Annotated in this window: 50 protein-coding genes (1 of these 50 running past the window's edge); 19 read left to right on the forward strand and 31 right to left on the reverse strand. The window is 66.9% G+C overall.

The features are described from left to right. Nucleotides 1-77 precede the first annotated feature (77 nt). The 9 genes from AWC31_RS19925 to AWC31_RS19965 all read right to left on the reverse strand — a co-directional run bounded on the left by AWC31_RS19925 (nt 78) and on the right by AWC31_RS19965 (nt 9273). Nucleotides 78-1391, reverse strand: a complete 1314-nt coding sequence (locus AWC31_RS19925) for an acyltransferase family protein (RefSeq protein WP_085145781.1) — start codon at nt 1389-1391, stop codon at nt 78-80. Nucleotides 1392-1426: 35 nt separating this feature from the next. Then, on the reverse strand, nt 1427-2632 hold the full coding sequence (locus AWC31_RS19930) for an MFS transporter (RefSeq protein WP_085145782.1): 1206 nt from the start codon (nt 2630-2632) through the stop codon (nt 1427-1429). A 57-nt stretch (nt 2633-2689) separates the two neighbouring features. Continuing rightward, on the reverse strand, nt 2690-4321 hold the full coding sequence (locus AWC31_RS19935; RefSeq protein WP_067851004.1) for a monocarboxylic acid transporter: 1632 nt from the start codon (nt 4319-4321) through the stop codon (nt 2690-2692). Nucleotides 4322-4329: 8 nt separating this feature from the next. Continuing rightward, nucleotides 4330-4683 carry a DUF485 domain-containing protein gene (locus AWC31_RS19940; protein WP_374214019.1) on the reverse strand — a complete coding sequence of 118 codons (354 nt, stop codon included), beginning with the start codon at nt 4681-4683 and terminating at the stop codon, nt 4330-4332. A 172-nt stretch (nt 4684-4855) separates the two neighbouring features. After that, nucleotides 4856-6586: a sodium/solute symporter gene (locus tag AWC31_RS19945; protein ID WP_085145783.1), complete on the reverse strand. Its 1731-nt coding sequence runs from the start codon at nt 6584-6586 to the stop codon at nt 4856-4858. After that, on the reverse strand, nt 6583-6984 hold the full coding sequence (locus AWC31_RS19950) for a hypothetical protein (protein WP_067850685.1): 402 nt from the start codon (nt 6982-6984) through the stop codon (nt 6583-6585). The genes AWC31_RS19945 and AWC31_RS19950 overlap by 4 nt, the downstream gene beginning before the upstream one ends. Continuing rightward, a complete protein-coding gene (locus AWC31_RS19955; RefSeq protein WP_085145784.1) occupies nt 6974-7768 on the reverse strand; it encodes a LytR/AlgR family response regulator transcription factor in 795 nt (264 codons plus the stop codon). Before AWC31_RS19955 ends, AWC31_RS19950 begins: the two co-directional genes overlap by 11 nt. Beyond that, the gene (locus AWC31_RS19960; protein ID WP_085145785.1) at nt 7765-8961 is read right to left on the reverse strand and encodes a sensor histidine kinase; all 1197 of its coding nucleotides are present in this window, start codon (nt 8959-8961) and stop codon (nt 7765-7767) included. Before AWC31_RS19960 ends, AWC31_RS19955 begins: the two co-directional genes overlap by 4 nt. 15 nt (nt 8962-8976) lie before the next feature. Further along, complete coding sequence (locus AWC31_RS19965; RefSeq protein ID WP_085145786.1) at nt 8977-9273, reverse strand: DUF732 domain-containing protein; 297 nt, start codon at nt 9271-9273, stop codon at nt 8977-8979. Between the two features lie 95 nt (nt 9274-9368). Between AWC31_RS19965 and AWC31_RS19970 the strand changes: the two genes are divergently transcribed. Beyond that, entirely contained in the window at nt 9369-9947 is a 579-nt protein-coding gene (locus tag AWC31_RS19970; protein WP_085145787.1) for an HhH-GPD-type base excision DNA repair protein, read from the forward strand. A 70-nt stretch (nt 9948-10017) separates the two neighbouring features. Here AWC31_RS19970 and AWC31_RS19975 read toward each other — a convergent pair whose 3' ends face one another. Then, nucleotides 10018-10671, reverse strand: a complete 654-nt coding sequence (locus AWC31_RS19975) for a nitroreductase family protein (protein WP_085145788.1) — start codon at nt 10669-10671, stop codon at nt 10018-10020. 45 nt (nt 10672-10716) lie between these two features. Between AWC31_RS19975 and AWC31_RS19980 the strand changes: the two genes are divergently transcribed. Beyond that, complete coding sequence (locus tag AWC31_RS19980; protein WP_067850697.1) at nt 10717-10866, forward strand: DUF1059 domain-containing protein; 150 nt, start codon at nt 10717-10719, stop codon at nt 10864-10866. A 91-nt stretch (nt 10867-10957) separates the two neighbouring features. On the opposite strand, the gene AWC31_RS19985 is transcribed toward AWC31_RS19980, so the two are convergent. Continuing rightward, nucleotides 10958-11965: an Rv1157c family protein gene (locus tag AWC31_RS19985; RefSeq protein ID WP_085145789.1), complete on the reverse strand. Its 1008-nt coding sequence runs from the start codon at nt 11963-11965 to the stop codon at nt 10958-10960. Between the two features lie 42 nt (nt 11966-12007). Next, complete coding sequence (locus tag AWC31_RS19990; RefSeq protein ID WP_067850702.1) at nt 12008-12628, reverse strand: hypothetical protein; 621 nt, start codon at nt 12626-12628, stop codon at nt 12008-12010. 284 nt (nt 12629-12912) lie between these two features. Here AWC31_RS19990 and AWC31_RS19995 point away from each other — a divergent pair, with 284 nt between their 5' ends. Beyond that, nucleotides 12913-14082 carry a mannosyltransferase gene (locus tag AWC31_RS19995; protein WP_234816925.1) on the forward strand — a complete coding sequence of 390 codons (1170 nt, stop codon included), beginning with the start codon at nt 12913-12915 and terminating at the stop codon, nt 14080-14082. Here AWC31_RS19995 and AWC31_RS20000 read toward each other — a convergent pair. Then, nucleotides 14051-14344 (reverse strand): 4a-hydroxytetrahydrobiopterin dehydratase, encoded by a 294-nt coding sequence (locus AWC31_RS20000; protein ID WP_085145790.1) that lies wholly within the window; start codon nt 14342-14344, stop codon nt 14051-14053. The genes AWC31_RS19995 and AWC31_RS20000 overlap by 32 nt on opposite strands. A 27-nt stretch (nt 14345-14371) precedes the next feature. On the opposite strand from AWC31_RS20000, the gene AWC31_RS20005 reads away from it, so the two are divergent. From AWC31_RS20005 to AWC31_RS20035, 7 genes are all read left to right on the forward strand, one after another. Beyond that, nucleotides 14372-14770, forward strand: a complete 399-nt coding sequence (locus AWC31_RS20005) for a (deoxy)nucleoside triphosphate pyrophosphohydrolase (protein WP_085145791.1) — start codon at nt 14372-14374, stop codon at nt 14768-14770. Nucleotides 14771-14919: 149 nt separating this feature from the next. Then, the gene (locus AWC31_RS20010; protein WP_085145792.1) at nt 14920-16137 is read left to right on the forward strand and encodes a nitrate/nitrite transporter; all 1218 of its coding nucleotides are present in this window, start codon (nt 14920-14922) and stop codon (nt 16135-16137) included. Continuing rightward, complete coding sequence (locus tag AWC31_RS20015; protein ID WP_085145793.1) at nt 16134-19808, forward strand: nitrate reductase subunit alpha; 3675 nt, start codon at nt 16134-16136, stop codon at nt 19806-19808. Before AWC31_RS20010 ends, AWC31_RS20015 begins: the two co-directional genes overlap by 4 nt. Nucleotide 19809: 1 nt before the next feature. Then, nucleotides 19810-21450, forward strand: coding sequence for a nitrate reductase subunit beta (narH, locus tag AWC31_RS20020; RefSeq protein WP_085145794.1), 1641 nt, complete (start codon nt 19810-19812; stop codon nt 21448-21450). A gap of 2 nt (nt 21451-21452) precedes the next feature. Continuing rightward, nucleotides 21453-22097: a nitrate reductase molybdenum cofactor assembly chaperone gene (gene narJ / locus AWC31_RS20025; protein WP_085145795.1), complete on the forward strand. Its 645-nt coding sequence runs from the start codon at nt 21453-21455 to the stop codon at nt 22095-22097. Beyond that, nucleotides 22097-22825 (forward strand): respiratory nitrate reductase subunit gamma, encoded by a 729-nt coding sequence (gene narI / locus AWC31_RS20030; RefSeq protein ID WP_067850718.1) that lies wholly within the window; start codon nt 22097-22099, stop codon nt 22823-22825. Before narJ ends, narI begins: the two co-directional genes overlap by 1 nt. Nucleotides 22826-22895: 70 nt before the next feature. Beyond that, entirely contained in the window at nt 22896-23333 is a 438-nt protein-coding gene (locus AWC31_RS20035) for a pyridoxamine 5'-phosphate oxidase family protein (RefSeq protein ID WP_067851007.1), read from the forward strand. Here the strand turns inward: AWC31_RS20035 and AWC31_RS20040 are convergent. Continuing rightward, complete coding sequence (locus AWC31_RS20040) at nt 23327-23593, reverse strand: hypothetical protein (protein WP_067850720.1); 267 nt, start codon at nt 23591-23593, stop codon at nt 23327-23329. The genes AWC31_RS20035 and AWC31_RS20040 overlap by 7 nt on opposite strands. Nucleotides 23594-23879: 286 nt before the next feature. Between AWC31_RS20040 and typA the strand changes: the two genes are divergently transcribed. Then, the gene (gene typA / locus AWC31_RS20045; protein WP_067850723.1) at nt 23880-25781 is read left to right on the forward strand and encodes a translational GTPase TypA; all 1902 of its coding nucleotides are present in this window, start codon (nt 23880-23882) and stop codon (nt 25779-25781) included. Between the two features lie 124 nt (nt 25782-25905). On the opposite strand, the gene AWC31_RS20050 is transcribed toward typA, so the two are convergent. Next, the gene (locus AWC31_RS20050) at nt 25906-27873 is read right to left on the reverse strand and encodes a hypothetical protein (protein WP_133060192.1); all 1968 of its coding nucleotides are present in this window, start codon (nt 27871-27873) and stop codon (nt 25906-25908) included. 440 nt (nt 27874-28313) lie between these two features. On the opposite strand from AWC31_RS20050, the gene AWC31_RS20055 reads away from it, so the two are divergent. Next, nucleotides 28314-30152 carry an ABC transporter family substrate-binding protein gene (locus AWC31_RS20055; RefSeq protein WP_085145797.1) on the forward strand — a complete coding sequence of 613 codons (1839 nt, stop codon included), beginning with the start codon at nt 28314-28316 and terminating at the stop codon, nt 30150-30152. A gap of 50 nt (nt 30153-30202) precedes the next feature. On the opposite strand, the gene AWC31_RS20060 is transcribed toward AWC31_RS20055, so the two are convergent. Beyond that, nucleotides 30203-31474 (reverse strand): hypothetical protein, encoded by a 1272-nt coding sequence (locus tag AWC31_RS20060; RefSeq protein WP_085145798.1) that lies wholly within the window; start codon nt 31472-31474, stop codon nt 30203-30205. 602 nt (nt 31475-32076) lie between these two features. Then, nucleotides 32077-33312 (reverse strand): chloride channel protein, encoded by a 1236-nt coding sequence (locus tag AWC31_RS20065; protein ID WP_085145799.1) that lies wholly within the window; start codon nt 33310-33312, stop codon nt 32077-32079. 75 nt (nt 33313-33387) lie between these two features. Between AWC31_RS20065 and mshB the strand changes: the two genes are divergently transcribed. Further along, nucleotides 33388-34263 carry an N-acetyl-1-D-myo-inositol-2-amino-2-deoxy-alpha-D-glucopyranoside deacetylase gene (gene mshB, locus AWC31_RS20070; protein WP_085145951.1) on the forward strand — a complete coding sequence of 292 codons (876 nt, stop codon included), beginning with the start codon at nt 33388-33390 and terminating at the stop codon, nt 34261-34263. 106 nt (nt 34264-34369) lie between these two features. Next, a complete protein-coding gene (locus AWC31_RS20075) occupies nt 34370-34828 on the forward strand; it encodes a hypothetical protein (RefSeq protein WP_085145800.1) in 459 nt (152 codons plus the stop codon). Here the strand turns inward: AWC31_RS20075 and AWC31_RS20080 are convergent. Further along, nucleotides 34825-36372, reverse strand: coding sequence for a hypothetical protein (locus AWC31_RS20080; RefSeq protein ID WP_085145801.1), 1548 nt, complete (start codon nt 36370-36372; stop codon nt 34825-34827). The genes AWC31_RS20075 and AWC31_RS20080 overlap by 4 nt on opposite strands. Before the next feature lie 267 nt (nt 36373-36639). On the opposite strand from AWC31_RS20080, the gene AWC31_RS20085 reads away from it, so the two are divergent. Continuing rightward, nucleotides 36640-39219: a bifunctional FO biosynthesis protein CofGH gene (locus tag AWC31_RS20085; RefSeq protein ID WP_085145802.1), complete on the forward strand. Its 2580-nt coding sequence runs from the start codon at nt 36640-36642 to the stop codon at nt 39217-39219. A gap of 115 nt (nt 39220-39334) precedes the next feature. On the opposite strand, the gene AWC31_RS37900 is transcribed toward AWC31_RS20085, so the two are convergent. The 7 genes from AWC31_RS37900 to AWC31_RS20120 all read right to left on the reverse strand — a co-directional run bounded on the left by AWC31_RS37900 (nt 39335) and on the right by AWC31_RS20120 (nt 46755). Beyond that, nucleotides 39335-39979 carry an excalibur calcium-binding domain-containing protein gene (locus AWC31_RS37900; RefSeq protein WP_234816926.1) on the reverse strand — a complete coding sequence of 215 codons (645 nt, stop codon included), beginning with the start codon at nt 39977-39979 and terminating at the stop codon, nt 39335-39337. Nucleotides 39980-40089: 110 nt separating this feature from the next. Next, nucleotides 40090-41379 (reverse strand): LLM class flavin-dependent oxidoreductase, encoded by a 1290-nt coding sequence (locus AWC31_RS20095; protein WP_085145803.1) that lies wholly within the window; start codon nt 41377-41379, stop codon nt 40090-40092. A 14-nt stretch (nt 41380-41393) separates the two neighbouring features. Then, on the reverse strand, nt 41394-42617 hold the full coding sequence (locus tag AWC31_RS20100; RefSeq protein ID WP_085145804.1) for an acyl-CoA dehydrogenase family protein: 1224 nt from the start codon (nt 42615-42617) through the stop codon (nt 41394-41396). Between the two features lie 2 nt (nt 42618-42619). After that, nucleotides 42620-43651 carry an ABC transporter substrate-binding protein gene (locus AWC31_RS20105; protein ID WP_085145805.1) on the reverse strand — a complete coding sequence of 344 codons (1032 nt, stop codon included), beginning with the start codon at nt 43649-43651 and terminating at the stop codon, nt 42620-42622. Further along, entirely contained in the window at nt 43648-44364 is a 717-nt protein-coding gene (locus AWC31_RS20110; protein WP_085145806.1) for an ABC transporter ATP-binding protein, read from the reverse strand. Before AWC31_RS20110 ends, AWC31_RS20105 begins: the two co-directional genes overlap by 4 nt. Further along, nucleotides 44351-45220 (reverse strand): ABC transporter permease, encoded by an 870-nt coding sequence (locus AWC31_RS20115; protein WP_085145807.1) that lies wholly within the window; start codon nt 45218-45220, stop codon nt 44351-44353. Before AWC31_RS20115 ends, AWC31_RS20110 begins: the two co-directional genes overlap by 14 nt. Then, a complete protein-coding gene (locus AWC31_RS20120; RefSeq protein WP_234816927.1) occupies nt 45217-46755 on the reverse strand; it encodes a rhodanese-like domain-containing protein in 1539 nt (512 codons plus the stop codon). Before AWC31_RS20120 ends, AWC31_RS20115 begins: the two co-directional genes overlap by 4 nt. 151 nt (nt 46756-46906) lie before the next feature. Here AWC31_RS20120 and AWC31_RS20125 point away from each other — a divergent pair, with 151 nt between their 5' ends. Further along, a complete protein-coding gene (locus AWC31_RS20125) occupies nt 46907-47455 on the forward strand; it encodes a YceI family protein (protein ID WP_067850752.1) in 549 nt (182 codons plus the stop codon). A gap of 102 nt (nt 47456-47557) precedes the next feature. Here AWC31_RS20125 and AWC31_RS20130 read toward each other — a convergent pair whose 3' ends face one another. Continuing rightward, a complete protein-coding gene (locus AWC31_RS20130) occupies nt 47558-49567 on the reverse strand; it encodes an NADPH-dependent 2,4-dienoyl-CoA reductase (RefSeq protein WP_085145809.1) in 2010 nt (669 codons plus the stop codon). Next, nucleotides 49564-50121 carry a PadR family transcriptional regulator gene (locus AWC31_RS20135; protein ID WP_067850756.1) on the reverse strand — a complete coding sequence of 186 codons (558 nt, stop codon included), beginning with the start codon at nt 50119-50121 and terminating at the stop codon, nt 49564-49566. The genes AWC31_RS20130 and AWC31_RS20135 overlap by 4 nt, the downstream gene beginning before the upstream one ends. A gap of 259 nt (nt 50122-50380) precedes the next feature. Between AWC31_RS20135 and fdxA the strand changes: the two genes are divergently transcribed. Beyond that, nucleotides 50381-50704 carry a ferredoxin gene (gene fdxA / locus AWC31_RS20140; RefSeq protein ID WP_067850758.1) on the forward strand — a complete coding sequence of 108 codons (324 nt, stop codon included), beginning with the start codon at nt 50381-50383 and terminating at the stop codon, nt 50702-50704. Nucleotides 50705-50730: 26 nt separating this feature from the next. Beyond that, entirely contained in the window at nt 50731-51828 is a 1098-nt protein-coding gene (gene dapC / locus AWC31_RS20145) for a succinyldiaminopimelate transaminase (protein ID WP_085145810.1), read from the forward strand. Nucleotides 51829-51899: 71 nt separating this feature from the next. Here the strand turns inward: dapC and AWC31_RS20150 are convergent, their stop codons facing one another. From AWC31_RS20150 to AWC31_RS20165, 4 genes are all read right to left on the reverse strand, one after another. Beyond that, nucleotides 51900-52517: a response regulator gene (locus AWC31_RS20150; protein ID WP_085145811.1), complete on the reverse strand. Its 618-nt coding sequence runs from the start codon at nt 52515-52517 to the stop codon at nt 51900-51902. Further along, nucleotides 52514-53677, reverse strand: coding sequence for a sensor histidine kinase (locus AWC31_RS20155; RefSeq protein ID WP_067850764.1), 1164 nt, complete (start codon nt 53675-53677; stop codon nt 52514-52516). The genes AWC31_RS20150 and AWC31_RS20155 overlap by 4 nt, the downstream gene beginning before the upstream one ends. 17 nt (nt 53678-53694) lie before the next feature. Next, nucleotides 53695-55179 carry a carotenoid oxygenase family protein gene (locus AWC31_RS20160; RefSeq protein WP_085145812.1) on the reverse strand — a complete coding sequence of 495 codons (1485 nt, stop codon included), beginning with the start codon at nt 55177-55179 and terminating at the stop codon, nt 53695-53697. Nucleotides 55180-55270: 91 nt separating this feature from the next. Then, nucleotides 55271-56848, reverse strand: a complete 1578-nt coding sequence (locus tag AWC31_RS20165) for a PucR family transcriptional regulator (protein ID WP_067850768.1) — start codon at nt 56846-56848, stop codon at nt 55271-55273. Nucleotides 56849-56931: 83 nt separating this feature from the next. On the opposite strand from AWC31_RS20165, the gene pruA reads away from it, so the two are divergent. Next, nucleotides 56932-57671, forward strand: partial view of an L-glutamate gamma-semialdehyde dehydrogenase gene (gene pruA / locus AWC31_RS20170; RefSeq protein WP_085145813.1) — the beginning only. Its footprint extends 889 nt past the window's final position; only the first 740 of its 1629 coding nucleotides appear in the window; the start codon lies at nt 56932-56934; the stop codon falls past the right edge of the window.

Here is a 57671-nt window from a genome sequence, read left to right on the forward strand (position 1 = left end):
CTGGCCCACAGCCACCCTCAGGTGTCAGCGATGTCCCGAGACATCCACCTGTCAGCGATGTCCCGGATCAGAACATGTCAGCATGTGGCAGTAACTCTCGGCATTGATGCGGTCCACCGAGCGGCGATCAATGCGGCGACCATGATCGCCACGTAGTACACGCCCTGGTCCTTGAGGCCCCACGCGACCGAGGTCAGGGTCGCCGCACCCGCCACGCAGAGCAGCAAACCGACTGCGGCGCTGCGCATTCCGGGCATGCTCACCGAACCGCCGTCCCACAGCGGCAGCGGGGAGTTCTCAAGTGGCCGTAGCGCGACGAACGCGATTCCGACCAAACCGGCCATCAACACCAGCTGCACGATCGACAGGGTCACGAAGCCTGGGACGGTCGGGTCGTAGCGATCGAGCCCCAGGTAGTCGAACACCAGGTGCATCGCGAGCAACAGCGGCATGTGCCACAGATAGAGCGTCATCGCGCCGGAGTTGCCGATTGCCGCCAGCCACCACACGCGCGGGCGCTGCGCCCACCGCGAGATCGCGGGGGCCGCGGCAATCGCGAACGCGCACATCATGATCGCGTGGCCGGCCAGCAGCAGCGACGGCGGCGTCATGTTCTTGAGCTGCTGGGTCTCGATGCCGACCAGGCTGAGCTCATACGGGCCGAAGTACAGCAGCGCCAGGTTGACGCCGAGCATGCCGAGGCCGACCTTGAGCGCGGCGGGGGCGGGCAACAGGTTGCGCCGGTAGGCGACACCGAACATGCCGGGGATCAGCCACACGACCGTGTTGAGATAGCCCAGCGAGGCGTAGCCGGCCCCGTCCGTGGTGATGCGAACCGCGTCGATCAGCGCGATGAACGCATAGGTACCGACGACGGCGCCGACCAGCTGGGCCGTTGTGGTGATGTGGGCCAGCAGCGGCACGGCCGCCAGCACGAGCACATAGGCGCCGAGGAACCACAACAGCTGGATGGAGATGCCCGCGACCGGTTCGTAGACATGCTCGGGCAGCAGGAATCGCAGGATTGCGAGCGCCGCCGTCCAGAACGCCAGGTAGTAGAACACCGGGCGGTACAGCCGCGTGCACCGGCGCAACAGCCAACCGCCCCATGATGTCCCGGGCCGCCATGACTGCACGCACGCGGCGACGCCTGCGAAGAAGAACAGCGGCATGATCTGGAACACCCAAGTCAGCGCCTGGAAGACGGTCGACGAGGTGAGCAGGTTGCTCCAGATGAACACGTCATCGCGGATCGTGCTCGTGGCCATGACCGTGTGGCCGAACACCACACCCACGAGAGACACGATGCGGATGACGTCGATGGCTCGGTCACGGTCGGGCGGGGTGTTGGCCTCGACCTCGGCCGGGCTGGGGAACAACGGTGCGGTCATGGCTGAAACCGTATGGCCGCAGCGCTACGTAGTCCCTAGGTAGAAGCACTCAAATTCGCGGTCAGGGTCCGTTTCTGTCGGGCCTCCCGCGCCAGGATCGCGGCCAGGCAGATCGCGGCCAGCACCGCGACACCGAGCGCGAATGTCATGCCCGCGGTCTGCAGATCCCAATGCTGGGCAGTGAGCCCTTGGCCAACCACCGGCAGCGAGATCGCGATGTACGCGACGACGAAGTATGTCGAGCTGACCTCCGCCCGACGATCGGGTGGCGTCAGCTCAGAGACTGCGCCGAGGCCTCGGCTGAAACTCATACCCTGACCTATGCCCGACACCACGGCGGCCGCAATCAAGGCCGTCAGTGACGAAAAGTGCAGTGCCGCTGTGAGAATCAACATGCCGACGATGAGGATCGCGCAGCCGGCCGCGACCGCCCGGTTCGGTGGGACCCGGTTGACGGCCACCTGGGTGATGGCCGAGGCAGCGAAGATCGAGCAGGCGATGGCACCGGCGACCGCATGGTTGTCGATGCCAATCACGCTCGACAGAAACGACGGCGCCACGGCGGTGTACATCCCGGTGACGGTGAAGCCGGCGAATGCCGCGAGCGCCGCGATGACGAACACCGCGCGCACCTCTTGCGGCACTGACAGGCGCTGCAAGCCGATGCTGCCCGTTCTTTCGGAGGTCTCCGGGACGACGAGTATTGCTATACCGGCCAAGACAGCCAGCGCGATGTGCACGACGAACGGTAGGTGCAGGGGCTGCGGGGCAAACTGCACCAGCAACCCGGCGAGCAGCGGGCCCGCGCCCAATCCGCCGATGTTGGCAACCGTGGCGACCGCAGCAGCCCGATCACGCCACGCCGGCGGCGCAGCCTCGATGACGGCGGCGGTCGCCGTTCCGGCGAAGACACCGGCCGACAAGCCTGACAACACTCGGGCCACCAGCAACACGGGCACCGAATCCGCGACGAGGAAGACGACGGCGCTTGTTAGGGCAGACGCGATGCCGGCCAGCAGCATCGGCCGCCGTCCGATCGCATCGGACCAACGGCCGAAGACGAGCAGGGCAAAAAGGACGCCACCCGCATAGGTGGCGTAGACGACCGTAGTGGTCAGAACTGAGAAGTGCATCCGCTCGGCGTAGAGCGCATACATCGGCGTCGGCAACGTCGTGCCGACCATGATCGCGGCGAAGGCGTAGGCCAGCAGGGCGAATGCAAAGCGCCGAGTGTGGGGCATATGGCGTTCAACGTCGTGATGACGTGTCCGCAATCCCCACACTCGGGCGCCAAGCCGTTAGTGCGCGCTGGCCTTCTCGGCGCCGACGCCGGTGAGCGAGCGGACTTCCATTTCGGCGGCGATCTCGGCGTTGCCGCGATCGGCCGGTGAGGTCAGCGTGCCGATGATGCCGAGGATGAATGCCAGCGGAATCGACACGATGCCGGGGTTGGCCAACGGGAACCACGCGAAGTCGACGTTCGGCAGCATCGCGCCCTTCGCGCCGGACACGGCGGGGGAGAACACGATCAGCACGATCGTCGAGATCAGGCCGCCGTACATGCTCCACAGCGCTCCGCGGGTGTTGAACCGCGGCCAGTACAGCGAGTAGAGGATGGTCGGCAGGTTGGCCGCGGCGGCGACCGCGAACGCCAATGCCACCAGGAACGCGATGTTCTGCTCGGCGGCCAGGATGCCCAGGCCGATCGCCAGGATGCCGAGCACCACCACGGTGATGCGCGAAACCCGCACCTGCTCGTCCTCGGTCACCTTGTGGCTCTTCATCACGCTCGCGTAGATGTCATGTGCGAATGATGTTGCGGCCGTGATGGTGAGGCCCGCGACCACTGCCAGAATCGTGGCGAATGCGACCGCCGAGATGACGCCGAGCAGGATCACCCCGCCGAGTTCGAACGCCAGCAGCGGTGCGGCCGAGTTCTGTGCGCCCGGTGCGGCCAGGATCGCATCCGGCCCGACGAGCGCTGCGGCGCCGTAGCCGAGCGCCAGCGTGAACAGGTAGAAGGCGCCGATCAGCACGATCGCCCAGACGACCGAGCGGCGGGCTTCCTTGGCGGTGGGCACCGTGTAGAAGCGCATCAGCACGTGCGGCAGACCCGCGGTACCCAACACGAGCGCGATCGCCAATGAGATGAAGTTGATCTGCGACGTCAACGATGCGCCGTACTGAGCGCCGGGGGCCAGCACATCGCGGCTCGCCACCGCCTCGGTGGCCGATCCGGACACCGCGGTCTGGGCCGAACCGAGAATCTCGGAGAAGTTCAGCCCGAACTTGGCCAGCACCATCACGGTCATCAGTGCGGCGCCGCCGATCAGCAGGACCGCCTTGATGATCTGCACCCAGGTGGTGCCCTTCATCCCGCCGATCAGCACGTAGACGATCATCAGCAGGCCGACGACGGCGATGACGACGGCCTGGCCCACATCGCCCGTGATGTTGAGCAACAGCGCGACGAGACCGCCCGCGCCGGCCATCTGCGCCAGCAAATAGAACAGGCAGACCGCGAGCGTGGTCGTGGCGGCCGCCATCCGCACCGGGCGTTGCTTGAGCCGGAAGCTCAGCACGTCGGCCATCGTGAATTTGCCGGTGTTCCTGAGCAATTCGGCTACCAGCAGCAGCGCGACGAGCCACGCGACCAGGAATCCGATGGAGTAGAGGAACCCGTCATAGCCGTAAACCGCGATGGCTCCGGCGATGCCGAGGAAGCTGGCGGCCGAGAGGTAGTCGCCGGATATCGCGATGCCGTTCTGCGGGCCGGTGAATGCCCGGCCCGCCGTGAAGAACTCGGCCGCGGTGGCGTTGCGCTTGCTGGCGCGGATCACGATGAACAGCGTGACGGCGACGAACAGCGCGAAGATGCCGATGTTGGCGATGGGGTTACCCACCCCGCCCTCGGCGGCGAGGATGCTCACTTGGCTGGTCACTTGGCCATACCTTCCAGTTCATGCCGAAACGCCTCGGCGCGCGGGTCGAGCTCACGGTTGGCGAACCGGACGTAGATGGCGGTGATGGCGAAGGTGGACACGAACTGGCCGAGCCCGATCAGCAGGCCGACGTTGATGTTGCCCCACACCTTGGTGGCCATGAAGTCCGTCGCGAACACGCTCAACAGCACGTAGGCGAAGTACCAGACGAGAAACAGTGCGCTCATCGGGAAAACGAAGCGGCGCAACCTGCTTCGCAGATCTTGAAACTCCGGGCTGGCCTGTACGGCCAGGTATTGCTCGCCGCTCAATTGCGGCATCTCGTGGGGTGGCAGATGGGTCTCGGGCACCGTGTCTCCTGACCTCGAATGTGAACCGGCTCCTACGGGGACCGTAGTTGAGACATGAGTCACATACCCACTGCTCTGGTGGTTGACACGCCGAAGCCGGGGGCGGCTGCGCTGAACGGTCGGTCGGTGACGACGAACGGCGGCCACTTTCCTGGACTGTTCGGCGAGGGAACTAACCCCGCGGCACGCGTTCGATACCCATGCCGAGCCGCTCCGGCACGTGCATGCGCGCGAAGATCTGCGCCACGCCGGGCGTGGGCCGGGTGAACCGGCTGACGAGGATCATCGTCAGAAACGCCAGCGGCACACTGACCGCGGCGGGATAGCCGACCATGACTGCGGGCCAGCCGCCTGCGACGTCCTCGTCGACGCCGCCGGCGATCGCGGCGATCACCGCGCTGCCGCACACCAGGCCGCCGACGACGAGCCCGCACGCGGCCCCGGCGGCGGTCAGCCCGCGCCACCAGATCCCGAGGACCAGCAGCGGGCACAGCGTCGACGCCGCGACCGCGAACGCGAGGCCGACACTGCGGGAGAGTTCGAGGCCGGATACGACCAGTGACAACGGAATCGGGATCAGGCCGCCGACGATTGCGGCGAGCCGGAAGTCGCGCACGCGCCCGCGCATGACGTCCGTGGCGAGCGCGCCGGCGATACTGACCAGCAGCCCCGACGAGGTGGCGAGGAACGCCGCGATGGCGCCTGCCGCCACGAGCGCGGCCAGGAGCTGCCCGAGCGCCCCGCCGATGGCGGCGCCGGGCGCCAACAGCACTGCGGCGTCGGCGGTTCCGGTGATGAGCAGCTGCGGGACGTACAACCGGGAGAACACCCCGAGCAGCGTCGGGAACAGGTAGAACAGCGACAGCAACGCGATCACCGCCAGCGCGGTGCGGCGGGCCGCCCGCCCGTCGGGGTTGGTGTAGAAGCGCACGAGCACATGCGGCAGGCCCATCGTGCCCAGGAAGGTCGCGACGATGATCGACAACACCTGGTAGAGCGGGTGACCGCCACCCAGCCCACCGCCCGAATCGATCCACTCCGAGCCCGTGCTCGGGGTTCCGGCCACGACCGGGGTCGCGGCACCGGCGTCGAGCGTGAGCGTGGTGCCCGCGCCGAGCGTGTGCTCGCCGGGCGCGCCGATGGTCGCGGCCTCGACCTCGCGACCGTCGAGCAGGCCCGACACGGCGATACCGCGCGGTTCGGCCACCTGGACGACGACGTCGGTCTCGATCGCGACCGTGGTCTGCTGCTGCACGCTCGGTGGCAGCGGGCCGCCGAGTTCACCGCGGTCGCTGATGAACAGCCCGAGCAGCGCCAGGGCCGGGATGGCGATCGCCGTCAGCTTCAACCAGTACTGGAATGCCTGCACGAACGTGATCGACCGCATGCCGCCGGCCACCACGTTGGCGATCACGATCGCACCCACCAACAGCGGCCCGATCCAAACCGGAACGCCCAGCAGGGTTTTCAGCGCCAGCCCGGCGCCTTGGTACTGCGGGGCCAGGTAGAACACGCAGATCACCACGACGACGAGCATCGCCACTTTGCGGACACGCGCTGAGGCGAGCCGGAATTCGGCGAAATCGGGAACGGTGTACGCGCCGGATCGGCGCAGCGGCGCGGCCACGAACAACAGCAGGCCCAAATAGCCCGCGGTGAATCCGACCGGATACCACAACGCGTCGGCGCCGTATTTGGCGATCAGTCCGGCCACCCCGAGAAACGATGCCGCCGAGAGGTATTCGCCGGAGATCGCGGCCGCATTCCATCGCGGGCCGACGCTGCGGGACGCGACGAGGAAGTCGGAGGTGGTGCGGGAGAACTTCACGCCGTAGGCCCCGATGGCGACGGTCGCGACGGCGGCGGTCAGCAGGGCCGCGGCGGTCAGCGGTGAACCGGTCATGGCTCGCTGTCGACGACGCGGACGAAGTCGCGCTCACCCTGTTCGGCCAGCCGCACATATAGCCGGCCGACGCCGTACAACAAGGGGTAGATGAGGCCGGCCAGGATCAGCCAGTTCAGCCGGATCCCGAACACGCTGAGGCCGGCCACCTCCGGCAGGGCGGTGGTCAGCAGCAGGACCGCCACCACGATCGAGACCACGACGGCGGCGAGCCGCAGCGCCAGGCCGAGCTGTGCCCGAACCAGGCCACGCACCAGCGCGTCGCCCACCTGCGTCTGTTCCTGGACCTCGACGCGGGTGCGCACCATCCGCGCGCCGCGGCGGTGCGCCAGCACGACCCGTTGTCGCGCCGCGGCGGGCCGCGCATTGCTCCCCGGTGGGCGTTCGTTACTGGTCATCGGCGCCCGTCGGTTTGAGGTTGCGCATCGGATCGCGGACCAACCGGTCCCGGAGCTCACGGGCCTGGCGTCGGCTCACCGGCAGTTCGACCGCCGGCGACGCGCCGTTGGCGCGCAGCCGCACCAGCACCGCGCCCTCGGCTGTGCGCAGTCCGGTCACCTGCCGCAGTGACACCAGATACGAGCGGTGGATGCGCTGGAATCCGTGGTCGCGCCATCGGGTTTCCAACGTGCTCAACGGGATCCGGACCAGATGGGCACCGGTCGCCGAGTGCAGCCGCGCATAGTCGCCTTCGGCTTCGACCCAGCCGATGCTGTCGCGCTGCACGAGGTGGGTGATGCCACCGAGCTCGGCGGGTATCACAGCGGAGTCCTGGTCGTCGGGCTCGTCCGGCTGAGCCGGCGTCGCGGCCTCGCCTGCGGTCGCGACGCGACGCACCGCCTCATCGAGCCGGTTCTGCCGGATCGGCTTGAGCAGGTAGTCGATGGCGCCCACATCGAACGCCGCGACGGCCTTGTCGTCGTGGGCGGTCACGAACACCACCGCGGGACGGTGGGCGAAGTTCGTGAGCACACCGGCGAGTTCGATGCCTGACAACCCGGGCATGTTGATGTCGAGGAAGACCGCGTCGATCGGATGGCGGTTGAGTTCGCGCAACGCCGAGGTCGCGTCGGCGGCGGTGTGAACCTCCGCGACGTCGGGGTGACGTCCCAGTAGATAGGCCAGCTCGTCGAGGGCGGGCGCTTCGTCGTCGACGGCAAGCACGGTCAGCTTCCGGCTCACCCGTACGCACCTCCGCCGGCCCGTACACCCGAACGGAATTTCGGCACTCGCATCACGACCTTGGTACCCGCTCCGATCGCCGTCTCGACCACCAGACCGTAGTCGTTGCCGAATGCCGCGCGCAGGCGATGGTCGACATTCGTCAGTCCGACGTGTGCGGACTGGTCGGTGCGGTCGGCCAGTGCGTCGCCGTGGCCGGCCCGCAGCGTGTCGGGATCCATTCCGGCTCCGTCGTCTTCGACGGTGATGACGCAGTCCGCACCCTCGTCGCGCGCGACGATCTCCACCGCGCCGCCGCCCTGCCCGGCAAGGCCGTGGCGCACCGCGTTCTCCACGAGCGGCTGCAGCGCCAGAAATGGCACCACCACATTGAGCACCTCGGGCGCGACCTGCAGCCGCACCGTCAGCGCCGCGCCGAACCGGGCACGCTCGAGCGTGAGATAGCGGTCGATGTTGCGCAGTTCCTCGGCCAGCGTCGTGTACTGCCCGGCCGCTCGGAACGAGTACCGCGTGAAGTCGGCGAACTCCAGGATCAGTTCGCGCGCGCGGTCGGGATCGGTGCGCACGAACGACGCGATGGTGTTGAGCGCGTTGTAGATGAAGTGCGGGCTGATCTGCGCCCGCAATGCGAGCACCTCGGCGCGGTCGAGCCGCGCACGCGACGCGTCGAGCTCGGCCAGCTCGATCTGGCTCGCGGCATAGCGTGCGACTTCACCGATGGCGCCGAGCATGCCGGGCCCCGGCGTGCCCGCCGTCACCACGACCAGCGCGCCCAGCACGTCGCCGCTTTCGGTGAGCAGCGGTTGGGCAATGACCGCGGTGGCCCGGACACTTTTCAGCACCCTTCGTTGGCCGGCGATGGAATCGCGAGCCGTCACCGCGCACGCGTCGACCACATCGGCTTGCCACAGCGGCTCGTCACCATCCCGTGCGAGCAGTTCCCCATCGCCGTCGAACAGCGCGAGCCCGTCGGTCACGGTCAGCCCGCGCAGGAACGGGGCGGCGGTCCGAGCGGACTCGGTGTCCAGACCGCGACGCAACGCGCGGGCCGCCAGCGAAGCGGTGTGCAGGGCGGCGTGCACGGCCCGTTCGGTCGGCGTGGCGACCACGCGGCGGGTGCGCACCACGAAGACCGCGGCCACTGCCGTCAACATCAGCGCCAACGCCAGCGCTATCGCTACCTCACCCGACATGTGCTCGCCGGCTCGCTACTGAACGGGGCAGGCGTACTTCCTGGCCACGTCCATCACCCGCTCCTGCGCTCCGGGGCCGATAACCCCCTGAGCGGCCAGTTCCAAACCGATGTATCCAGGTATGCCGCCGATGCACGCCTGATGGGCAACTCGCCACGCGGTGTCCGGATTCAGGTTGTAGCCATTGCGTTGCAGGCCCTGCAGGTATTCGTCGAATGCCGGGGTGCCCTGGTCGGGGATCGCACTGGCCGTGCCGGCCAACGCGATGGCGGCAACCATCGCTGCAAAACCAGCCGTAACCACACGTCTCATGTTCGTCTCCTACGGGCATATCCACCGGTTATCGCGTACACGTTCGCACACTTCACCGACGCAGATCGCTGAACCGAACCCCTTAGACTGGCGACGTGGGAAAACTGCAGCTTGTCCAAGACCCGGAGGCCGACGCGTTGCTGGAGGCCAACCCGTTCGCGCTGCTGGTCGGCATGCTGCTCGACCAACAGATCCCGATGGAGACGGCGTTCGCCGGGCCCAAGAAGATCGCCGACCGCATCGGCGGCGTCGACGCCCGCCAGATCGCCGACTACAACCCCGACGAGTTCGTGGCGCTGTGCTCGGAAACCCCTGCGATCCATCGCTTTCCGGGTTCGATGAGCAAACGAGTGCAGGATCTCGCGCGAGCCATCGTCGACGACTACGACGGCGATGTCACCGCACTGTGGACCGAGGGTGACCCGGACGGCAAAGAGGTGCTGCGCCGGCTCAAGAGTCTGCCCGGATTCGGTGATCAGAAGGCCCGGATCTTCTTGGCGCTGCTGGGCAAGCAGTACGGCGTGACGCCGAAGGGCTGGCAGTCCGCGGCCGGTGATTACGGCAAGGCAGGCACCTATATGTCGGTGGCCGACGTCGTGGATGCCGGCTCATTGCAGAAGGTGCGCGCGTACAAGAAGGACATGAAGGCCAAGGCGAAAGCCGCCAAGGCCTAGCTGGCCTTGTCGAGTCTGCGGTGAGATCACCCTTTTGGGCCAGAAGGCGATCTGTGCGCAGTCTCGGCGCCTAGAACGCGGGCCCGTCGAAGCGCTCACGTGTGGCGATCTCGGACACCGGTTTGCGCGTGAGCTTGGTCAGCTGTCGCACCGGCTTGCCGAGCGGCAGCACCGCGGCGACCGCGAAATCGTCGGGTATGCCCAACAGCGCCTTCACTTTCGGTTCCTCGGCGACCATCATCGTGGTCAGCACGCCGCCATAGCCCTCGTTGCGGGCGGCCAACAGGATGTTCCACACGAACGGATACACCGAGGCGCCGGACACCACGCCGATGCGGTCGAGATCCTGGTCGAACGCGGCCACCACCCCGAGGTCGACGCACACCACGAGCACGACCGCGGCGTCGAGCAGTTGCGTGGCCCGCGGCACTTGCACTGCTGCCAGATCGTCGGCTGTTACGCCCATGGGATGCAATGGGTTCCACGGGTTCTCGCCGTTGCGCTTCTGCGCGATGTAGCGTCGCGCACCGGTGACGCTGAGGTCGGCAAGCGACTCGCGGGTGTCGCGGTCGCGGACCACCACGATGCGCGTGCCCTGCCGATTGCCTCCGCTGGGCGCGAAGCGGGCATGGTCGAGGATCCGTTCGAGCACCTCGTCGGGGAGTGGATCGTCGGTGAACTGCCGGGTGGCCCCGGTGGTGCGCATGACGTCGTAAAGCTCCATGCCTACATCCTTTTGTCGGTAGACGACCTATGCAATTGTGAAGATATGGCGAAGACACATCTCAACTGCCCCTGCGGTGAAGCGATCACCGGTACCGACGAGGACGACCTCGTCGAGAAGGCACAGACCCATCTGGCCGAGGCCCACCCCGGCCGCGAATACGACCGCGAAATGATCCTGTTCATGGCCTACTGATCGGCCCACCCGACGAACAGCCTTAACAAAATTCCCGGTCGCCAGCCGTGGCCGGCGACCGGGAATTCCGTTTCCCCATTCTCTACTGTGGTCAGGGCACCACCGTCGAACCGATGGTGGGCATGAATTGGCATTGCTTCTCAGTGGTCGTGACCTGGCCGAAGATCGTCGACATGATGCTGCCCGAGCCAGTGTCGGCGATGGCGGTCAACGTGGTCGGCCCCTGAGGGTTGATGTCCGAGCGCGGCTTGAGTGTCGCGCTGCCCGACTTGCCGGTGGTCAGGTTCACCCACGTGACGTTCAGCGGCAACTTCTGCTCGGCCGCCGGGCCGGGCGTTCCGACGGCGGTGAACACGTAAGCGGTCTGGCCGGGGCCGGGGCCGGGTGCCGGTATCTTCGCCGGGCCGGCGACCGAAATGGCCGTCGCCAGAACGTTTCCGCCGTCCTTGAGGCAGCCGTTGCTGATGGACGGGTACATGAAGTCCTGCGTCGGCGGCGTGTCCGGTCCGAATCCGGGCGGGGGAGTCGGCCCCGGCGCCGGCGCGGCGGCGCCTTCCGGTGCGGGAGCGGGCGCAGGTGCGGCCTCCGGCGCGGGGGCGGGAGCTGGCACGGGGGCCGCCTCCGGGGCGGGAGCCGGTGCGGGTGCTGCCGCCTCCGGCGCCGGCGCCGGTGGCGCTGCCTCCGGCACGTGCAGCGCCGGCCCGACCGCATGGGCCGGGTCGACGCCTGCGGGCAGGTGCGCGTCGAGGCCCGCGCCGGCAGCCGGAATGTGCTCTGGTGCCAGGGCCACCGGCGCCGCCGCGGCCGGTTCGGTGACGAACTGGTTGACCGCCGTCGCGACATTGCGAGAGTCGGCCGGTGCCTCCTTGTTGGCGGCGAAGGCCTGCGCGGCCGCCATCAACAGCTGTGCCGCCCCAGCCGGGTCGGCTGCCGCCTGCTGAATGATCGGGCTCAGCCCTTCCACCGCCGACAGGCCGGGCGCTTGCAGCCCGTCGATCGGCAGCGGCGCCGGATCGGCGTTGGCTACGCCGCTGCCGAACAGCAGCGCGGCCGAGGAACCGATCGCGACGACGGTGGCGAACAGCTTTTTCGATGACATGGCTCTCCCAATGCGTTTCGGGCGGTCAGACCAGTTGGGTGATCAGGGCAAGCCGGCGGTCAGCAGCGGTGCGAGGGCCAATGCCCCCGGAGCACTCGCGGCAGAGGCGGTCGGCACGCTCGCCGCGGGTGCGGCTGCACTTGCCACCGGGGCCGTCGCGCTGGTGGCCGTCGGGGCGAGGTTGGCGAGCTGGCTGCCGACGGGCGCGAGCGACGCCAGGTCACCCGGGATGTTGATCTGCTGCGGCAGCGGGACCGGCATGCCCGGCACCTGCGGGATCTTCACCTCGGCCGACGGAATCAGGTTGGCGACGCCGTTGGCGGCCGGTGCACCCGCGGTGGTTGCGGCGGGAGCGGTCGGAAGCGCGGGCTGGGCAACGGTCGCCGGAGCCTGCGGCAGGGTGACCGACGCGGTTGCCGACGGGGCCGGGGCCGGCGCGGCCGCCGGGGTACCGGTCAGCGCCGACGCGACACCTTGCAGCAGCTGCGGCGCCGCGCCAGGCACGCCGGCGAGCTGGTTGACGATCGGCACATTCGGCACGCCGGGTGCCGGCGGCGCCGGCACGGGCTCCGCGTTTGCCGTGGCGCTGAGCGCCAATGCGACCGGGAGAGCGCCCGCCGCCGCGATCATGCTGGTGGAAAATGCTTTCCAGGTGAGTTTCATGGTTCTCCCAATCGGTTGACTGCACGTCTGTGCCCGAAACTATCGAGTTACTGGTGTTACTCAAGTGACACGTGTGGCGGTTATTCAACCGTTACGGCAGTGACTGGAATCGGTTATCCGGCCGCGGTGGGTGCGCCAGGCGCCGACTGTCACGCTGGCGTGGCTCCCGGGGCCCAGCGTCACGCTGGCGTGACAGCGGCGGGCCGGCCGCTAAAGTCGGGCCGGTAAACACGACATCGGCTACCACCGTCACAGCATCGGCGCGGCTGCAACGCCTGGCGCCGATGTTGCTGATCGCCAGCATCGTGGCGCGGCTCGCGTGGACGTACCTGGTGCCGAACGGGGCCAACTTCGTCGACCTCCACGTGTATGTCGGCGGCGCGGACGCGCTTGACGGGCCGGGCGCGCTCTACGACTACGTCTACGCCGACCAGACACCCGACTTCCCGTTGCCGTTCACCTATCCGCCGTTCGCCGCAGTGGTGTTCTATCCGCTACACCTGCTGCCGTTCGGCGTGGTGGCATTGCTGTGGCAGATCGGCACGATCGCCGCGCTGTACGGCGTGGTGCGGATCAGTCAGCTTCTGCTCGACACGCAGGCCGACCGGCGTGTCGGCATGCTCTGGACGGCCGTCGGCATCTGGACCGAGCCGTTGCGCAGCACATTCGACTACGGGCAGGTCAACGTCATCCTCGTGCTCGCGGTGCTCTACGCGGTGTACTCGACGCGGTGGTGGGTGTCGGGGCTGCTGGTGGGCCTTGCCGCGGGCGTGAAACTCACTCCGGCCGTGTCGGGGCTGTACTTCCTCGGCGCGCGCCGCTGGGCCACCGTGGTGTTCTCGGCGGCGGTGTTCTTCGCGACGGTCGGGGTGTCTTGGCTGATCGTCGGGGAACAGGCCCGCCGCTACTTCACCCAGCTGCTCGGCGACGCCGACCGGATCGGGCCGATCGCCACGTCGTTCAACCAGTCCTGGCGCGGCGGCATCTCGCGCATCCTCGGCCACGACGCCGGATTCGGACCGCTTGTGCTGCTCGGCATCGTGGTCACGGCGATCCTGGCCATGTTGGCTTGGCGCGCCATCGGCGGCAGCGCCGACCGGCTCGGCGCGATCGTGGTGGTGAGCCTGTTCGGGCTCCTGTTCTCCCCGATCTCGTGGACGCACCACTGGGTGTGGCTGATCCCGTTGATGATCTGGCTGCTGCACGGACCGCTGGCCGACCGTCTCGGCGCGCGGATTCTGGGCTGGGGTTGGCTCGCGTTGACGCTCATCGGGGTGCCGTGGCTGCTCAGTTTCGCCCAGCCGAGCATCTGGGAGATCAGCCGGCCGTGGTATCTGGCCTGGGCCGGCCTGGTCTACATCGTCGCCACGTTGGCGACCCTGGCATGGATCGCCGCGGCCGCGAGGAGCAAGCCGGCAGACGCTAACTCGCCCCGTCGGCCAGTATCCGGTTGATCTCCTCTGCCATCTGAACGTCCTTTTCGGTGATGCCGCCCGCGGAGTGCGTCACCAATGCGAAAGTGACTGTTCGCCAACGGATATCGATATCCGGATGATGGTCCTTCTCCTCGGCGAACTCGGCCACGCGACGGACCGCGTCGATACCGTCGAGGAAGCTCGGGAACTTGACGGATCGGCGCAGCGCGCCGGCCGCGCGCTCCCAGCCGGGTAGGTCGGGTAACGCGGCGTCAACCTGATCATTCGATAACACAGCCATGGGTTCGACCGTATACCGTCGGGCGCGATGGATGAGCAGATCGTCGTTGCGGGGGCACTCATTTCGGGAGCCGCTCTGCTGGTGGCCCAGCGGGACCGGCCCGCGGCACTCGCCGGGCTGTGGGAACTGCCGGGCGGCAAGGTGGCCGCGGGGGAGAGCGATGCCGCCGCCCTGGTCCGAGAGTTGCGCGAGGAGCTCGGTATCGAGGTGACGGTGGGTGCGCGCCTCGGGGCCGACGTTGCGCTCAGTGACACCATGACGCTGCGCGCCTATCGGGTGTCGCTGACCGCGGGCAGCCCGCAGCCGCATGACCACCGTGCCCTGCGGTGGGTGAGCGCCGACGAACTCGACGGATTGGCGTGGGTTCCGGCGGATCGGGCCTGGGTCGTCGACCTGGCGTCCGTGTTGCGATCGCCTTGCCCTTGATCGGTTTGCTGCTGCAACATCAGTTAACTGTTGTGGCGCAAGGGATCAATTCCGGCACAGCCATGTTGCGAATTACGTTTCCGTGAAAGTACCCGTAACGTTTGCGCGAAAATGACGCGGTTGCTGGTGGGTGATGTTTTCCTGGACTGGTGAGCACGGCCACCACGCCGTACACCGGTCGGCGCCAGAGCGTGAACCTTGTGCTGGCGACTTGGGTATCGGCCATCAACTTCTGGGCCTGGAACATGATCGGGCCGTTGTCCACCACCTACGCCGGAGACATGAGGCTGAGCAGTACGGAAGCCTCGATGCTGGTCGCCACGCCGATCTTGGTCGGATCGCTGGGGCGGATCGTGATCGGTTCGCTGACCGACCGATTCGGCGGGCGAACGATGTTCATCGCGGTCTCGCTCGCCTCGATCCCGCCCGTCGTGGCGGTCGGGTTGGCCGCCGAGGCCGGCTCATACCCGCTGCTGCTGGTCTTCGGGTTCTTCCTCGGTATCGCGGGCACGATCTTCGCCGTCGGTATCCCGTTCTCCAACAACTGGTATGAACCGTCGCGCCGGGGTTTTGCGACCGGCGTGTTCGGCATGGGCATGGTCGGCACGGCGCTGTCGGCGTTCTTCACGCCCCGGTTCGTGAACTGGTTCGGACTCATGGCCACTCACCTCATCGTGGCCGCGGCGCTCGCGTTGACGGCGGTGCTGTGCATCGTGGTGATGAAAGATGCCCCGGCCTTCGTGCCGAACACCGACCCGGTGCTGCCCAAGCTCAAGGCCGCCGCGAAACTGGCTGTCACGTGGGAGATGTCGTTCCTGTACGCGGTCGTGTTCGGCGGATTCGTGGCGTTCAGCAACTACCTGCCGACCTACATCAAGACCGTCTACGACTTCCCGGCGGTCGAAGCCGGTGCCCGAACCGCCGCGTTCGCCCTCGCCGCCGTGCTGGCCCGGCCGATCGGCGGTGCCCTCTCGGACCGGATTCCGCCCAAATACGTGGTCTTGGTGTCGTTCGCCGGTACCGCATTGATGGCTTTCGTCGCGGTGTTCGAGCCGCCGCCTGATGTGTGGTCGGCGGCGACGTTCATCACGCTGGCGATATTCCTCGGCATCGGCACCGGCGGCGTGTTCGCCTGGGTGGCCCGCCGCGCGCCCGCCAAGTCGGTTGGCTCGGTCACCGGAATCGTCGCCGCCGCAGGCGGTTTGGGCGGCTACTTCCCGCCGCTCGTGATGGGCGCGACGTATGACCGGGTCGGCAACGACTACACCGTCGGCCTGCTGTTGCTGGTGGCGACCGCGCTGGTGGCGTTGGCCTACACCGCACTTCGGCTGCACGCGCACGAACCCGTCAAGGAGCCCAAGCCGTGACCAGACCGCACGTCGGCGGACCCGTGGAGGAACTGCTGGAACGCAGCGGCAGATTCTTCACGCCGGGCGAGTTCTCGCCGGACCTGCGCAGCGTCACCCGTCAGGGCGGCCGTGCGGGCGACGTGTTCTATCGCGACCGGTGGAGCCACGACAAGGTCGTGCGTTCGACGCATGGCGTCAACTGCACCGGGTCGTGCTCGTGGAAGATCTACGTCAAGGACGGGATCATCACGTGGGAGACACAGGAGACCGATTACCCGTCGGTCGGGCCGGACCGGCCGGAATACGAACCGCGCGGGTGCCCGCGCGGCGCGGCGTTCTCCTGGTACACCTACTCACCGACACGGGTGCGCTATCCCTACGCGCGCGGTGTGCTCGTCGAGATGTACCGCGAGGCCAGGGCACGGCTGAGTGACCCCGTACTGGCCTGGGCCGACATCCAGGCCGATCCGCAGCGGCGGCGCCGGTACCAAAATGCCCGCGGCAAGGGCGGTTTGGTGCGGGTGAGCTGGGCCGAGGCCACCGAGATGATCGCCGCCGCGCACGTGCACACGATCAAGACGTATGGGCCCGACCGAGTCGCGGGATTCTCGCCGATCCCGGCGATGTCGATGGTGAGCCATGCCGCCGGCTCACGGTTCGTCGAATTGCTCGGCGGTGTGATGACGTCGTTCTACGACTGGTACGCCGATCTGCCGGTGGCGTCCCCGCAGGTGTTCGGGGATCAGACGGACGTGCCGGAGTCCGGCGACTGGTGGGATGCCGCGTATCTGATGATGTGGGGGTCCAACGTCCCGGTCACGCGAACGCCGGACGCGCACTGGATGGCCGAGGTCCGCTACCGCGGAACCAAAGTCGTTTCGGTGAGCCCGGATTACGCCGACAACACCAAGTTCGCCGACGAGTGGATGCCGTGTGCCGCGGGCACCGACGGTGCGCTGGCGATGGCGATGGGCCACGTCATCCTCTCCGAATGCTTTGTGCAGAGACGGGTTCCGTACTTCGTCGACTACGTCCGCAAGTTCACCGATCTGCCGTTCCTGGTCAAGCTCGAGGAACGCGACGGCGCACTCGTGCCAGGCAAGAACCTCACCGCCGCCGACCTCGGACAGGACACCGAGAACGCGGCCTTCAAACCCGCCCTGCTGGACGGTGCCAGCGACAGCGTCGCGATACCGCAGGGGTCACTGGGATTCCGCTTCGGCGACAGCGGGATCGGCAATTGGAACCTCGACCTCGAAAACCTTGTGCCCGCGCTCACGGTTGCCGCCGAGGGTGGCGAGACCGCCGCGGTTCGGCTGCCCCGGTTCGACACCACCGACGGTCACGGCGAGACGATGGACCGCGGCGTCCCCGTCCGGCGCGTCGGCGAGCACCTCGTGTGCACGGTTTTCGATCTGATGCTCGCGCAGTACGGTGTGGCCAGGCCCGGCCTGCCGGGCGACTGGCCGGCCGGCTACGACGACACCACGCAGCCCTACACGCCGGCCTGGCAGGAGGAGATCACCGGGGTTTCTGCCGCCCAGGCGATCCGGGTGGCCAGGGAATTCGCCCGCAGCGCAGAGGAATCCAACGGCCGGTCGATGATCATCATGGGCGCGGGCATCTGCCAGTGGTTCCACGGTGACGCGACTTATCGCGCGGTGCTCGCGCTCCTGTTGCTGACCGGCTCGATGGGCCGCAACGGCGGTGGCTGGGCGCATTACGTCGGGCAGGAGAAATGCCGCCCTGTCACCGGGTGGGCGACGATGGCGATGGCCACCGATTGGACACGACCGCCACGGCAGATGGCCGGAACGTCGTACTGGTATGCCCACACGGGCCAGTGGCGCTACGACGGATACCGTGCCGATGCGCTGGCCAGCCCGCTGGGGCGCGGCCGGTTCCGCGGCAAGCACACCATGGACGTGCTCGCGTCGGCCGCGGCCATGGGCTGGAGCCCGTTTTTCCCGCAGTTCGACCGCTCCAGCCTCGACGTCTCGGACGAGGCGCGTGCAGCCGGACAGGAGATACCGGCGTACGTCGCGAGCAAGCTGGCCGACGGCACGCTCAAACTCGCGGTCACCGATCCCGACAACCCGGCCAATTGGCCACGCGTGCTGAATGTCTGGCGCGCGAACCTGCTTGGCTCGTCGAGCAAGGGCAATGAGTACTTCCTGCGTCATCTGCTCGGCACCACGTCCAATCTGCAGGCGCAGCCGACGCCGGAGAACCTGCGCCCGGCGGGCATCACCTGGACCGAGGACATCCCGGCGGGCAAGCTCGACCTGTTGATGTCGATCGACTTCCGGATGACGTCGACGACGCTGCTCTCCGATGTCGTGCTGCCCGCCGCGACGTGGTACGAGAAGGCCGACCTGTCGAGCACCGACATGCACCCGTACGTACACGCCTTCAGCCCGGCAGTGGACCCGCCGTGGGAAACCCGGTCGGATTACGAGGCGTTCGGAGCGGTCGCCCGTGCGTTCAGCGTCCTGGCCGCCGAGCATCTGGGTGTGCGTACCGACGTGGTGCTGGGCACTTTGCAGCACGATACCCCCGGTGCGATGGCCTATCCGTCTGGTACCGAACGGGATTGGCGCACCACCGGCGAGACGCCGGTGCCGGGGAAGACCATGGGCCCGCTGGCGGTGGTCGAGCGGGATTACGGGGCGATCGCCCAGAAATGGGCCACGCTCGGCCCGCTCGTCGACACGCTCGGGGTGACGACCAAGGGCGTGACGACGCATCCGACCGAGGAGGTCGGTGAGCTCGCGGCGAAGTTCGGCGTGATGGATTCCGGTCCTGCGCAGGGCCGTCCGGCGATGACGACGGCCGAGCGCATGGCCGACGTGATCCTCGCGCTTTCGGGCACGTCCAACGGCAGACTGGCGGTAGAGGGCTTCCGTGAACTCGAGCGACGCACCGGTCGCCGGTTGGTGCACCTTGCGGCGGGAAGTGAGGAACGCCGCATCACGTACGCCGATACGCAGGCCCGCCCGGTGCCCGTGATCACCAGCCCGGAATGGTCGGGCAGCGAAACCGGCGGCAGGCGCTACGCACCGTTCACCGTGAACATCGAAGAGCTCAAACCGTTCCACACCCTCACCGGCCGCATGCACTTCTACGTCGACCATGACTGGCTGGAGGAACTCGGCGAGCAACTGCCCGTCTATCGTCCGCCGCTCGACATGTCGCGGTTGTTCGGTGAGCCGGAGCTCGGTCGCGACGGGGTGGGGCTCACGGTGCGCTACCTCACGCCGCACTCGAAGTGGTCGATCCACTCCGAGTACCAGGACAACCTGTTCATGTTGTCGTTGTCGCGGGGTGGTCCGACGATGTGGATGAGCCCGGCCGATGCCACGAAAATCGAGGTACAGGACAATGATTGGGTCGAAGCGGTCAACCGCAACGGCGTGCTGGTGTGCCGCGCGATCGTCAGCCACCGGATGCCCGAGGGTGTGGTGTACGTCTATCACGCGCAGGAACGCACGATCGACGTGCCGCTGACGGAAACCACCGGTAACCGCGGCGGGATCCACAACTCGCTGACCCGGTTGCTCATCAAACCGAGCCATCTGGCGGGCGGATATGCGCAGCACTCCTACGCCTTCAACTATCTCGGCCCGACCGGAAACCAACGCGACGAGGTGACGGTGGTGCGCCGCCGCAGCCAGGAGGTGACCTACTGACATGAAGGTCATGGCCCAGATGGCGATGGTGATGAACCTGGACAAGTGCATCGGGTGTCACACCTGTTCGGTGACGTGCAAGCAGGCCTGGACCAACCGCTCGGGCACCGAGTACGTGTGGTTCAACAACGTCGAGACCCGGCCCGGACAAGGTTATCCACGTACGTACGAAGATCAGGAGAAATGGCGCGGCGGTTGGCGTCTGGACGGGCGGGGCCGGCTGCGGTTGCGTGACGGCGGCCGGTTCTCCAAGCTGGCGCGGATATTCGCCAACCCGAAGCTGCCGTCGATCGACGACTACTACGAGCCGTGGACCTACGACTACGAGAACCTCACCTCGGCACCCCTGGGTGAGCACATGCCGGTCGCGCCGCCGCGCAGCCTCATCAGCGGTGAGCCGATGAAGGTGTCCTGGTCGGCGGCTTGGGACGACGATCTGGGCGGGTCGCCGGAGATCGTGCCCGGTGACCCGGTGCTGCAGAAGGTCAGTGAACAGGTCAAGCTCGAACTCGAGCAGACCTTCATGTTCTACCTGCCGAGAATCTGCGAGCACTGCCTCAATCCGTCGTGCGTCGCGTCGTGCCCGTCGGGCGCGATGTACAAGCGTTCCGAGGACGGGATCGTGCTCGTCGACCAGGACCGATGCCGTGGCTGGCGTATGTGCGTCTCCGGATGTCCTTACAAGAAGGTCTATTTCAACCACAAAACCGGCAAGGCCGAGAAGTGCACGCTGTGCTACCCGCGCATCGAGGTCGGACTGCCGACGGTCTGCTCGGAGACGTGCGTGGGCCGGCTGCGTTACCTGGGCCTGGTGCTCTACGACGTCGACCGGGTGCTGGAGGCCGCATCGGTCCCCGATGACAAGGACCTCTACGAGGCGCAGCGCGGAATCCTTCTCGATCCGACTGATCCCGAGGTGATCGCCGGTGCGCGAGCCGAGGGCATCTCCGACGAATGGATCGAGGCCGCGCAGCACTCGCCGATCTACAAGCTCATCCACACGTACGGTGTCGCGCTGCCCCTGCATCCGGAGTTCCGCACCGTGCCGATGGTCTGGTACATCCCGCCGTTGTCACCGGTGGTCGACGCGGTCAGCCGTGACGGGCATGATGGCGAAGACGTCGGCAATCTGTTCGGCGCGCTTGAGGCGCTGCGGATCCCGATGGAGTATCTGGCCGGCTTGTTCACCGCGGGTGACACCGCGGTGGTCGAGGGTGTGTTGCGCCGGCTCGCCGCGATGCGCTCCTACATGCGCGACATCAACCTGGGCCGCGAGACCCAGCCCCACATCCCGCGGGCGGTCGGCATGACCGAGCAGCAGATGTACGACATGTACCGGCTGCTCGCCCTCGCGAAATATGAAGAACGCTATGTCATTCCGACGGCGTACAGCACCGAGGGGCACGCGGTCGAGGAGCCGGGGTGCTCGTTGTCGTTCGACGGTGGGCCGGGCATGTACGAGTCGGGTCCGTTCGGTGAGGCCAGCGGTGGGCCGGTTCCGGTGGCGATCGAGACATTCCACGCCCTGCAACACCGCCAGACCACCGGCGGCATGGCGGCCAACGCCGACAACCCGTCGCGCGTGAACCTGCTCAACTGGGACGGCAGGGGAGTGCCCGCCGGGATGTTCCCGGAGGAGTAGCCATGAAGCTCCGGCGCAGACCAGATCTCACGCTGCAGGACCGCGTGGTGTGGCAAGCGGCCTCGCTGCTGCTGGCCTATCCCGACGAGCGGCACCAGGCCCGCCTCGACACGGTCGAGGGCCTGCTTGCCCACATCGCCGGTGAGCAGGCGCGGCTTATCGCCGAAACCCTTACGGCGCTCCGTGATACGCCCGCGATGGCATTGGCGGCCCAGTATGTCGACACATTCGACCTCAAGAAATCCACCACCATGTTGTTGACGTACTGGACCGGCGGCGACACCCGCAACCGGGGTGCGCAGATGGTGGTCTTCACGCAGGCCTATCGCGACGCCGGGGTGCAACCGCCCAGACAGGAAGCGCCCGACCACCTTCCGGTGGTGCTGGAGTTCGCCGCCACGGTCGACCCGGTCGCGGGCCGGCGGCTGCTGGCCGACCATCGCGTACCGATCGACGTTCTCCGGCATGCGTTGTCCGATGCCGGATCGCCGTACGCGCCCGCGGTGGCCGCGGTGTGCTCGACATTGCCCGCCGTGTCCGGCGGCGATGCCCGGCATCTGCTGCGGTCCGGACCGCCCACGGAATCGGTTGGCTTGCAGCCGTTTCAATTGACGGTGCCGCCCCGGCGCGTTGAGGAAGGGGTCTGATGTCTGGTTGGGAGATCTTCTGGGACGTCGTGCCGTACGTGACGCTGGCGATCGTCGTGGTCGGCCTGTGGTGGCGCTACCGCTATGACAAGTTCGGCTGGACCACCCGCTCGTCTCAGCTCTACGAATCGCGGCTGCTGAGAATCGGCAGCCCGATGTTCCACTTCGGCATCCTCGTGGTGATCGTGGGACACATCATCGGGTTGGTGATCCCGGAGTCCTGGACCCGCGCGGTCATGAGCGACCACGTCTATCACATCCAGGCGGTGACTCTCGGCGGTCTTGCGGGCGTCACCACATTGGCAGGCATCGCGCTGCTGGTGTACCGCAGGCGCACCACCGGACCGGTGTTCATGGCCACCACGGCCAACGACAAGGTGATGTACGTGGTTCTGGTGCTGGCCATCGTGGCCGGGGTGTCGTGCACATTCATCGGCGCGAGCCCGGCGGGTGCCGAACACGATTACCGCGAGACCGTCGCGCCGTGGTTCCGGTCGATCTGGATTCTGCAGCCCCGCGGCGATCTGATGGTGCAGGCGCCGCTGTACTTCCACATCCACGTGATGATCGCGCTCGTCCTGTTCTGCCTGTGGCCGTTCACGCGTCTCGTGCATGTGTTCAGCGCGCCCATCGGCTACCTGTTCCGGCCCTACATCGTCTACCGCAGCCGTGACGTCGCGGGGCGCGGTGAACTCGTCGGTTCCCAGCCACACCGCCGCGGGTGGTGACTGAGGACTTTCGGCTCTGTCGTATCCGCGCCCTCGCCGGGGATGCTGGATGTGTCGAAGGAGGTTGACAATGCCCAAGGGACAGGAACTCGACGTGCTCACCCGCAGGCAGTGCCTGGATCTGCTGCAGCGGGTCAGGGTGGGTCGCCTGGTGTTCACCGAGGACGCGTTACCGGCCGTGCAACCGGTCAATTTCCGGCTGACGCACGACGATGTGGTGATCCGGGTCGCGGGCGGAGCCAAGTTGACGGCCGCCACCGAGAACCACGTCGTGGCGTTCCAGGCCGACGAGCTGGATCCCGATCTGCGCACCGGCTGGAGCGTGACCGTCGTCGGCCATGCTCAGCCGATCACCGACGTCGACGAGTTGGTGGAAGTGGCCGGGACGTTCGTCCAACCATGGGTAGACGGCCGTCGGGACCACTTCATCCGCATCCGCGCCGAGAAGGTGACCGGACGGCAGATCCGGGAACAGAGCGTTCCGCACTACCAGGGCGAGGCTCAGTAACGCAGCCGGTCCCCGACCACCCGGACCGCGTTGTCATGATGCTGCGCGGTGTACAGCGGATGCAGCAGCATCGGATGACGGCAGTGCGCGCACGACTCCTGCGGGCGGTTGACCGATGCGAACGTCAGGTGGTGGCATTCGCTGCACCGGACCACGTAGCACGCGCCGATCCAGTTCGCCATCCCGACGTAGATCGCCACCGTGGTCGCCGTGGCCAGCACCATGATCAGCGCGACGGTGAGCACTTCGTAGACCGTCATGTTCGGACCTCCAAGCACGCAAGACGCACCCTGACGGATACCTCAAACGGTACTCGCGAACCTTAGGATTTCCTGGCCCGTTTGAAGACTTTGTCGAGTTCGCTGCCCCGCAGCCCACTCAGCTCGGCCTTGCGGACCTTGTGCAGGACGACCGGGCACCGTTTGCACCGAGGCTTGCTGCGGCAGCACTTCTTTTTGGGCTTCAGGCCGGCGAGCTTGGCGGACTTCAACGTGACGGGGCTCTCTCGTTTTCGTGATCGGGTCGACTGCCTGCGAGAATTGTGGCGTGGATTCGCACCCAGACTTTCGCAACGTCGCCATCGTGGCCCACGTTGACCACGGCAAAACGACCCTAGTCGACGCGATGCTGCGGCAATCGGGTGCGTTGACGCACCGTGGCGACGACGCTACCGAACGCATCATGGATTCCGGTGACTTGGAGAAGGAAAAGGGCATCACGATCCTCGCCAAGAACACCGCGGTGCATCGCCACCACAATGACGGCACGGTGACCGTCATCAACGTCATCGACACCCCCGGCCACGCCGACTTCGGCGGTGAGGTCGAGCGCGGGCTGTCCATGGTCGACGGCGTGGTGCTGCTCGTCGACGCCTCTGAGGGCCCGTTGCCGCAGACCCGGTTCGTGCTGCGCAAGGCACTTCAGGCGCACCTGCCGGTGATCGTGGTGGTCAACAAGACCGACCGGCCCGACGCACGCATCAGCGAGGTGGTGGAGGCCAGCCACGACCTGCTGCTCGACGTCGCGTCCGACCTGGACGACGAGGCCGCCGCGGCCGCCGAGCGCGCACTGGACCTGCCGACGCTCTACGCGTCGGGCCGCGCAGGCATCGCGAGCACCGTGCAGCCCGCCGACGGTGAGGTGCCCGAGGGCGACAACCTCGACCCGCTGTTCGACGTGCTGATGAAGCACATCCCGCCGCCATCGGGCGACCCCGAGGCGCCGCTGCAAGCGCTGGTGACCAACCTCGACGCCTCGGCGTTCCTGGGCCGGCTCGCGCTGATCCGCATCTACAACGGCCGGCTGAAGAAGGGCCAGCAGGTCGCGTGGATGCGTGAGGTCGACGGATCGCCCGTGATCACCTCGGCGAAGATCACCGAACTGCTGGCCACCGTCGGCGTCGAGCGCAGCCCCACCGACGAGGCCGTCGCCGGAGACATCGTCGCGGTCGCGGGCCTGCCCGAGATCATGATCGGCGACACGCTGGCCGATCCCGACCACGCACACGCGCTGCCCCGCATCACCGTCGACGAACCCGCGATCTCGGTGACGATCGGCACGAACACCTCACCGCTCGCGGGGAAGGTATCCGGGCACAAGCTGACGGCCCGCATGGTCCGCAATCGGCTGGACCAGGAACTCGTCGGCAACGTGTCGATCCGGGTGGTCGACATCGGCCGCCCGGACGCCTGGGAGGTCCAGGGGCGTGGCGAGCTGGCGCTGGCCGTGCTGGTCGAACAGATGCGGCGTGAGGGCTTCGAGCTGACCGTCGGCAAGCCGCAGGTGGTCACCAAGAACATCGACGGCAAGTTGCACGAGCCGTTCGAGGCGCTGACGATCGACTGCCCGGACGAGTTCGTCGGCGCCATCACGCAGCTGATGGCCGCGCGCAAGGGCCGCATGGAAGAGATGACCAACCACGCGGCCGGATGGGTCCGCATGGACTTCATCGTGCCGAGCCGCGGGCTGATCGGTTTCCGCACCGACTTCCTCACCGAGACACGTGGCACCGGCATCGCCAACGCGGTGTTCGAGGGCTACCGGCCGTGGGCGGGGGAGATCCGGGCCCGGCACACCGGATCGCTGGTATCCGACCGGTCCGGCACGATCACCCCGTTCGCGATGATCCAGCTGGCTGACCGCGGGCAGTTCTTCGTCGAACCCGGCCAGGACACGTACGAAGGCCAGGTGGTCGGTATCAATCCGCGCGCCGAGGATCTCGACATCAACATCACGCGCGAGAAGAAGCTGACCAATATGCGGTCGTCGACGGCCGACGTCATCGAGACGCTGGCCCGGCCGCTGGAGTTGGACCTGGAAAAGGCCATGGAATTCTGCGCGGCCGACGAGTGCGTCGAGGTGACACCCGAGATCGTGCGCGTGCGCAAGGTCGAGCTCACCGCGAGCCTGCGGGCCCGGGCGAAGGCGCGGGCCAAGGCCAGGGGCTAGCTCTCTGCACGTCGAGTCTGCGCTCAGGGCGCGAAAGTACGAGTAACCCACGCCCGGCACGCAGACTCGAATGCCGAACCGGCCCCCTCCCTGGCTGAGAGGGGGCCGGCCGAGCGGAATCGGGTTATCCGCTCGCCCCCGACCCATCGGAGTCGTTGTCGCCCTTGGCGTCATCGTCGGCGCCGGACTTCTCGTCGTTCTTCTTGGGCTCGCTCTTGTTGCCGCCGAGGGCTTTCTTGACCCCGTCGGTCACCTTCGCGACCGTCTTGTCGACGTCTTCGCTGATGTTCTTGAGCGCGGTGCCCAGCTTGGTGGGCTTGCGGTGCTTTGGCGTTCCCGTGCTCTCACGCGGTGTCACCTTGTTGCCATCGGTGCCGTCGTCGGCATCGGTGCCGTCAGCCGAATCTGACTCCGTGTCCTCGGACGCCGCTTCGGCGGTTTCGGGTTCGGCCGCTTCGGGTTCGGCTTGCGGTTCTACCGTGAGGGTGACCGTCTTCTCGGGTTCGACCTTCGACGGCGTAGCCGCCGCAGGCGTGATCGCGTCGGCCAGCATGCGCGGCACATCCACCACGAGCCGGGCGATGATGCCGTTGTTGCTCAGTAGGCCGCCACCGAACTGGCCGCCGTTGAGTACCGCGTCGGTGATGTTCCCGGGAGCGGCGATGAGTGCGCTGAGTGCGGCAGCGGTGTCGCCCTCGGTCAGGGCATCCGATATCGCCTGCGCCGATGTGCCGGTTGATTGGAAAGCCATCCCGACCGCGGAGATGGCCGCGAATCCCAGCGAAATCGGCAGCGATGCAGCGGTTTCCAGCACGTTGTTGAGATTCGCCGACATCTGGACCGGAATCTGCAGGAGATTAGCCATCGGGAACAGGCCGAATGCGGTGCCGATGAGCCCGCTGAAGAGCGCATTCGACGCGCCGATGAAATCGTTGGCCTGGGCCAGCTCGAACGCCTTGACCAGGCCGCTGGCGAACCCGTTGGGATAGGACGGGTCGAAGAGTGCGCTCAGCGTTGTCGGGATGACGCTGCCCATGGTGTCGGCGACCATGGTCGCGTAGCCGATCTGATTCATCAGGGCCTGCCGCAAGAACGGAGCCGGATCGGCAAGCCACTGCTCTCCGATCCAGGCGACGTTTCCGAACGCCGTCGTGAAGATGTCGGCCCACTGCGCGATGGGATCGAACACGATGCCGAGGTCCGGCGGTGCCAGCGCTTGCGTTCCGGCGTCTGCCGAAGCAGCTTGCAGCTCAGGGCTTTCCGTAGCACCCAGTGCTTCGGCGATCGCCACTCGGGCAAGAACCAGATTCTTGAGCACTCCGTTGATCAGTCCGGGATTCGTCCCACCTTCGGGGATGTCGCCGATCAGCAGACCGCTCAAGATGTTGGCGGGTGCGACGGCGATCGCGTTCACCAGTGCCATCGGGTCGCCGGAACCCGCCGCCTCGACGATGGTCTGGACGGACGCCGCCAATCCGGAAGCGGCGTTGTTGGCCGCCGAGAGTACGTCGAAACCGAGTTCCATCGCCGTGGTCATGACGGTTGCGACGACGTTCGCGAGGTTCTGGGCGATCGCTACCGGGATCTGAAGGGACGGGATCAGAGGAAGGGCGACGTCCGTGACAAGTTCGACCGGGATGCGTTGCCAGAGCGTCATGATCGCCGCGGCCGGATCACCTGCCATCCATTGCCCTGCTGCGGTGCTCAGATATTCGGGCACGTTCGACAGGGTCCACGCGACGTTCGTCGCTCCGGTGACGACGCCCATCGTCAGCAGGTTCGCGTACCAGAACTGATTGGCCAGAACCTGGCTGAGGATCGGTGTCGGGTCGCTGACGATCGGGGCGATGGCGTCGAAGACGTAGGCCGCCGTCAGTTGGAAGAAGTACTGGTACGCCTCGGCCGGCGTGAGCTCTGGCGGTATGGCGCCGGCGGAGACGTCGGGCGTCTCCAGGTTCTGCACGGCGGCCGACAGTTCAACCGAGCGGATCTGGGCATCGGGTGGCGGTGCGGTGATGGGGGTGACCGCGATGACGCTCGCGCCGGCGATGGCAATGCCTGCCGTCGCGTATGGCCGCAATGCTGATCGCAACTGTGTCTCCTTGTTCCGTGGGCTGTGACGACGGTCATAGCGACCGACGGACGAGACGGTATCTGAGATTCAGCTGAGATGAATGCAAAATAGTGAAACGTGTTCTAAATCAGTTCGACGTCCGGGCCGCCGCCCCTGGAGTCGAGGCCGGTCAGCTGCCACGTCTCGCTCGACATATGGGGTATCTGGCTTCCGTGAGATTCCCGCGAAAGGCCTTCTAAGCACTCTTCATGCCACCAAATTGACGTCAGTCTCAGTTTTGCTGACCGTCTCTTGGTGTGAGGTGCAGTCGCATTGCCTGCCTGGCTTAGAAATCAATTCAAACCGAAATTACTTCTAGGGGTGTCCGCCCGTATGAGTGGGGATCGGTGCGCTTTTTCGTGCGATCGGTACGGGTCGATACCCTGAGTGGCGTGCCGACAACCTGCCGCCGCGCCCGCATGACGATCGGCGCGCTCGTTTCGGTACCCGCGCTCCTGCTGAGCGGATGTACGGTCAGTCCGCCTCCCGCGCCGCAGAGCACCGAGACCACGGAGACCACGCCGCCGCCTCCGCCCAAGGCCACGCAGATCATCATGGCGATCGATTCGATCGGACCTGGCTTCAACCCGCATCTGTTGTCCGATCAGTCCCCGGTGAACGCCGCGATCGCGTCGCTGGTGCTGCCGAGTTCGTTCCGCCCGGTGGCCGATCCGAAATCTCCGACCGGTTCGCGTTGGGAACTCGACCCCACGCTGCTGGAGTCGGCCGAAGTGACCAATGAGCAACCGTTCACCGTCACCTACAAGATTCGGCCGGAGGCGCAGTGGACCGACAACGCACCCATCGCCGCCGACGACTATTGGTATCTCTGGCGTCAAATGGTCAGCCAGCCAGGAGTTGTCGACCCAGCGGGCTATGACCTGATCACGGGAGTGCAATCGGTCGAGGGCGGCAAGACCGCGGTCGTGACGTTCTCGCAGCCGTATCCGGCGTGGCGCGAACTGTTCAACGACATCCTGCCCGCCCACATCGTCAAGGACATCCCCGGCGGTTTCGGTGCCGGGTTGGCCCGCGCGATGCCGGTCACCGGCGGACAGTTCCGGGTGGAAAACATTGACCCGCAACGGGATGAGATCCTGCTGGCCCGCAACGACCGGTACTGGAGCGTGCCGGCGAAACCTGATCTCGTGCTCTTCCGCCGCGGCGGTGCGCCCGCAGCGCTTGCCGACTCGATCCGCAACGGTGACACCCAGGTGGCCCAGGTGCACGGGGGCGCGGCAACTTTCGCGCAACTGAGCGCCATCCCGGATGTACGCACGGCCCGCATCGTCACGCCGCGAGTCATGCAGTTGACGTTGCGTGCGCAACAGCCGAAGTTGGCGGATGTCCAAGTGCGCAAAGCACTCCTGGGATTGGTGGACGTCGATCTGCTGGCGTCGGTCGGTGCCGGTGACGACAACACGGTCACTCTCGCGCAGGCACAGGTGCGCTCGCCCTCTGATCCGGGCTACGTGCCCACGGCCCCGCCCGCTATGGGCCGCGACGCCGCACTGGACCTGCTGCGCGCAGCCGGCTATCAGATCGAACCGGCCGCGACGCCGGCACCGGACGGACCGCCACCGGCGAACGACCGGCAGCGCATCACGAAAGACGGTGTCCCACTGTCTCTGGTGCTCGGTGTCGCGTCGAACGATCCGACGTCGGTGGCGGTGGCCAACACCGCGGCCGACCAATTGCGCAGTGTCGGCATCGACGCGTCGGTGCTGGCGCTCGATCCGGTCGCACTCTACGGTGATGCGCTGACCAACAACCGCGTCGATGCGGTGGTCGGTTGGCACCAGGCCGGGGGAGACCTGGCGACCGCGCTGGCGTCCCGATACGGTTGCCGCGCCTTGGAGGCCACCGCCGTCGCAACCGCGGCGCCGGGTACCCCGGCGTCGGCCCCGCCGAAGCCCACCACGACGGCCGCGCCCGCACCGGCTACCACCACCCCGACCACCGCGGCGCCGCCCCCGTCACCTGACTCGGGTGAGCTCGTGCAGGCGCCGAGCAACATCACCGGCATCTGCGACCGCAGCATCCAGCCGAGAATAGATGGCGCACTGGATGGTAGGGAAGAAATTGCCGAGGTGATCGAGGCCGTCGAACCACGGTTGTGGAACATGTCGACGGTGCTGCCGATCCTGCAAGACACCACCATCGTCGCGGCAGGCCCGAGTGTGCAGAACGTCAGCTTGTCGGGGGCCGTTCCGGTTGGGATCGTCGGCGACGCCGCGGACTGGACGAAGACGCGGTGAACAAAACAGTGGACCCCCTCGAAGAGGAGGTCCACCGCGTTGTCGGTGAATCAGGCTGCGTCGCTCGAGCCTGAGCTCTCACCGGAATCGGATGAGCGGCTTGAGCTTTCGCTCTTGCTCTTCGTGCTCTTGCCCGACAATCCCTCAGCAGCCTTCTTGAATCCGTCGCTGACGTTCTTGACGGTGTTCCGGATGTTGTCGCGGACCTGCTTCAGCGGGTTCGCGCGATCCGACTTGGTGATCGTCCCGGTCTTACCGGGCACGGCCACCGGGCTGTCCTTCACGACGTCGGTGGCGACCGGCGAGGCGGTTTCGGCGGCGGGCGCCTCGATCTCCTCTGCAGGCGCTGTCGCGTCGCTCCCCGGTGCCGACGCTGACGTCTCCTCGGTTCCCCCGGCTACCGCGGTTTCCGTCGAAGTGGTTGCCGCATCCGCCGTTTCGGCCGGCGCGACGTCGAGCGTCACCACCTTGGCAGCCGAATCCAGCGTCGCGTCCGCGGCGGCGCTCGGCGCTTCCACGGGCGGCCTGATCGCCGCGGCGAGGGCCTCGCGTGCTTGCCGCAGACTCGACAGGAGACCCAGGTTGGGGCCGAAGATCCCACCACCCAGCTCGTTGCCGTTGAGGAACGCATCGGTGATGACGGCAGGTCCACTGAGTATCGCGTTGACGACACCGAGCGGGTCACCATTCTTGAGTGAGTCGACGATGTCCTGGCCGACGTTGCCCGCGACGGTGATCGTGGTGTAGGCGACGTTGATCGCACCGAGCAACGGCATGACCACGATGAGCGGGTTGTTCAGGATGTTCAGCGTGTTCTGGACGGGCTGCTTGACGGCGTTGATGATCGGCTCCAGCAGGGGAAGACCGACGTTCAAGACCGGACTGAGAAACGCGCTCCATGCATTGGCCACCGCGCCGTTGATGTCTCCCTCGAGGAGGTCGGACAACGCGAGCTGCAACTGTGCCGGAACGCCGTAGGGGTTGGCCGGGTCCAACACGTTGATGAGTCCCTCGCCGGCCCCCTGTAGGCCCTCGAAGAGTGACTCGGCGGTCGCGAGCTGGTTCGCGATGATCTGCCTCAGCACCGGAGCGGGATCGTCCAGTTCTGCGCTGATTGTCGCGCCGACGTTCGTGACGGTGTTGGTCACCAGCGCCAGATAAGCCTCAAGCGGATTTGCTGACGCCGACAGTTCGACCCGGGGTGACGAGATCGCCGAAACCGTGACGTCGGGTATCGGCGGAGCGACCGGGCTGATCGCGATGGCACTGGCCCCGACCAGTGCTACGCCTGCCGCCAGATAAGAACGTGCAGCGACTTGCATGGAGTCTCCTTACCTCGATGTAAATCCCCCGGCGAGCCAGAAGCTACCTGAGAGTAAATTAATAGTTCGGCAAATTTCGGAAACTTGCATTCAACCCTCCGAGGCCGGTTACTGCGATCGTTAACAACGGAAACTAGCTCCTCAAGTCGCATGTCATTGGCCATTCTTGATTCCTGGTCACGCGCCGGCCGCACGGTAGTGTGGCCTTTTGGATTGAAATATGCGGGGAAGGGCAACGTCGCTCATTCGAGATCGCCCTTTGCTATGTGGCGCACATCACACCGGAATCCCTGGTTGATCCCGCGAACTTAAGACGGCCTAACATTTGCGCGGTGTCGCACCCTGCACCAGCCACCCGGAAACGGCCGCGCGGGGCGTCCAGAACATCGGTGAAGTGCGGTCAGCCTGCCGTGGTGAGAGGCGGTAATCCCGTGCCGGCGAGTTCGCCAGATCATTGCGGTAGCAAGCGCTTGTCAGCGCCCGCCAGTTTCGCGTTCGGGCAGCGCGGCGGCCACATCAGGCCTTCGATCGCGGGTTGACCTGAGTAACGCCTGAGAGTTGTCCAGCACCGGATTCGTCCGAAGACGCGAAGCGAGCCCGTTCTAACGCGAGATCGCCGATGTTCGGCGCTCGGTGAGCACCCGGAGTCCGTGCGCCGTCGCGGCAGCGACAACGAATGGGATCAGCACCCACCACGGCGGCCGCGCGAGCTCCCAGACGAACAGCGCCGCCCACAGCGGTGCGCGCTGGGTGATCGCCAACACGCCGGCTGCGCACGTCAGCGACACCGCAGCGACGCTGACGTGGTGCGCTGTCCACGTGTTGACCGACAGGGCGAGTATCGAACCCAGCGCTGCGCCAGTGGCCAACGCCGGGGTGAGCAGCCCGCCGACCGCGCCTGCCCGCAGATAGACCGCGGTGAGAAGAGGTTTGAGACACAGGATCACCAGTGCGGCGCCGATCGTGATACCGCTGTCGAGGCTGACGGTGAGGATGCTCTTTCCGTTGCCTGGCAGCTCGGGCCACCAGATCGAGCAGACACCGATCAGTAGGCCCGCGGCGGCGACGGCCGGAATGATCAGCCAGCTGGTCGGCGCCGTGGCCGGCCTGGCTGAGGCCATGATCCGGTTGAACGCCAGACCGATCGCCAGGGCGAAAGGTGCGAGCAGGAGCGCGAAAGCCGTTAGTAGATAAGACAACCGGGGATCAGGCCAGTCCAGCGGTACGTCGGCGTGGGTCACCGGCGAGGCGATCGCGACAGCCAAACTTGAGGTGATCAGTGCGGCCCCGAACGCACGGGGTTGCCAGGTATTGAGCATGATTCGCGTCGCGAACAATGCGCCGCCTACCGGCACGCTGTAGACGGCGGCCAGTCCGGCACCGGCAGCGCACGCGAGCAGAATCTCCCGGTCGCGCGGCGTCAGGGACCAACGTGAGGTTCCGAGATCGCCGAATGCGGCAGACAGTTGGCGCGGAGCGCCTTCTCGTCCGAGCGACGCGCCGGATCCGACAACCAGCACCTGAAGTCCCGCGTCGATCGACAGCGCTGTTCGGGGGACGCGCCGGTGCCCGGAGATGACGTCAGAAAGTGCGGGCACGGTGGTGTGTCGGCGCAGCAGCCACCAGCCGAATCCGGCCAGTGCGCCGCCGATCATCGGACCGATCGCGCGCCGCACCGGACTGCTGCCGGTGACTCCTTCGAGCAGTGACCCGAAGGTGTAGTGATAGGTGACGTGTTCGACGGCGTGTAGAAGCAGCGTCGTCGCTATGCCGGCCAGGCCGGCAAGCAACCCGATCACGACAATGCTGCAGCCGAATTCGAGCTCACGTCGATTCACCCGGTGAATCTATGCCGATTCGAGACCCAACATGCTCGCGACGTTGTGGACCGCCGGGCGGTAGCGTCACAGGCGATGCCAACGCATGTGAAGCCCCGTCTGTTGTTCGTCCACGCCCACCCTGACGATGAAACCCTCACCACCGGCGGAACCATCGCGCACTACGCGGCGCTGGGGGCTGAGGTCAAGGTCGTCACCTGCACCCTCGGCGAAGAAGGTGAGGTGATCGGCGACCGGTATGCCCAGCTGACCGTCGACAACGCCGATCAGCTCGGGGGATACCGCATCGCTGAGCTCACTGCGGCCCTGCAGGCCCTTGGGGTCGACGGTCCGCATTACCTTGGCGGAGCTGGCCACTGGCGCGATTCGGGCATGGCCGGGACGCCCTCGCGCGGGCCTCAGCGGCGTTGGGTCGATGCCGACATGACCGAGGCGGTAGGACAACTGGTGGCCATCATCGGTGAACTCCGGCCACATGTCGTCGTGACCTACGACCCCAACGGGGGATATGGACACCCCGACCACATCCAGACCCATCGCGTCACGACCGAAGCCGTCGCTGCCTCGGCCGACGCTGTTGGCTGGGCCGTGCCCAAGTTCTACTGGACTGTGATGGCAACGAGTGCAATGGGCGCCGGGCTGCAGGCGGTGAAGGAGCTACCCGAGGGTTGGATCCGGATCAATGCCGACGACGTTCCATTCGGTTTCTCCGACGACCAGATCGACGCCGTCGTCGACGTATCCGCATATCTGCCGGCCAAGGTGGCCGCCATGCGGGCTCACGCCACGCAGGTCACCGTCTCGCCCAAGGGCGATGCCCTCGCCTTGTCCAACAACATCGCGTTGCCGCTCATCGGCGAGGAGCACTATGTACTCGTCTCCGGTGACCCTGGACCGCGCGACGCCCGCGGTTGGGAAACCGACCTACTCGCCGGATTGAATCTGGAATAGGCGAAACCACACGCGGTAAGCTCCGGTCAGTCGTCGAAGGGATATCCATGGACCCCGATCTGGATCCGAACCTCCAGCACTGGCAGGACCGGGCAGACAACTTCCAGTGGGTGGTGGGCTCGCTGGTGTCGCTGCTCGACAGCATCCCGACCTGACCTCGACCAAGTCCCGCGTCGTCGAAACCGGTGACGCGGATCCGGTGCTGGCCGGAATCGTTCTGACCCTGCTCGCCGTCGACGGCATCATCTCTGCCGTCGTCGGCGCATTGTTGTTGCCGTCGTACATCGGCGGAATCCCGTTCCCCATCAGTGCGGTCATCAGTGGGGTGGTCAACGCCGCGCTCGTATGGGCCGCGATGCAGTGGTCGGATTCCTTACTGCGCGGCGGGCTGCCGCTGTGGACCTGGCTGGCCGCCGTCGTCGCGATGACGTTCGGCGGACCAGGCAACGATTACATCTTCGCCGGATCGGGGATCTTCGCCTACAGCGCGCTCATCTTCATCGCCGTAGGCGCCTTACCGGCAGCGTGGCTGTTGCGGCGGAGGTACCGCCGCCAGCCCCGCTAGTCGGACTTCTCCGACTTTTGCTTCTTGTCAGCTTTGTCAGCTTTGTCGGCTTTGTCGGCGCCGGTCGGCTTGTCCTTCTTGGCCGGCTTCGCGGCTTCGGACTTCTTCTCCGTGGTCTTGTCGGACGCGGTCTCGGAGTCCTTGTCGGACGTCTTGGTGCTGGAGGCGGCCTTCGTCGCATCCTTCACCGCGTCACGGACGTTCTCCGACACCTTCTTCACGTCAGCCGCCGTCTTGGCGACTGTCTTGTCGACCGCCTCCTGAACGTTCTTGGCCAGCGTCCGCGCGGGCTTCGGCGCAGCGGTGTCCTCGGTTTCCGTCGCGTCGGTGTCCGGGGTGGTCACGGTGTCGGTCGCGCCGGTCGTGTCGGTCGATTTCACCAACGTGCGCACCGATTCGGGGACGCTGGTGACTTCTGCCGTACCGGTCTTCGTGGCCAGGTCCGGCGTGAAGAAATCGATCTGGTCGCGAACATAGTTCCCGAGCGCATCGACCGACGCGGACCCATGGTCAACCGCGCTGTCCACCACGAACCGGGCCTGGGTGCCGAGCGCCCGCAACGGACCCTCGCCGTTGCGCAGCACGTCGGTCAGGAATCCCTCCGGGACACCGATGAGGTCGTTGACGAATCCGACCTCCTGGATGGACAGAGCATTGAGGAGGTTGTAGTTGATGTCGATCTGCTGGTTGACCAAGCCCAGCCCGAGGCCGTCGAAAACCGGCTCGATGGCGTTGATGACGCCCTCGGTGACGGCTTGTGACGTGGCCAGCGTCAGGTTGTTCGCGGCGATGGCGGCATTTGTGGCTGCTTCGACCGGCGGCAGGATGAGGTCACCGATCAGCGACGGTAGCGACGCGATACTGGGCGCCGCGGCCAGGTTCGCAGTCGGTGCGGCAAGATCCGCCGCCAGGAACGGCCCCTGCAATGGCGGGCGCGGGGGGAGGGGGAGGGGCGGCAGCGGAATGAAGGTGTTCGCGACGTCGATTCCGAGCCAGACGAACGACAACGCGACATCCACGCCGAAGTCGACGAGGTTCTGAGCGATGCCGCCGTCCCCGCGAAGCCAGTCGGTGAAGTTGAAGACCGCACTTGCGACCAGCGAATTCCCGAAGTTGTAGCCGTCCATGAGCAGGCCACCGGCCCAGCCGCCGACCCACGGAACCCAGCCGAGTGCGTAGGCGCCGAGTTCGAACCCGTACTGCACCCACGGCTCGAAGGTCAGATAGATGTTGTCGATCGTGTTGGCCAGGTTGGGTGCGATCGCCAGGGCGGTCGGGGCTGCGGTCACCGCCGCGGCCGGGGCCGATTCGACCGCGCCGGACGCGCCACCCGACGGCACCTTGGGCACCGGCACGGCCGCCGTCATGCGGCTCGCCGCCGCGAGCAGGTCGACCATGGCCTGCGACAACTGCGGCTCGGTGGAAACCGAGTGCGCCGGCACTGCGATGTCGTCGGGGGTTACCTGGATCGGAGTCAGGGCAAGAGTTGTCGCAGTGGCCGCGGCGGCGCCTGCCATCAGGTATGAGCGGACAGAAACGTTCATGACGGCACCCCTGAGATCCCTCCCCGACCCACAACAATCTAACGTTGATCTTGACCTTACTGGCAGAAATGGCCAAGTCCGCGTGCTGGTGGCAGCGCGTCATATAACGGCTTGAAAACAAGCATCGAACACATCAGGAGCAGCAGGGCGCCACGTCGCCCGATGCTGGGACTACTGTGGCTCCCATGTCCTGGCTATGGCAGGCTCCGTTGGTTTCAGAATGTGAGACGCGTGGATGATTGTGGACAACGGCGGGGTTACACGGAAGTGGCTCTAGACCCCCAGCACGGCGCAGATCTACCCAGCCCCGTGGTTCCACCGAAAGCCGGAGTGTCCAGCCCTGCCGCGCTGCGGCGTGTCTTGCGGCGGGCGCGTGATGGTGTCGCCCTCAATGTCGACGAGGCCGCGATCGCGATGACGGCCCGTGGCGAGGATCTCGCTGATTTGTGCGCGAGTGCGGCGCGAGTGCGTGATGCCGGGTTGAGGACTGCGGGCCGGCTCGGCGCGAATGGCAGGTTGCCGGTCAGTTACTCGCGCAAGGTGTTCATCCCGGTCACTCATCTGTGCCGCGACACGTGTCATTACTGCACGTTTGTCACGGTGCCCGGCCGGCTGCGCAGCCAGGGCATGGGCATGTACATGGAGCCCGACGAGATTCTCGATGTCGCGCGTCGCGGCGCCGAACTGGGCTGCAAGGAGGCGCTTTTCACCCTTGGCGATCGCCCGGAGGCACGCTGGGAAGAGGCGCGGCAGTGGCTCGATGAGCGTGGCTATGACTCGACGCTGGATTACGTGCGCGCGATGGCGATCCGGGTTTTGGAGGAGACGGGGCTGTTGCCGCATCTCAATCCCGGGGTGATGAGCTGGTCGGAGCTCTCGCGGCTCAAGCCCGTCGCCCCGTCGATGGGCATGATGCTGGAGACGACGTCACGGCGACTGTTCGAGACAAAGGGGCTCGCGCATTACGGCAGCCCGGACAAGGATCCGGCGGTGCGGCTGCGCACCCTCGACGACGCCGGGCGGTTGTCGATCCCGTTCACCACCGGTCTGTTGGTGGGTATCGGTGAGACGTTGACCGAGCGTGCCGAGACCATGCATGCGATCCGGAAGTCGCACAAGGAGTTCGGGCACGTTCAGGAAGTGATCGTGCAGAACTTCCGGGCCAAGGATCACACTGCGATGGCCTCGGCACCGGATGCGGGTATCGAGGACTTCTTGGCGACGATCGCGGTGACGCGGCTGGTGTTGGGGCCGAAGATGCGCATTCAGGCGCCGCCGAATCTGGTGTCGCGTGCGGAGTGCCTGGCGCTGATCGGCGCGGGTGTCGATGACTGGGGTGGGGTGTCGCCGCTGACTCCCGATCATGTCAATCCCGAACGGCCGTGGCCTGCGCTCGACGATCTCGCCGAGGTGACGGCCGAGGCCGGCTACGACTTGGTGCAGCGGCTGACGGCGCAGCCGCAGTATGTGCAGGCCGGTGCGGCGTGGATCGATCCGCGGGTGCGGGGCCATGTCGATGCGCTGGCCGATCCGGACACCGGGTTCGCCCTCGACGTGAATCCGGTGGGCCGGCCGTGGCAGGAGCCCGATGAGGCCTCGGAATCGTTGGGGCGTATCGATCTGCATGCCGCTATCGACTCCGAGGGCCGGTTGACCGAGACCCGCAGCGACCTCGACAGTGCGTTCGGCGACTGGGAGTCGATTCGGGCGAAGGTGTCGGAGCTGGCGGCCCGGGCCCCGGAGCGCATCGACACCGATGTGTTGGCGGCGTTGCGGTCGGCGGAGCGTGATCCGGGCGGGTGCAGCGACGACGAGTATCTGGCGCTGGCCACAGCCGACGGCCCGGCGCTGGAGGCCGTTACCGCGCTGGCGGATTCGTTGCGGCGCGATGTCGTGGGCGATGACGTGACGTTCGTGGTCAACCGCAACATCAACTTCACCAACATCTGCTACACGGGCTGCCGGTTCTGCGCGTTCGCGCAGCGCAAGGGCGATGCCGATGCGTATTCACTGTCCACCGACGAGGTCGCCGACCGGGCGTGGGAGGCGCATGTGGCCGGCGCGACCGAGGTGTGCATGCAGGGCGGCATCGATCCGGAGCTCCCGGTCACCGGGTACGCCGATCTGGTGCGGGCGGTCAAGGAGCGGGTGCCGTCGATGCACGTGCACGCGTTTTCTCCCATGGAGATCGCCAACGGTGTCACCCGCAGCGGGTTGTCGATCCGGGAATGGCTGACCTCGCTGCGTGAGGCCGGGCTGGACACCATCCCGGGTACCGCGGCCGAGATCCTCGACGACGAGGTGCGCTGGGTGCTGACCAAGGGCAAGCTGCCGACGTCGATGTGGATCGAGGTGGTGACCACGGCGCACGAGGTGGGGCTGCGGTCATCGTCGACGATGATGTACGGCCACGTCGATCAGCCGCGGCATTGGGTTGGCCACCTCAACGTGCTGCGCTCGATCCAGGATCAGACCGGTGGGTTCACCGAGTTCGTGCCGCTGCCGTTCGTGCATCAGTCCTCCCCGCTGTATCTGGCGGGTGGCGCGCGGCCGGGTCCGACGCATCGTGACAACCGCGCCGTGCATGCGTTGGCGCGGATCATGTTGCACGGCAGGATCTCTCACATCCAGACCAGCTGGGTCAAGCTTGGTATCGAGCGGACTCAGGTGATGTTGCGCGGCGGCGCCAACGACCTCGGCGGCACGCTGATGGAAGAGACCATCTCACGCATGGCAGGCTCGGAGAACGGATCAGCCAAGACCGTCGAAGAACTCGTCGCGATCGCCGAGGGCATCGGCCGCCCCGCCCGCCAACGCACCACCACCTACTCGCCCCAGGCCGCTTAACTCGGCTTCGGGGCTTGGGGCCGGGCCTTGGGGCCTCGGGGCTTCGGCACCGCGAGCGACCGTGTCTGTACGCCGACACGCCGCAAATTGGCGGCCTTTTGCGGTCGCTCGCGGGCTACGAGAGTGCGCTCGCGCGCGTCAGGCAGTTGACATCATGCCCGTCACCCGCGGTGCCCGAATCCACGAGTCGGCCATCGAGAATCTCGCACGCGAGTGTCCCGGCGTCGCCCATCACCGGGTCGGCGCCGACCATCTGCTCGCCGCTGCCGCTGCTGGTCAACCTCGCCTGCCCGCCGCAGTATGAAGCGGTTTGCAGGGTCCCGGCGTCGGCGGCCGGTGCGGTGATGTCGATGCAGTCGGTGCCGGTCCAGTTGACGACGGTCGTGAAGCCGGCGCCGGCGATCGGCGGCGCGGCGGGCGCCTGATTGGTCGGGGCTGTCGCGACCGGCGCCCCGCCGTACAGCGGCAGTCCACCGCCTGCGTATCCGCCACCACCGCCACCACCGCTTTCGCATGCGACGCCATCGCCGTCGCGATCCAGCTTCGAGCTGTAGCCGGGTTGGCCCGCATAGAGCGGGGCGGCGCCGGCAGCTCGGGCCGCCGCGCAGTTGGGGTACGCCCCAGCCGTCGGCGCGGTGAACACGGCAAGAAGAGGCACGACGACTGCGCTGCACGCCAGTCCCACGATGTAGGTGCGCATCGATGTTCCGATCTTGAAATTGACCTCGACGACAATTGCCGTCGTCGGCACATCATGCACGAAGTGGCATCAGTCGGGTGCAGGTTTCGGCCGGACCGAGCGACCGCAAAATGCCGGCTATCGCGGCGTGTCGGCGTACAAACACGGTCGCTCGCGGTGCGAGGGGAGGGCTAACTCAAGCCGAGGTTGCCGCGCAGTGTGGTGGCCTCGTATTCGCGGCGGAAGAGGCCGCGGCGCTGGAGCTCGGGAACGAGCTGCTCGACGATCGACCGCAAGCCGTCGGGGAAGAAGTCGGTGTTGAGGTTGAACCCGTCGGCCGCGCCGGCCGTGAACCACTCTTCGATCGAGTCGGCGACCTGTTCGGGTGTGCCGACGATGCTGCGGTGTCCGTTCGGATTGCGTTGGAGCAGTTGGCGAACGGTCAGCTGCTCGGCGCGGGCGAGTTCGAGCACAGCAGAAGCGAATCCGACGCCGGCGCGGCTGGAGCCGATCGAGTCGATCTTGTCCCACGGCAACTGGGCATCGAGCCGGAGGTCGCCGACGTCGAGACCCAGTATGGCGCTGAGTGATTGGAGCTCACTGTCAAAGCCGACGACTTCATCCAGCCATTGTTTGCGGTCGTTTGCCTCCTGTTCGGTGCTGCCGAGAACCGGGAACAAGCCCGGCAGGATCACGATGTCGTCCGGTTTGCGGCCGTAGCCGACGGCTTTCGACTTCAGCGTCTGATAGAACTCGCGCGCCGCACCCACGGTGTGATGCACCGTGAACACCGCGTCGGCGTGCCGGGCTGCGAGCTCGACTCCTTGTGGCGAGCCGCCGGCCTGCAACAACACCGGACGGCCCTGTGGTGACCGCGGCACGTTGAGCGCACCGTCGACGCGAAAGTACCTGCCGCGGAAGTCCACCGGACGTATCCGCGTGGCGTCGGCGAACTTGCCCGACGCCTGATCGGCGATCAACGCGTCGGCGTCCCAGGATTCCCACAGTGCGATCGCGACACGCACGGATTCCTCGGCACGGCCGTAACGTTCATCGTGTCCGGGTTGTTCGTCGTAGCCGAACAGCCGGGCCGACTCCGGCGCGCGGGTCGTCACGACGTTCCACGCCGCCCGGCCGCCCGACACATAGTCGAGTGAGGCGATCTTGCGGGCGATCGTGTACGGGTGCTCGAAACTCGACGACACCGTCGCCACCAGCCCGACGTGCTCGGTCACCCGGGCCACCGCTGTCAGCGGGACGATCGGGTCGAGCGCCTGCCACGGCCGTGAGACCGACGGCGCCCCGTAGTCGAACTCGTCGGAGAAGAAGACCGCGTCGAGTCGTCCGGCCTCGGCCAGCCGACCGATCTCCTCGTAGAAGCCGAGGTCCAAAAACCCCAGCGGATCGTCGGCCACCCGCCATGAAGCCGGGTGGCGCCCACTGCTGTTGACGTTGATGTTGAGATGCAACTGCCGTGTCATCCGTTCCTCCGGGCTCAATCGTCGGCGAGGGCCGCGAGTGGACGCAGCGGATGGGCCAACGTCCACGGATCGGCCACCGACTCGTCGATCAACCACTTGCCGACCGCATACGGCTTCCAGCGCACCGCGTCGTGCAGGGTGTGGGTTCGGGCGTCGCGCCAGTACCGGTCGAGGCCGAGCGCGGGTTTGGTGGAACTGGCGCCGCCGATGTCGAACAACGCCGACGTCACGGCGAGCGCGGCCCTGGCCGCGACGACTTTGGCCTGCGCGACTTCGTAGAACGCCTCGAGTACGGCCGAAAGTTGGGAAGCGTCAGTGAGTTTCGCTAACTGTCTGGCCGCTGACTCCACGGCACGGCGTGCGGTCCAGGCGGTGATCCGCAGTTCGCCGAGGGCCGCGACACCGATCGTGTCGTCGCGGAACTCGCGGTGTTCGGCACCCCGTCCGGCGTGCACCTTTCTCGCCAGAGTGACCGCCTCCTGCAGCGCACCCTCCGCCAGACCGACGTCGATCGCGGCGTGCACCACATGGTTCAGGCCGGAGTGCCGGTACTGGGCGCGAGTGCCCGGCAGCGGTGCCAGGATCTGTGTGGCCTCGACCGCGACATCGTGGAACTCGACGGTGCCCGAGCCGGTGGTGCGCTGCCCGAAACTGTCCCAGTCGTCATGGATCTCGACACCTGGGGTGGTTCGGGGTAACACCACGGTATGCGGCTGGCCGTCGTCCCCGCGGGCGATCACGGTGATCAGGTCGGCAAGCAGCGCACCGGTCGAGTACACCTTGCGGCCGGACAGCGTCCAGGTCCCGTTGCGTTGCAGCACAGTCGTTTCCGACGCGCCGGGTGGGCGTTCGCCAGGTTCGGCGGCGGCGTTGCCGAAGAAGGCGCCCGAGCCGATGGTGGTCAAGAACCGCGTCCGGTGCGGTGACGGCGACAACCGTAGCCGCTCGACGGTGCTGAAGTGGTTCTGCGGGATCTGCCCGAGACTGCCGTCGGCAGAGGCGACCGCAATGATCGCCTGGGTCAACACCTCCTGGTCGAACCCGAGGCCACCGAACTCCGCCGGGGTGGTCAACGCCCAGAACCCGATTCGGCGCAGGCGGTCGATCTCGTCGACGGCGTACCGGCGATTCCGGTCTCGGTCGTGGGCGCCTGCGCGGATCTCGTCGACGGCTCCGCTGAGCTCGTCCAAGAATTCCTCGGGCGTGCGGGTCTTGGTGGGCGTATGCGTCGGGACCATACCTACTTCACCGGTGCCGGGGCTTGTGGGCCCTGGGCCTTCTGCGCGTCGTTGTAGCGCGGGTCGTATTCGATCGCCACATCAACCGGCTTCTTGAGCGCTCCGCCGGCGTGCAGTTCGTCGGCCACGGCCTGCTCTTCGGCCACCAGCGCGCTGTCAAGCTTGCGGAATGGGCCGCTGCGCACCTGATACTCGAATTCGGTTCGCGCATCGCTGAGTTTGAGCGTGGATTTCAGGGTCTGCTTGACCGTGTCCGGGTTGTCGTCGTACCAGGTCCAGAATCCCGCCAGCCGGGTGAAGAAGTCGCGCAGTGCCTCGTCTTTGGCAGGGTCGGCCAGCACATCGGTGCGCGCGGTCCACACGTTCAGCGCGGGGATCTTGGTGTCCCGCTCGGACAGCAGGATCTTGGCGTCGCCCTTGGTGATCGAGTCGAGAATCGCGGCCTGCCCGCCGGAATACACGTCGACCTGACCGGAGTTGAACGCGGCGGCCGAGGCGTTGCCGTCGTTGAATTTGACTGGCTTGATGTCGGATTCGGTGAGTTTCGCACGCGACAGCGACACCAGGTACTGGGCGTGGTTGTAACCACCGAAGTTGTAGGCCCAGGTGTGGCCGCGAAGGTCGGCCAGGTTGTTGATGCCTGAGTTTGCGCGCACCGCTGTCACCAGCGGCGTGTAGCGGGGGTCGAAGCCGTTGCGCCAGCCTGCGACGATCTTGAGCGGCACGGTGTGCTCGGTCCAGTCCTGCACCGCGTTAGCCTGCTCGATGGTCAGCGACGTATCGCCCATGTGGCCGACGTCGATGGTTTTGCCGTACAAGGCCGACAGGTTGGCGGCGGGTCCCGCGAGGATCGCCCACTCGACGTCGTACGGCGCGCCGTCGAGCACACCCGATTCCTTCACCAGCGCGGGTATGCCGTTGTCCTGGTAGGCGATCACCAGTTTCGTCCGGCCGCCGTCGTCGCCGGACGAGCAGCCGGTGAGCACCGCAATGACAAGCGCGAGAACGGTCAGCGGGGCCAGTATTCGGGTCATAGGGGTTCTTTCACGTTCGTGCCGAGGCTGTCGAGCACCTGGCGTTTGATGGCGTTGAAGGCGGGGGAGGTGACGTCGCGCGGGCGGGGCAGGTCAACGGCCAGGTCAGCCTGGACGAGCCCCTTCCCGAGCACGACGATCCGGTCTGCCAGGAGTACTGCTTCCTCGATGTCATGGGTCACCAGCAACACGCCGACCTGATGCTCCTGCCACAGCGTGGTGACCAGATCCTGGGCGGTCCGCCGTGTGAATGCATCGAGCGCTCCGAAAGGTTCGTCCAGCAACAGCAATTCGGGTGAGCGAACCAGCGCACGCGCGAGACCGACGCGCTGGGCTTCGCCGCCGGAGAGGTTCTTGGGCCACGACTGTGCCTTGTCGGCGAGCCCGACCTCGTCGAGCGCTGCGAGTGCACGCCGGTAGTTGTCACCGCGTCTCGACGTGCTGAGCGCGACGTTCCTCCACACGCGTTGTGCCTGGATGAGCCGAGGTTCCTGAAAGACCACCGAGGTACGGGATGTGATGCTCACATGTCCGGCCGTGGCGTCCTCCAGCCCGGCGAGGATGCGCAACAGCGTCGTCTTGCCGGTGCCGGACCGGCCCAGCAGTGCCACGAATTCGCCCTTGCGCACGGTCAATTGGAAGTCGTCGAGGATGACCTGGTCGCCGTAGGTCTTCGACAGGCCGGTCAGGTCGATGACATCACTTGCCGTCATGGGTGGACCTCCACGGCAACAGCAGGTGCTCGAGCAACCGCATGATGACGTCGACGACGATGCCGAGCGCCGCGTACACCAGGATTCCGGCCAGAATGATGTCGGTGCGCTGAAACTGGTTGGCGGTGTTGAGGATGTAGCCGATGCCCGATGTTGTGTTGATCTGCTCGGCGGCGACCAACGCCAGCAGCGCGGTACCCGCGGCATATCGCCATCCGACCAGGATCCCCGGCATGGCGAGCGGGACGACGATGAGGCGGATGGCTTCGGTACGGCTGAGTTCGAAGGTCTGGGCGACCTCCAGAAGGCGGCGGTCGATGCCGCGGATGCCGTGATAGGTGTTCAGGTACACCGGAAAGATCGACGCCCCGACGATCAGGGCGACTTTCGATTCCTCGCCGATGCCGAACCACACGACGAACAACGGCACCATCGCGATGAACGGGATGGTGCGCAGCATCTGCAGCGGTGCGTCATACACACGCTCGGCGACCGACCACAATCCTGCCGCGACACCGAGGATCAGCCCGGTGAGTCCGCCGATCAGCAGCCCGAGCCCTGCTCGTTGTAACGAGATGGGAAGCGCGGCTTGAAGATCGCCGGTCGACCACAGCTCGCCGTAGCTCTCCAGGATCGTCAGGGGCCCGGGCAGAACGGTCGGGCTCAGCCAGCCCTGCCCGGACACCAGCTGCCAGGCGACGAGCAGCAGGATCGGCACGATGAAGCGCACACCGAGCGTCCGGGTGACCGACCGGCGGGGCCGGCCCGATGCGGCGGACGGCCGGTAGTCGCGTTCGACGATGGCCGGCGCGTCGGGCGATGCGGTGCCCTGTGGCGCGGCGACGGTGGCCGTCATCGGTCGTCGACGCTGTCGAAGTCGAAGAACGGATCGCCGTCCGAATCACGCAGCAGCGACAGCTCCCATGCGAAATAGGCCTCGTACCAGGGAGCCCGTTCGGGGCCGAAATCCGGTGGGCCCGTGCGGTCGACGATCGCGCCGGCATACTCGGGATCCGCGGTGGTCAGCGCATGGGCTGCCGCCTCGATGCCGCCTTCGAGGACCGAGACCGCCGACGGCAGCGTCGCCGCGACATGTTCGGCGGCGTAGTCGGCGTCTCCGACCAGCACGACGCGCGCGCCGTCGGCGTCGGCGATGAGGTCGTCGAGGTGCTCGCGGCGGGCGTGGATCGACCCGGGCAGGTGGCCGGCGTCGTACCGCGTCGAATCGCGCAGATCCACGAGCCGGACCGGTTGTTGCTGCACGTCGCTCCACGAGATCCGGGCGACGTCGGGCAGCGGTATCTGGAAACGGTTGGCGGGCAGCACATCTTCATCGGGCGTGTAGGCGACGACCGCGAGCGGCCCGTCGTGCAGGAACCGCAGCCACTGCGCGGTGTTGGCGGCACGTACGAAATCCGGGGTGTCGACCAGAACCACTCGTGCGCCCCGGACCGCGATGAACTCGTCGGTGCCCTGTACAAGCTGCCCGCCGGGTGCCGAGACGGCCGCGGTGAAGTGCTGATCGGCGAACTCGCCCGGCGTGCGCACGTCGAGCAGATAGGTGGTGGCCGTGGAGTCGTCGAGGTGGTGGGCGACCTCGGCGACGGTGAGAACTTCGGCGCCGGCCTTCGCCAAGGTGTCGGCCGCCCACTGGGCGAGCCGCGGGGTCACCGATTCCGGAGCGGGGATGTCGGATTCCGCGCCGAACGCCAGCGCGCGACCGGACTTCTCCCACGCCGGGGTGCCATTGTGCAGCGAGAACACCGGATTGGGAATCCCGGTGTTGATCAGCGATTGGGCACCGACGATGCCGCGGGTGCGGCCGGCGCAGTTGATCACCACCTTGGTCTGCGGATTGTTCACCAGTTGCGTGCCGCGGTAAGCGATCTCGGCTCCGCCGCCCGTGTTGTAGCCGCCGGGGATGTGGTGGTGGAGATACTCGGTGGCCGGACGGCTGTCGAGGACGATGACGTCTTCGCCGGCCTGCCGCCACTGTTGCAGGGTGTCGCTGTCGATCGTGGGTGTCGCGTACTTGCGCTCGATCCACTCGCCGAGCGTCTTGCTGCGGACATTCGTGCCGGTGTAGATCCGGCCGCCTGCGCTCTTCCAGCCGTCGACACCGTTCTCCAGAACCTCGACATTGCGGTAGCCGAGCCGCTTGAGGAGTTCGGCGCCGCGCTCGTCCACCTCGGGCCGCCCGGCGAGCACGATCAGCGTGTCTGGACGTGGGACGAGCGCAGTGATGTGCTGCTCGAGGTCGTGGAAAGGGAGGCCTGCGCTGATGGCGATATGGCCATTGCTGCGGTCGAGGGGCGTCCGCAGGTCCAGGATGGCGATCTCACGGTCGCGCTTGGCGAGGAGATCCAGCAGGTGATGGGCGGTTATGGGCACGTCGGCCAACAATGCTCCGCACCCGCGGGCCGGGCGACGGTTGTAGTCAGCCCGATTTGAACCCGAAATCCGGGAATGAATTCGGACCGTGGTCCGGTTACTCTGTCGTGAAGGCGCCGGACGGGCCGGCCCTCGAAGACAAGGAGACGTCATGACCGTTGCAGTAGCCACCGACCTGAGCGCAGGCACCTGGGCGATCGATCCGGTGCACTCGTCGATCAGCTTTTCGGTCCGCCACCTCGTGGTGAGCAAGGTCCGGGGCAAGTTCGACACGTTCAGCGGAGCCATCACGGTCGCAGAGGACGGCACCCCGTCGGTGACCGCCGAGATCGCCGTGGACTCCATCAACACCGGCAACGAGCAGCGCGACGCCCACCTCAAGTCCGCCGACTACTTCGGCGCCGACCAGTTCCCGGTCGCGACATTCAAATCCACCTCGGTCACCGCGAAGGGCGACAACTACGTCCTCGACGGTGAATTCACGCTCAAGGGCGTCACCAAGCCCGTCAGCCTGGATCTCGAATTCAACGGCGTCAACCCCGGCATGGGCCACGGCGCGGTCGCCGGCTTCGAGGCATCGGTTGTGCTCAACCGCAAGGATTTCGGCATCGACATCGACATGCCGCTGGAGACCGGTGGCGCCGTCGTCGGCGACAAGGTCACCATCACCCTCGAGATCGAGGCTCTCAAGCAGGCCTGAGCCGTCATTGTCACGCTGGAGTGGCGCCCGGCCTCGAGTGCCACTCCAGCGTGACATACGCGGCCTTGAGCGGCCTTGAGCGGCCTAGAGCCAGCCCAAAGCCTAGAGCCGAGCGGCCAACTCGGTGCCCTGGCGAATGGCCCGTTTGGCGTCGAGCTCGGCGGCCAGTGCGGCCCCGCCGATGACATGTGGTGAGATGCCTTGCCCGCGTAAGCCTTCTTCGAGATCGCGCACCGACTCCTGCCCGGCGCAGATCACGACGTTGTCGACGGGCAGCACTCGGGCGTCGACGCGATCGGGCCCGAAGCTGATGTGCAGACCGTCGTCGTCGATGCGTTCGTAGTTGACGCCGGAAAGCTGATGCACGCCTTTGGCTTTCAATGATGCGCGGTGCACCCAGCCGCTCGTCTTGCCAAGCTTGCGCCCCTGCGGACCTTTGGTGCGCTGCAGCAGGTACACCTCACGGACGGCCGGGGCGGGCAGTGGCGTCACGAGCGCGCCGCGGGCCTCTTGCGGATCGGCCGCACCCCACTCGGCTTTCCATTCCTTGAGGTTCAACGTGGGGGATTGATCGGTCGTCAGGAATTCGCTGACGTCGAAGCCGATTCCGCCGGCGCCGATGACGGCCACCGACCGGCCCACCGGAGCGCCCATGATGGCCTCGGCATAGGTCAGCACCTTCGGATGATCGATTCCGGGTATGTCGGGCATCCGCGGTGTGACGCCGGTGGCGAGCACCACGTCGTCGAATCCCGCAAGCTCATCGACGCCGGCGCGCACGCCGAGCCGCACGTCCACACCGTGCTTGCGCAGCATCGTGGTGTAGTAGCGGATCGTCTGGTCGAACTCTTCCTTGCCGGGAATCCTTCTCGCCAAATCGAATTGACCGCCGATGGTGGACCCGGCCTCGAACAACGTCACCCGGTGGCCACGTTGGGCGGCGCTCACCGCGGTGGCCAGCCCGGCGGGGCCGGCGCCGACGACGGCCACCGATCGGGCATGGCGCGTCGGACCCAAGACCAACGACGTCTCACGACCGGCCCGCGGGTTCAGCAGACACGAGACCTTCTTGTGCACGAAGGCATGATCCAGGCACGCCTGATTGCAGGCGATGCACGTGTTGATCTCGTCGGCATGGTCGGCGGCGGCCTTGCGAACCCAGTCCGGATCGCTCAGCAACGGCCGCGCCATCGAGATCAATTGCACGTGGGTATCGGCGAGGATCTGTTCGGCCGTCTGGGGCATGTTGATGCGGTTGGACGCCACCACCGGAACCTGGACGTGCTCGGCGAGCGCACTGCTGATGTCGACGAATGCGCTGTTGGGCACCGACGTGACGATCGTCGGCACCCGGGCCTCGTGCCAGCCGAACCCCGAGTTGATGATCGTCGTCCCGGCCGCCTCCACTTCGGTTGCCAGCGCCACGATTTCGTCCCACGTCTGGCCGTCCTCGACGTAGTCGGCCATCGACATGCGATAGCAGATGATGAAGTCGGTCCCGACGGCTTCCCGAACGCGGCGCACGATCTCGACGGGGAACCGGCGTCGATTGGCCGGTGAGCCGCCCCACTTGTCGGTGCGCTTGTTGGTGCGGGGAGCCAGGAACTGGTTGAGCAGATATCCTTCGCTGCCCATGATTTCGACGCCGTCGTACCCGGCTTCGCGGGCCAGCAGTGCGCACCTGACGAAGTCGTCTATGGTGCCGTCGACGTCACGCAGCGCGCGCGGCCGGAACGGATTGATCGGCGCGTTGATCGCCGACGCGCTCACCGAAAACGGATGGTAGGCATAACGTCCGGCGTGCAGGATCTGCAGCAGGATCTTGCCGTCCGCGTCGTGGACGGCGGACGTGATCTTGCGATGACGCCTGGCCTCGGTCGAGGAAACGAGCTGTGAGGCGAACGGCAGCAGCCAACCTGTCTTGTTGGGCGCGTACCCGCCGGTCACGATCAGGCCGACCCCGCCGCGGGCCCGCTCGGCGAAGTACTCCGCGAGCTTGCCGGTGTCGTGTGCCCGATCCTCCAGGCCGGTGTGCATCGAGCCCATCACCACCCGATTGCGCAGCGTGGTGAAGCCGAGATCCAACGGCGACAACAGGTTTGGATAGCTCATCGAGACTCCCTCAATGCGGCTGAAACTTCGGAAAGCCAGTCGATGGCGCTCTCCTCGGCCCGGATCCCGCCGCGTAGCACCAAGTACTGATGTAATGCGCTGCCGCTGAGCCCCGCCGGATCGGGGAACTGCCGCTTCTCGTATCCCCGGTAGGTGTCCAGCAGGGCAGCGCGTTCGGCGCGCAGCGCGTCGACTTGCGAACGCAATGCGTCGACGTCCCCGTAGGCGGCCGCACGTACTTTCACGGCCAGATCGCGCGTGCGGTTGTCGGCTACCGAACCGCCCCGGCCGCTCAGGGGTTCGGCGATCCAGCGCGCCAGTTCGGCCCGGCCGGCGTCGGACACCGTGTAGACCTTCTTGTCCGGGCGCCCGCGTTGAACGACGGGCGTGACGTGCACCCAGCCGTCGTTCTCCATGGCCCGCAGGGTGCGGTAGATCTGCTGGTGCGAGGCCGCCCAGAAGTAACCGATCGAACGATCGAACCGGTGGGCGAGTTCGTAACCCGAGCCGGCCTGTTCACAGAGCGACACCAGGATGGCGTGCGGCAGTGCCATGCCCGCAGAGTAGGCGGTACCGGAGGTCCTATGCAACAAGTTGCACTGCAGCCAAGTGCATAGCGTGTGGCTACTAGGCGAGGTGTATCTGCAACGTTTAGTATCAGTAACCACGCGCCACCCTTAACTGGGCGGCGCGTGAAGTTAGGGCACACTGAGACGCGCGTCCAAGTATGGGCAACGCATACTGTCGCGACGGACTCACGAGTCCTGACCCACACGTACCCGACCAGCAGCCCACTGGACAGGAGAGACATCAGTGACGTACGTCATTGCCGAACCCTGCGTCGACGTCAAAGACAAGGCATGCATCGAGGAATGCCCCGTCGACTGCATCTACGAGGGTGCACGCATGCTGTACATCCACCCCGACGAGTGCGTGGACTGCGGTGCATGTGAGCCGGTCTGCCCGGTCGAGGCCATCTACTACGAAGACGATGTGCCGGACCAGTGGAGCAGCTACGCGCAGAGCAACGCTGATTTCTTCTCCGAACTCGGCTCGCCGGGCGGCGCCTCCAAGGTCGGCCAGACGGACAACGATCCGCAGGCCATCAAGGACCTCCCGCCTCAGGGTGAGGACTGATCACGGTCGCGACTGACCTCGAGCCCGTGCGCCAGCGCCGTTCAGCGATACTGCCGGAGTTCCCGTGGGACACCCTGGCCGACGTCACCGCACTGGCACGCTCGCACCCGGACGGCATCGTCGACCTTTCGGTAGGCACTCCCGTCGACGATGTAGCCCCGGTCGTCCAGCGTGCCCTGGCCGCCGGGAGTGCCGCACCCGGCTATCCGACAACCGCGGGCACGCCGGCGCTGCGCGAGGCCATGGAGAAGGCCTTGCGGCGCCGCTACGGCATCACGGGGCTCGCGCCGGATGCCGTGCTGCCGGTGATCGGTACCAAGGAGCTCATCGCCTGGCTGCCGACCCTGCTCGGCCTCGGCCCGGACGATCTCGTCGTGGTGCCCGAGCTCGCCTACCCGACCTACGAGGTCGGTGCGCTTCTGGCCGGGACACAGATCCTGCGTGCCGACTCGCTGACGCAACTCGGCCCTCAAGTGCCTGCCCTGATCTATCTGAACTCGCCGAGCAATCCGACCGGCCGGGTGCTGGGTGTCGATCACCTGCGCAAAGTGGTGTCGTGGGCGCGGCAGCGCGGCGTGCTGGTCGCCTCGGACGAGTGCTATCTGGGGTTGAGCTGGGACGCCGACCCGCTCAGCGTGCTGCATCCGTCGGTCTGCGACGGGGACCATACCGGGCTGCTGGCCATTCACTCACTGTCGAAGACGTCCTCGCTGGCCGGCTACCGTGCCGGGTTCGTCGCGGGTGACCCGGCCGTGGTGGCCGAGCTGCTAGCGGTCCGTAAGCACGCCGGGATGATGGTCCCGACGCCGGTGCAGGTGGCCATGATCGCCGCCCTGGATGACGACGACCACGAAGTGGTGCAGCGCGAGCGGTACGCGCATCGCCGCGACGTGCTGTTGCCCGCCTTCCGTGCGGCCGGTTTCACCGTCGAGCACTCCGAGGCGGGGTTGTATCTGTGGGCCACGCGCGGCGAGCCGTGCCGTGACACCGTCAAGTGGCTGGCCGAGCGGGGCATCCTCGTGGCACCCGGCGAGTTCTACGGACCGGCCGGTGCGCAGTACGTGCGGGTTGCGCTGACGGCCACCGACGAGCGCGTCGCCGCCGCGGTGGAGCGCCTCACCTGACCCGCCGAGCAGACGCGAAAGCACCCTGGAAGGCGCTTTCCGGGGTACCGCGGCGTCTGCTCGCCGGCGAATTACGGCAGGAGCCCGAGCGACATCGCGGTCGTGACCGCCGCGGTGCGGTCGGAGACGTCGAGCTTGTTGAACGCGCGCAGCAGATGGGTCTTCACCGTGGCCTCGCTGATGTGGAGTTCGCGGCCGATGTCGGCGTTGGTCTTGCCCTTCGCCACCAACGCGAGCACCTCTACCTCGCGCGTCGACAACGACGCGGGCGCGCGCATGAGGCCGAACAGTCGGCTCGCGACCGACGGTGCCAGCACGGTCTTGCCTGCGGCGGCGTCGCGCACCGCGGCCGCCAACTGTGCGCGTGAGGCGTCTTTGAGCAGATAGCCTGCCGCGCCGGCCTCGACGGCGCGCAGGATGTCGGCGTCGGATTCGTATGTGGTGAGGACGACGACGCGAGTCGACGCCGAGGAGGCCAGGATGCGTTCGGTCGCAGCGACCCCGTCGACACCGGGCATCCGCAGATCCATGAGAACCACGTCCGGGCGCAGGGATTCGGCCATCGTGATCGCTTCGGCGCCCGAAGCCGCCTCGCCGATGACCTCGAGATCGTCCTCGGCGTCGATCATGCCGCGCAGCCCTTCCCGGACCACCGGATGATCGTCGACCAGTAGCACTGTGGTCGTCATGCCGGAACCTCGATGTCGATGCGCACGCCGGCATGCGATGACACATCCACCGTGCCGCCCGCCTGGCCGACGCGCGCGCGGATGCCCTGCAATCCGAAACCGTCCTGGTGGTCGTGGGGAAGCCCGATCCCGTTGTCCGACAACGTCAACCGCACCGAATCGGCCTCGGCACGCAGCGTCACCTCGACCGCGCTGGCGTGGGCGTGCTGACGGATGTTGGCCAGTGCCTCCTGTGCGGCCCGCAGCAGGACGACGTCGGTGGCCATGCCGAGCGCGGGCAGCTGCTCGTCGACGTGCACCGTCACCGGTATGCCGGTTTCGGCGGTCAGCCGCCGGCATTGCCTGCGGATCGCAGCGGGCAGCGAGTCGTCACCGAGGGCGGCCGGCGTGAGGTCGGCGACCATGATCCGGGCCTCGGCGAGGTTCTCGCGGGCCGTGGACTCGATGAGTTCGACGTGGTCGACGGCGGCGGCACGATCGGTTTCCAGCTCGACCTGCACGGCCTGTGCGAGCGCGACGATGCTGGTGAACCCTTGTGCGAGCGTGTCGTGGATCTCGCGGGACAGGCGCTCGCGTTCGGCGGCGGCGCCGGCCAGCCGGGACAACCGTGCGGATTCGGCACGGCTCGCGGCGAGTTCGGACACCACGTCCGCGAGCATCCTGCGCTGCTTCATCGAGGTCATGATCACCGTGCCGATGACCGGTGCGCTCACCACGCCGATGGCGGTGATCGCAATGGCCAGTGGGAGATTGGGGGAGCGGATGTCACCGAGCAGCGTCAGTGACAACGGGACCAGATTCACGACGGTGGTGACGGCGAGCGCGGCCGCGAGCGGCAGCGTCGCGAAGAACAGCGGGTACAGCGCGGGTATCGCGGCGACCGCAACGGGCGACGCCCACATCGCGAGCACCCACAACGCCACCACGACGACGATGAAGAGGACTGTGCGCCAAGTGGTCTCGTCGCTGCGGATGATCTGGTCGCCGACGGCCGCGATGATCACCAGGATCGCCGCCAGCGCAGCCACGGCCAGCACCACATGGCCACCGAACCGGCCCTGCAGCAAGACCACCGCGACCATGGCGACGACCAGCAGGCCCGCGACATAGGCCTTCCACAGCCAATGCCACTCGCTACCGCGGGCCTTCGGCGCCGTCATCCTGCCGATGCTAGCGCTCAGCTGTCCACCCAGTTGCCGTGAAAGCCGTGTGGCACTCGGACCGGGATGTGCACGGTGGCGACCGTCTGCAGCGTCTGCCCGTCGAGCAGAACCAGATCGCTGCGGTCCGAGGCGCGGTCGTAGACGAACCCCATCAGCACGCCGTCATTCTCGGCGGCATCAGGGCTTGACGGGACGAAAACGAACTCGCCCGGTTCGCGCCCCGGCCCGAACGACACGGGTTCGCTGGCGCCGGTGGCCAGGTCGTGGCGCAGAATCGTCTCGGGCGCAGTGATTCCCGGTGCCTGCGGGGCATAGCCGACGGCGTAGCCGAACCGATGCCGAAGACCGACGCGGCGTTCGTCGACGCGGGGGAACTCCTGGGCCGTGTCGTCGAGCCGCTCCTCGCGAACCGTGCCGGCCGTGAGGTCCACGGTCCACCGGTCGAGCGTGCGGGCATTGGTGAACTGTTCCTCGGGGGCGAACACCGACTCGTGGCGCACCACGTCGAGCACGATCCGCTCACCTTCCGGCCCGGATTCGTCATAGGAGTTCAGCGGGTGGAACACGTAGCAGGGATTCACCTCGAACCACCGGATGTCGGCTGCCGTACCGGCCCTGGGCAATACACCGACGCGGGCCTGCCGCTCGGGGGCCCAGCGGTACGGAAACGCGCCGAGCGCCGAGGTGCCACCGTTTTCGGAGCCCCGGATGACGGCGCGCACCACGAAATCGGGAGCGGCGTGGCGGGCGGCGAACCGGCTGAGCCACCGGGCAGCGGCCTTGGCCGGCCGGGTGGTCATCTGACCGGAGAAGTCAAGGGCCACCGGCAGGTCGTAGAGCACGACGTAGTGCTCGGTCAGCGAGAAGTCGTGCATCATCGTCTGCGCACGCAGCGGGATGTCGACGGCCCGGCGCACCTTGCCGTCCACATCGGTGACGGTGTACTGCACCAGGTTGCCGCGCATGGGGTGGTAGGACACCGCGTGCAGCTCACCGGTCTTCGGGTCGCGTTTGGGATGGGCGGTATAACCCGCCATCAACGTTCCGCAGAAGTCCGAACCCCCAACGGTTTCCAGCTCGTCGTCGAGTTCGTAGGGCCGGACACCGGCCTCGGTGAGGGCCAGCGTGCGACCCGCATGCCCGATGACGTTGGTGTTGGCCGCGAAGTCGAAACCGGCGCGCCGCGCTCCGCCGGGCCAACGCTCGCCGAGCGCGCGGGCCACGTCGGCCGAACGTACCCAGCGGTTGCGATACCACTGCGCCTTGCCGTCACGCAGCCGAAGCCCGTGCACCATCCCGTCACCGAGAAACAGGTGATAGCGCGCCGGGTCGGGATCGCCCACCGCATTGGGGCCGTTGCGAAGGTAACGCCCGTCGAGATAGTCGGGAATCGTGCCGGTGACGGCCAAGTCCAGGGCAGTCGTTTCCTGGTGGACCGGTGCGTAGTTACCGGCGAGATAGAGGTTCTCGGATTCTCGTGCCGACAGTGTCGTGGTCATGCGTTCATCGTCTGCGCCGCTGCGCGACGACCGCGACGACCTGGTGGCTGATCGTCGTGTCAGTCGAACGGTTGACAGGGTTCGGCGGGTCTCACGCCGTCGCCCGCAAGCTCAGCGAAAGTAGCAGCCGCACATCGGGATCGGTCAACGGCGTGCCCAACAGCTGCTCGAGGCGGCGGACCCGATAGCGGACGGTGTTGGGGTGAACGTGCAGCCACTGCGCGGCCGCGGCGATGTCGCCGAAACTGTCCAGATACGCGCGCAGGGTCTCGGCGAGCACGGGTTCGTCGGCTCGCAGCGCGCGCACCCGTGGATCGATCAGCCGGTCGTCGGCGGCGATCGCGGTGACGATTTCGTCGAGCAGCACGGTGGTGCGCGCCTCGGCCAGCGACGTGACCTGGCCGATCGCACCGGGGTGGCGTTCGGCGCTGTCCAGCACGCGGTCCACCTCGGCACGGGCGGCGGCCGCACCGGCGAGACCGGTCACGGGTGCGGCGATGACGGCGTGCACTTCGAGTCCGAGCTCGGTGCGTAGCGCGGCGACGGTCCCGCGGATCCACGAGGTCACCGCGGCCGGTTTTCCGGTGCTGGGGAACAGTACGTAGACCCGCGTGCGAACCGATGCCACCTGGGCGTCGTGACGAAAAGCGCTGGCGCTCAACGAGAGTACGTCGGCCAGGCGGGCGCTCGCCGAACCGCCGTCGAAGCCGATCAGCGCCGCCCGGCCGTCGACGGGAATGCCGAGTTCACGGGCGACGAACCCGATGTCGACGGGATCGTCATCATCTCGCAGCCCGAGCAACTCCTGCACCCGGAGCGCGTGAGTCGACGGGGTGGCGGCCAACCGGGCCATGATGCGTGCGGCGAGCACGGCCGCGCCGCGCAGGACGTCGTCGGCGTCCTCGGCCAGCGGGCGGCTGCCCTGCTGAACCCAGATCGTGCCGGCGAACGCCGGTGCTCGGCGCTCGTCGGCGGCCGGCTGGAAGATGCCGATCGCCAACCGCGGCCGCAACCCCAACTCGGGCCGCTCCGCGACACGCACGACCTCGGGCTTGGCGCGCAGCGCGTCGAAGATGCCCCACTGGGCTATCCACGCGAGGTGTTCCGACGGGCCAGCCCGGCCCAGGATCGACAGTCGCCGTAGTTCGTCGGCCTCGTCGTTGGATGCCGAATACGCCAGCACGTGCGACTGCGCGTCTTCGATGCTCACCATGCCGTGCGTGCGGTCGGCGATCGACTGGGCCAGCCCGAACAGGTCGGTTCCGGAATCGTGCAGCGCGCGGTCACCGTGATGGTCGAAGACGTGGTTGACGAGCCGGTAGAGGCGCTCCCAGCGCGCCCGCGGGTCCACGGCAACCACCGCCGTGCCCGCGGCCGCCGCGCGGGCAACCACGGCCGGTGACGGCTCTTTGATGAAGATCGCCGCCGGCGCTCGCCGCGCGGTCTGATGGTCGACCCAATTCAGCGCGTCGTTCTCCGGAATGCCGAGCAGGAAGAACAGATCGGCCGATCCTGCGGCGGGCGCCAGGCCGAGCCGCACGTCGTCGGAGTCGATGAGCGCCGCCGACGCCACCGCCAGATCGAGCCCGCGCGGGGCCTGCACGAGCTGGACCAGCGTGGCATCCAGCGCCAACAGCAGTTGGCCGAGGCTGACACCGGTGGCCCGCATGTTGTCCAATTCTACCGACGGACATCGATACTGTTGTCCGATCGAACAAGAGTTACCTGGATCACGTCGGGGATTCTTAGGGTATGGATGCCATCACCGACGTGCCTTTGCCGGCGAACGAGCCGGTCCACAACTACGCCCCGGGCTCGGGTGAGCGCACCCGGCTCACCGCGGCCCTGTCCGAACTCCAAGATGCACCGATCGACCTGCCGCACGTCATCGGCGGTGACCACCGGATGGGCGGCGGCGCTCGCATCGACGTCGTCCAGCCCCACCGTCATTCGGCTCGCCTCGGCACCTTGACCAACGCCGAGCACGCCGACGCGTCGGCGGCCATCGATGCCGCGCTCGCCGCCAAGCACGAGTGGGCCGCGCTACCCTTCGATGAGCGTGCCGCGGTGTTCCTGCGCGCCGCCGATCTCCTGTCGGGCCCGTGGCGGGAGAAGATCGCCGCGGCCACGATGCTCGGGCAGTCCAAAACCGCTTACCAGGCCGAGATCGACGCGCCATGCGAGCTGATCGACTTCTGGCGTTTCAACGTCGCATTCGCCCGTCAGATCCTGGCCCAGCAGCCGATCAGCAGCCCAGGCGTCTGGAACCGCACCGACCACCGGCCGCTGGAGGGTTTCGTCTACGCGATCACGCCGTTCAACTTCACCGCGATCGCCGGCAACCTGCCCACCGCACCCGCGCTCATGGGCAACACCGTCGTGTGGAAGCCGTCTCCCACCCAGACCTTCGCGGCCTACCTGACCATGCAGCTGCTGGAGGCCGCGGGACTGCCACCCGGTGTGATCAACCTGCTCACCGGCGACGGGATCGC

It is taken from the genome of Mycolicibacterium wolinskyi, from assembly GCF_002101965.1.
Taxonomy (GTDB): domain Bacteria; phylum Actinomycetota; class Actinomycetes; order Mycobacteriales; family Mycobacteriaceae; genus Mycobacterium; species Mycobacterium wolinskyi.

Excerpts from the sequence above, each read along its gene's own strand:
- AWC31_RS19925 (WP_085145781.1), bottom strand. The coding sequence starts at position 1,391 with ATGACCGCACCGTTGTTCCCCAGCCCGGCCGAGGTCGAGGCCAACACC.
- AWC31_RS19930 (WP_085145782.1), bottom strand. The coding sequence starts at position 2,632 with ATGCCCCACACTCGGCGCTTTGCATTCGCCCTGCTGGCCTACGCCTTC.
- AWC31_RS19945 (WP_085145783.1), bottom strand. The coding sequence starts at position 6,586 with ATGACCGGTTCACCGCTGACCGCCGCGGCCCTGCTGACCGCCGCCGTC.
- AWC31_RS19950 (WP_067850685.1), bottom strand. The coding sequence starts at position 6,984 with ATGACCAGTAACGAACGCCCACCGGGGAGCAATGCGCGGCCCGCCGCG.
- AWC31_RS19960 (WP_085145785.1), bottom strand. The coding sequence starts at position 8,961 with ATGTCGGGTGAGGTAGCGATAGCGCTGGCGTTGGCGCTGATGTTGACG.
- AWC31_RS19965 (WP_085145786.1), bottom strand. The coding sequence starts at position 9,273 with ATGAGACGTGTGGTTACGGCTGGTTTTGCAGCGATGGTTGCCGCCATC.
- AWC31_RS19975 (WP_085145788.1), bottom strand. The coding sequence starts at position 10,671 with ATGGAGCTTTACGACGTCATGCGCACCACCGGGGCCACCCGGCAGTTC.
- AWC31_RS19980 (WP_067850697.1), top strand. The coding sequence starts at position 10,717 with ATGGCGAAGACACATCTCAACTGCCCCTGCGGTGAAGCGATCACCGGT.
- AWC31_RS19985 (WP_085145789.1), bottom strand. The coding sequence starts at position 11,965 with ATGTCATCGAAAAAGCTGTTCGCCACCGTCGTCGCGATCGGTTCCTCG.
- AWC31_RS19990 (WP_067850702.1), bottom strand. The coding sequence starts at position 12,628 with ATGAAACTCACCTGGAAAGCATTTTCCACCAGCATGATCGCGGCGGCG.
- AWC31_RS19995 (WP_234816925.1), top strand. The coding sequence starts at position 12,913 with ATGTTGCTGATCGCCAGCATCGTGGCGCGGCTCGCGTGGACGTACCTG.
- AWC31_RS20000 (WP_085145790.1), bottom strand. The coding sequence starts at position 14,344 with ATGGCTGTGTTATCGAATGATCAGGTTGACGCCGCGTTACCCGACCTA.
- AWC31_RS20005 (WP_085145791.1), top strand. The coding sequence starts at position 14,372 with ATGGATGAGCAGATCGTCGTTGCGGGGGCACTCATTTCGGGAGCCGCT.
- narH (WP_085145794.1), top strand. The coding sequence starts at position 19,810 with ATGAAGGTCATGGCCCAGATGGCGATGGTGATGAACCTGGACAAGTGC.
- narJ (WP_085145795.1), top strand. The coding sequence starts at position 21,453 with ATGAAGCTCCGGCGCAGACCAGATCTCACGCTGCAGGACCGCGTGGTG.
- narI (WP_067850718.1), top strand. The coding sequence starts at position 22,097 with ATGTCTGGTTGGGAGATCTTCTGGGACGTCGTGCCGTACGTGACGCTG.
- AWC31_RS20035 (WP_067851007.1), top strand. The coding sequence starts at position 22,896 with ATGCCCAAGGGACAGGAACTCGACGTGCTCACCCGCAGGCAGTGCCTG.
- AWC31_RS20040 (WP_067850720.1), bottom strand. The coding sequence starts at position 23,593 with ATGACGGTCTACGAAGTGCTCACCGTCGCGCTGATCATGGTGCTGGCC.
- AWC31_RS20055 (WP_085145797.1), top strand. The coding sequence starts at position 28,314 with ATGACGATCGGCGCGCTCGTTTCGGTACCCGCGCTCCTGCTGAGCGGA.
- AWC31_RS20060 (WP_085145798.1), bottom strand. The coding sequence starts at position 31,474 with ATGCAAGTCGCTGCACGTTCTTATCTGGCGGCAGGCGTAGCACTGGTC.
- mshB (WP_085145951.1), top strand. The coding sequence starts at position 33,388 with ATGCCAACGCATGTGAAGCCCCGTCTGTTGTTCGTCCACGCCCACCCT.
- AWC31_RS20080 (WP_085145801.1), bottom strand. The coding sequence starts at position 36,372 with ATGAACGTTTCTGTCCGCTCATACCTGATGGCAGGCGCCGCCGCGGCC.
- AWC31_RS20095 (WP_085145803.1), bottom strand. The coding sequence starts at position 41,379 with ATGACACGGCAGTTGCATCTCAACATCAACGTCAACAGCAGTGGGCGC.
- AWC31_RS20100 (WP_085145804.1), bottom strand. The coding sequence starts at position 42,617 with ATGGTCCCGACGCATACGCCCACCAAGACCCGCACGCCCGAGGAATTC.
- AWC31_RS20105 (WP_085145805.1), bottom strand. The coding sequence starts at position 43,651 with ATGACCCGAATACTGGCCCCGCTGACCGTTCTCGCGCTTGTCATTGCG.
- AWC31_RS20110 (WP_085145806.1), bottom strand. The coding sequence starts at position 44,364 with ATGACGGCAAGTGATGTCATCGACCTGACCGGCCTGTCGAAGACCTAC.
- AWC31_RS20115 (WP_085145807.1), bottom strand. The coding sequence starts at position 45,220 with ATGACGGCCACCGTCGCCGCGCCACAGGGCACCGCATCGCCCGACGCG.
- AWC31_RS20125 (WP_067850752.1), top strand. The coding sequence starts at position 46,907 with ATGACCGTTGCAGTAGCCACCGACCTGAGCGCAGGCACCTGGGCGATC.
- AWC31_RS20130 (WP_085145809.1), bottom strand. The coding sequence starts at position 49,567 with ATGAGCTATCCAAACCTGTTGTCGCCGTTGGATCTCGGCTTCACCACG.
- AWC31_RS20135 (WP_067850756.1), bottom strand. The coding sequence starts at position 50,121 with ATGGCACTGCCGCACGCCATCCTGGTGTCGCTCTGTGAACAGGCCGGC.
- AWC31_RS20150 (WP_085145811.1), bottom strand. The coding sequence starts at position 52,517 with ATGACGACCACAGTGCTACTGGTCGACGATCATCCGGTGGTCCGGGAA.
- AWC31_RS20155 (WP_067850764.1), bottom strand. The coding sequence starts at position 53,677 with ATGACGGCGCCGAAGGCCCGCGGTAGCGAGTGGCATTGGCTGTGGAAG.
- AWC31_RS20160 (WP_085145812.1), bottom strand. The coding sequence starts at position 55,179 with ATGACCACGACACTGTCGGCACGAGAATCCGAGAACCTCTATCTCGCC.
- AWC31_RS20165 (WP_067850768.1), bottom strand. The coding sequence starts at position 56,848 with ATGCGGGCCACCGGTGTCAGCCTCGGCCAACTGCTGTTGGCGCTGGAT.